This is a genomic window from Brevundimonas sp. (assembly GCF_046295775.1).
In the GTDB taxonomy this organism is placed as follows: domain Bacteria; phylum Pseudomonadota; class Alphaproteobacteria; order Caulobacterales; family Caulobacteraceae; genus Brevundimonas.
This window is the reverse complement of the sequence record NZ_JBKBML010000013.1, coordinates 1-53182: the sequence shown is the minus strand read 5'-3', so window position 1 is coordinate 53182 and position 53182 is coordinate 1. Positions and strand designations below refer to the sequence as shown.

General features: G+C 68.2%; 59 protein-coding genes. 29 read left to right on the top strand and 30 right to left on the bottom strand.

All coding sequences use genetic code 11. The features are described from left to right. Positions 1-25: 25 nt before the first annotated feature. Together hisS and ACK4I0_RS09425 are read left to right on the top strand one after the other, a co-directional pair. Entirely contained in the window at positions 26-1543 is a 1518-nt protein-coding gene (gene hisS / locus ACK4I0_RS09430) for a histidine--tRNA ligase (protein WP_409610282.1), read from the top strand. Positions 1544-1829: 286 nt separating this feature from the next. Beyond that, the gene (locus ACK4I0_RS09425; protein ID WP_409610280.1) at positions 1830-3662 is read left to right on the top strand and encodes a DUF885 domain-containing protein; all 1833 of its coding nucleotides are present in this window, start codon (positions 1830-1832) and stop codon (positions 3660-3662) included. On the opposite strand, the gene ACK4I0_RS09420 is transcribed toward ACK4I0_RS09425, so the two are convergent. Then, positions 3659-4294 (bottom strand): hypothetical protein, encoded by a 636-nt coding sequence (locus tag ACK4I0_RS09420; protein ID WP_409610278.1) that lies wholly within the window; start codon positions 4292-4294, stop codon positions 3659-3661. The genes ACK4I0_RS09425 and ACK4I0_RS09420 overlap by 4 nt on opposite strands. Positions 4295-4387: 93 nt before the next feature. Here ACK4I0_RS09420 and trmD point away from each other — a divergent pair, with 93 nt between their 5' ends. Next, a complete protein-coding gene (gene trmD / locus ACK4I0_RS09415; RefSeq protein WP_409610276.1) occupies positions 4388-5113 on the top strand; it encodes a tRNA (guanosine(37)-N1)-methyltransferase TrmD in 726 nt (241 codons plus the stop codon). Between the two features lies 1 nt (position 5114). Further along, the gene (gene rplS, locus ACK4I0_RS09410; RefSeq protein WP_135062446.1) at positions 5115-5537 is read left to right on the top strand and encodes a 50S ribosomal protein L19; all 423 of its coding nucleotides are present in this window, start codon (positions 5115-5117) and stop codon (positions 5535-5537) included. A gap of 76 nt (positions 5538-5613) precedes the next feature. Here rplS and ACK4I0_RS09405 read toward each other — a convergent pair whose 3' ends face one another. Together ACK4I0_RS09405 and ACK4I0_RS09400 are read right to left on the bottom strand one after the other, a co-directional pair. Beyond that, the gene (locus ACK4I0_RS09405) at positions 5614-6099 is read right to left on the bottom strand and encodes a PA2169 family four-helix-bundle protein (protein ID WP_135062448.1); all 486 of its coding nucleotides are present in this window, start codon (positions 6097-6099) and stop codon (positions 5614-5616) included. 60 nt (positions 6100-6159) lie between these two features. Continuing rightward, positions 6160-6993, bottom strand: a complete 834-nt coding sequence (locus ACK4I0_RS09400) for a tryptophan 2,3-dioxygenase (RefSeq protein ID WP_409610273.1) — start codon at positions 6991-6993, stop codon at positions 6160-6162. Between the two features lie 207 nt (positions 6994-7200). Between ACK4I0_RS09400 and ACK4I0_RS09395 the strand changes: the two genes are divergently transcribed. From ACK4I0_RS09395 to ACK4I0_RS09375, 5 genes are all read left to right on the top strand, one after another. Continuing rightward, the gene (locus ACK4I0_RS09395; RefSeq protein ID WP_409610271.1) at positions 7201-7848 is read left to right on the top strand and encodes a hypothetical protein; all 648 of its coding nucleotides are present in this window, start codon (positions 7201-7203) and stop codon (positions 7846-7848) included. Positions 7849-8093: 245 nt separating this feature from the next. Continuing rightward, positions 8094-8864: a hypothetical protein gene (locus ACK4I0_RS09390; RefSeq protein ID WP_409610269.1), complete on the top strand. Its 771-nt coding sequence runs from the start codon at positions 8094-8096 to the stop codon at positions 8862-8864. Between the two features lie 156 nt (positions 8865-9020). After that, positions 9021-9860 carry a fimbria/pilus periplasmic chaperone gene (locus ACK4I0_RS09385; protein WP_409610267.1) on the top strand — a complete coding sequence of 280 codons (840 nt, stop codon included), beginning with the start codon at positions 9021-9023 and terminating at the stop codon, positions 9858-9860. Continuing rightward, entirely contained in the window at positions 9857-12511 is a 2655-nt protein-coding gene (locus ACK4I0_RS09380; RefSeq protein ID WP_409610265.1) for a fimbria/pilus outer membrane usher protein, read from the top strand. The genes ACK4I0_RS09385 and ACK4I0_RS09380 overlap by 4 nt, the downstream gene beginning before the upstream one ends. 14 nt (positions 12512-12525) lie before the next feature. Then, the gene (locus ACK4I0_RS09375) at positions 12526-13467 is read left to right on the top strand and encodes a hypothetical protein (RefSeq protein WP_409610263.1); all 942 of its coding nucleotides are present in this window, start codon (positions 12526-12528) and stop codon (positions 13465-13467) included. A 62-nt stretch (positions 13468-13529) separates the two neighbouring features. Here the strand turns inward: ACK4I0_RS09375 and ACK4I0_RS09370 are convergent, their stop codons facing one another. From ACK4I0_RS09370 to ACK4I0_RS09360, 3 genes are all read right to left on the bottom strand, one after another. Continuing rightward, positions 13530-13949, bottom strand: a complete 420-nt coding sequence (locus tag ACK4I0_RS09370; RefSeq protein ID WP_409610261.1) for a hypothetical protein — start codon at positions 13947-13949, stop codon at positions 13530-13532. Positions 13950-14056: 107 nt separating this feature from the next. After that, complete coding sequence (locus ACK4I0_RS09365; protein WP_409610259.1) at positions 14057-15223, bottom strand: CaiB/BaiF CoA transferase family protein; 1167 nt, start codon at positions 15221-15223, stop codon at positions 14057-14059. A 40-nt stretch (positions 15224-15263) separates the two neighbouring features. After that, complete coding sequence (locus ACK4I0_RS09360; RefSeq protein ID WP_409610257.1) at positions 15264-15650, bottom strand: Tat pathway signal protein; 387 nt, start codon at positions 15648-15650, stop codon at positions 15264-15266. 155 nt (positions 15651-15805) lie between these two features. Here ACK4I0_RS09360 and ahcY point away from each other — a divergent pair, with 155 nt between their 5' ends. After that, a complete protein-coding gene (ahcY, locus tag ACK4I0_RS09355) occupies positions 15806-17197 on the top strand; it encodes an adenosylhomocysteinase (protein ID WP_409610255.1) in 1392 nt (463 codons plus the stop codon). A gap of 57 nt (positions 17198-17254) precedes the next feature. Here ahcY and ACK4I0_RS09350 read toward each other — a convergent pair whose 3' ends face one another. Continuing rightward, entirely contained in the window at positions 17255-18379 is a 1125-nt protein-coding gene (locus ACK4I0_RS09350; protein ID WP_409610253.1) for a hypothetical protein, read from the bottom strand. A gap of 90 nt (positions 18380-18469) precedes the next feature. Then, complete coding sequence (locus ACK4I0_RS09345) at positions 18470-20632, bottom strand: TonB-dependent receptor domain-containing protein (protein ID WP_409610251.1); 2163 nt, start codon at positions 20630-20632, stop codon at positions 18470-18472. 135 nt (positions 20633-20767) lie between these two features. Between ACK4I0_RS09345 and ACK4I0_RS09340 the strand changes: the two genes are divergently transcribed. Both ACK4I0_RS09340 and ACK4I0_RS09335 read left to right on the top strand, forming a co-directional pair. Further along, entirely contained in the window at positions 20768-20971 is a 204-nt protein-coding gene (locus tag ACK4I0_RS09340) for a twin transmembrane helix small protein (protein WP_409610249.1), read from the top strand. 4 nt (positions 20972-20975) lie between these two features. Then, the gene (locus ACK4I0_RS09335) at positions 20976-21548 is read left to right on the top strand and encodes a cob(I)yrinic acid a,c-diamide adenosyltransferase (protein ID WP_409610247.1); all 573 of its coding nucleotides are present in this window, start codon (positions 20976-20978) and stop codon (positions 21546-21548) included. A 6-nt stretch (positions 21549-21554) separates the two neighbouring features. Here ACK4I0_RS09335 and ACK4I0_RS09330 read toward each other — a convergent pair whose 3' ends face one another. Next, a complete protein-coding gene (locus tag ACK4I0_RS09330) occupies positions 21555-21896 on the bottom strand; it encodes a hypothetical protein (RefSeq protein WP_409610245.1) in 342 nt (113 codons plus the stop codon). 116 nt (positions 21897-22012) lie between these two features. Between ACK4I0_RS09330 and ACK4I0_RS09325 the strand changes: the two genes are divergently transcribed. The 4 genes from ACK4I0_RS09325 to ACK4I0_RS09310 all read left to right on the top strand — a co-directional run bounded on the left by ACK4I0_RS09325 (position 22013) and on the right by ACK4I0_RS09310 (position 26680). Continuing rightward, positions 22013-22777, top strand: coding sequence for an electron transfer flavoprotein subunit beta/FixA family protein (locus ACK4I0_RS09325; protein WP_409610243.1), 765 nt, complete (start codon positions 22013-22015; stop codon positions 22775-22777). Beyond that, the gene (locus ACK4I0_RS09320) at positions 22778-23707 is read left to right on the top strand and encodes an electron transfer flavoprotein subunit alpha/FixB family protein (RefSeq protein WP_409610241.1); all 930 of its coding nucleotides are present in this window, start codon (positions 22778-22780) and stop codon (positions 23705-23707) included. Positions 23708-23858: 151 nt separating this feature from the next. Continuing rightward, entirely contained in the window at positions 23859-25328 is a 1470-nt protein-coding gene (locus ACK4I0_RS09315) for an amidohydrolase (protein WP_409610239.1), read from the top strand. Further along, positions 25328-26680, top strand: coding sequence for an amidohydrolase family protein (locus ACK4I0_RS09310; RefSeq protein WP_409610237.1), 1353 nt, complete (start codon positions 25328-25330; stop codon positions 26678-26680). The genes ACK4I0_RS09315 and ACK4I0_RS09310 overlap by 1 nt, the downstream gene beginning before the upstream one ends. A gap of 165 nt (positions 26681-26845) precedes the next feature. Here ACK4I0_RS09310 and ACK4I0_RS09305 read toward each other — a convergent pair whose 3' ends face one another. Further along, positions 26846-27511, bottom strand: a complete 666-nt coding sequence (locus ACK4I0_RS09305; RefSeq protein ID WP_409610235.1) for an LON peptidase substrate-binding domain-containing protein — start codon at positions 27509-27511, stop codon at positions 26846-26848. A gap of 10 nt (positions 27512-27521) precedes the next feature. Beyond that, positions 27522-28424: a thioredoxin gene (trxA, locus tag ACK4I0_RS09300; RefSeq protein ID WP_409610233.1), complete on the bottom strand. Its 903-nt coding sequence runs from the start codon at positions 28422-28424 to the stop codon at positions 27522-27524. Positions 28425-28614: 190 nt separating this feature from the next. Between trxA and ACK4I0_RS09295 the strand changes: the two genes are divergently transcribed. Both ACK4I0_RS09295 and ACK4I0_RS09290 read left to right on the top strand, forming a co-directional pair. Then, positions 28615-29079 carry a hypothetical protein gene (locus ACK4I0_RS09295; protein ID WP_409610231.1) on the top strand — a complete coding sequence of 155 codons (465 nt, stop codon included), beginning with the start codon at positions 28615-28617 and terminating at the stop codon, positions 29077-29079. A gap of 43 nt (positions 29080-29122) precedes the next feature. Next, on the top strand, positions 29123-29560 hold the full coding sequence (locus tag ACK4I0_RS09290) for a hypothetical protein (RefSeq protein ID WP_409610229.1): 438 nt from the start codon (positions 29123-29125) through the stop codon (positions 29558-29560). On the opposite strand, the gene ACK4I0_RS09285 is transcribed toward ACK4I0_RS09290, so the two are convergent. Next, positions 29557-30090: a prolyl-tRNA synthetase associated domain-containing protein gene (locus tag ACK4I0_RS09285; protein ID WP_409610227.1), complete on the bottom strand. Its 534-nt coding sequence runs from the start codon at positions 30088-30090 to the stop codon at positions 29557-29559. The genes ACK4I0_RS09290 and ACK4I0_RS09285 overlap by 4 nt on opposite strands. A 29-nt stretch (positions 30091-30119) precedes the next feature. On the opposite strand from ACK4I0_RS09285, the gene ACK4I0_RS09280 reads away from it, so the two are divergent. Beyond that, on the top strand, positions 30120-30863 hold the full coding sequence (locus tag ACK4I0_RS09280) for a DUF6065 family protein (RefSeq protein ID WP_409610225.1): 744 nt from the start codon (positions 30120-30122) through the stop codon (positions 30861-30863). Between the two features lie 57 nt (positions 30864-30920). On the opposite strand, the gene ACK4I0_RS09275 is transcribed toward ACK4I0_RS09280, so the two are convergent. Both ACK4I0_RS09275 and ACK4I0_RS09270 read right to left on the bottom strand, forming a co-directional pair. Beyond that, positions 30921-31490 carry a CC0125/CC1285 family lipoprotein gene (locus ACK4I0_RS09275; protein ID WP_409610223.1) on the bottom strand — a complete coding sequence of 190 codons (570 nt, stop codon included), beginning with the start codon at positions 31488-31490 and terminating at the stop codon, positions 30921-30923. Between the two features lie 81 nt (positions 31491-31571). Beyond that, positions 31572-32201 carry a LysE family translocator gene (locus ACK4I0_RS09270; RefSeq protein WP_409610221.1) on the bottom strand — a complete coding sequence of 210 codons (630 nt, stop codon included), beginning with the start codon at positions 32199-32201 and terminating at the stop codon, positions 31572-31574. A 105-nt stretch (positions 32202-32306) separates the two neighbouring features. Here ACK4I0_RS09270 and ACK4I0_RS09265 point away from each other — a divergent pair, with 105 nt between their 5' ends. Then, the gene (locus ACK4I0_RS09265) at positions 32307-33575 is read left to right on the top strand and encodes a UbiH/UbiF/VisC/COQ6 family ubiquinone biosynthesis hydroxylase (RefSeq protein ID WP_409610219.1); all 1269 of its coding nucleotides are present in this window, start codon (positions 32307-32309) and stop codon (positions 33573-33575) included. Positions 33576-33578: 3 nt separating this feature from the next. On the opposite strand, the gene ACK4I0_RS09260 is transcribed toward ACK4I0_RS09265, so the two are convergent. Both ACK4I0_RS09260 and ACK4I0_RS09255 read right to left on the bottom strand, forming a co-directional pair. Further along, on the bottom strand, positions 33579-34361 hold the full coding sequence (locus ACK4I0_RS09260; protein WP_409610217.1) for an SDR family oxidoreductase: 783 nt from the start codon (positions 34359-34361) through the stop codon (positions 33579-33581). Then, complete coding sequence (locus tag ACK4I0_RS09255) at positions 34358-34654, bottom strand: 4a-hydroxytetrahydrobiopterin dehydratase (protein WP_409610215.1); 297 nt, start codon at positions 34652-34654, stop codon at positions 34358-34360. The genes ACK4I0_RS09260 and ACK4I0_RS09255 overlap by 4 nt, the downstream gene beginning before the upstream one ends. 102 nt (positions 34655-34756) lie before the next feature. Here ACK4I0_RS09255 and ACK4I0_RS09250 point away from each other — a divergent pair, with 102 nt between their 5' ends. The 4 genes from ACK4I0_RS09250 to ACK4I0_RS09235 are packed head-to-tail and all read left to right on the top strand — an operon-like array spanning position 34757 to position 38404. Next, positions 34757-35458 (top strand): Crp/Fnr family transcriptional regulator, encoded by a 702-nt coding sequence (locus ACK4I0_RS09250; protein ID WP_409610213.1) that lies wholly within the window; start codon positions 34757-34759, stop codon positions 35456-35458. Between the two features lie 50 nt (positions 35459-35508). Further along, positions 35509-36288 (top strand): class I SAM-dependent methyltransferase, encoded by a 780-nt coding sequence (locus tag ACK4I0_RS09245; RefSeq protein WP_409610211.1) that lies wholly within the window; start codon positions 35509-35511, stop codon positions 36286-36288. Beyond that, the gene (gene ubiB / locus ACK4I0_RS09240) at positions 36276-37883 is read left to right on the top strand and encodes a 2-polyprenylphenol 6-hydroxylase (RefSeq protein WP_409610209.1); all 1608 of its coding nucleotides are present in this window, start codon (positions 36276-36278) and stop codon (positions 37881-37883) included. The genes ACK4I0_RS09245 and ubiB overlap by 13 nt, the downstream gene beginning before the upstream one ends. 20 nt (positions 37884-37903) lie before the next feature. Then, the gene (locus ACK4I0_RS09235) at positions 37904-38404 is read left to right on the top strand and encodes a hypothetical protein (RefSeq protein WP_409610207.1); all 501 of its coding nucleotides are present in this window, start codon (positions 37904-37906) and stop codon (positions 38402-38404) included. Here the strand turns inward: ACK4I0_RS09235 and arfB are convergent. From arfB to ACK4I0_RS09220, 3 genes are read right to left on the bottom strand one after another with little or no spacing between them, the layout of a single operon-like run. Beyond that, positions 38401-38802, bottom strand: coding sequence for an alternative ribosome rescue aminoacyl-tRNA hydrolase ArfB (gene arfB, locus ACK4I0_RS09230; protein WP_409610205.1), 402 nt, complete (start codon positions 38800-38802; stop codon positions 38401-38403). The genes ACK4I0_RS09235 and arfB overlap by 4 nt on opposite strands. After that, on the bottom strand, positions 38802-39257 hold the full coding sequence (locus tag ACK4I0_RS09225; protein ID WP_409610203.1) for a YaiI/YqxD family protein: 456 nt from the start codon (positions 39255-39257) through the stop codon (positions 38802-38804). The genes arfB and ACK4I0_RS09225 overlap by 1 nt, the downstream gene beginning before the upstream one ends. Positions 39258-39299: 42 nt before the next feature. Next, entirely contained in the window at positions 39300-39968 is a 669-nt protein-coding gene (locus ACK4I0_RS09220) for a hypothetical protein (RefSeq protein WP_409610201.1), read from the bottom strand. A gap of 136 nt (positions 39969-40104) precedes the next feature. On the opposite strand from ACK4I0_RS09220, the gene ACK4I0_RS09215 reads away from it, so the two are divergent. Then, on the top strand, positions 40105-40338 hold the full coding sequence (locus ACK4I0_RS09215; protein ID WP_409610199.1) for a hypothetical protein: 234 nt from the start codon (positions 40105-40107) through the stop codon (positions 40336-40338). Here ACK4I0_RS09215 and ACK4I0_RS09210 read toward each other — a convergent pair. Beyond that, positions 40311-40838, bottom strand: coding sequence for a gamma carbonic anhydrase family protein (locus tag ACK4I0_RS09210; protein ID WP_409610197.1), 528 nt, complete (start codon positions 40836-40838; stop codon positions 40311-40313). The two genes, ACK4I0_RS09215 and ACK4I0_RS09210, sit on opposite strands and share 28 nt — an antisense overlap. Before the next feature lie 290 nt (positions 40839-41128). Here ACK4I0_RS09210 and ACK4I0_RS09205 point away from each other — a divergent pair, with 290 nt between their 5' ends. Next, the gene (locus ACK4I0_RS09205) at positions 41129-41905 is read left to right on the top strand and encodes a PhoH family protein (RefSeq protein WP_409610320.1); all 777 of its coding nucleotides are present in this window, start codon (positions 41129-41131) and stop codon (positions 41903-41905) included. A 139-nt stretch (positions 41906-42044) separates the two neighbouring features. On the opposite strand, the gene ACK4I0_RS09200 is transcribed toward ACK4I0_RS09205, so the two are convergent. The 4 genes from ACK4I0_RS09200 to ACK4I0_RS09185 form a co-directional block, all read right to left on the bottom strand. After that, a complete protein-coding gene (locus ACK4I0_RS09200) occupies positions 42045-43331 on the bottom strand; it encodes a cation:proton antiporter (RefSeq protein WP_409610195.1) in 1287 nt (428 codons plus the stop codon). A gap of 99 nt (positions 43332-43430) precedes the next feature. After that, the gene (locus ACK4I0_RS09195) at positions 43431-43808 is read right to left on the bottom strand and encodes a hypothetical protein (RefSeq protein WP_409610193.1); all 378 of its coding nucleotides are present in this window, start codon (positions 43806-43808) and stop codon (positions 43431-43433) included. Then, entirely contained in the window at positions 43805-45103 is a 1299-nt protein-coding gene (gene hmgA, locus ACK4I0_RS09190; RefSeq protein ID WP_409610191.1) for a homogentisate 1,2-dioxygenase, read from the bottom strand. The genes ACK4I0_RS09195 and hmgA overlap by 4 nt, the downstream gene beginning before the upstream one ends. A 24-nt stretch (positions 45104-45127) precedes the next feature. Then, the gene (locus ACK4I0_RS09185) at positions 45128-45952 is read right to left on the bottom strand and encodes an LD-carboxypeptidase (RefSeq protein WP_409610189.1); all 825 of its coding nucleotides are present in this window, start codon (positions 45950-45952) and stop codon (positions 45128-45130) included. Positions 45953-46105: 153 nt separating this feature from the next. On the opposite strand from ACK4I0_RS09185, the gene murC reads away from it, so the two are divergent. Next, on the top strand, positions 46106-47497 hold the full coding sequence (murC, locus tag ACK4I0_RS09180; protein WP_409610187.1) for a UDP-N-acetylmuramate--L-alanine ligase: 1392 nt from the start codon (positions 46106-46108) through the stop codon (positions 47495-47497). On the opposite strand, the gene ACK4I0_RS09175 is transcribed toward murC, so the two are convergent. The 6 genes from ACK4I0_RS09175 to ACK4I0_RS09150 all read right to left on the bottom strand — a co-directional run bounded on the left by ACK4I0_RS09175 (position 47484) and on the right by ACK4I0_RS09150 (position 51112). Continuing rightward, positions 47484-48452: a mitochondrial fission ELM1 family protein gene (locus ACK4I0_RS09175; protein ID WP_409610185.1), complete on the bottom strand. Its 969-nt coding sequence runs from the start codon at positions 48450-48452 to the stop codon at positions 47484-47486. The two genes, murC and ACK4I0_RS09175, sit on opposite strands and share 14 nt — an antisense overlap. Next, entirely contained in the window at positions 48449-48874 is a 426-nt protein-coding gene (locus ACK4I0_RS09170) for a VOC family protein (RefSeq protein ID WP_409610183.1), read from the bottom strand. Before ACK4I0_RS09170 ends, ACK4I0_RS09175 begins: the two co-directional genes overlap by 4 nt. A gap of 4 nt (positions 48875-48878) precedes the next feature. After that, entirely contained in the window at positions 48879-49352 is a 474-nt protein-coding gene (gene greA / locus ACK4I0_RS09165; RefSeq protein WP_409610181.1) for a transcription elongation factor GreA, read from the bottom strand. 129 nt (positions 49353-49481) lie between these two features. Further along, positions 49482-49682: a hypothetical protein gene (locus ACK4I0_RS09160; RefSeq protein WP_409610180.1), complete on the bottom strand. Its 201-nt coding sequence runs from the start codon at positions 49680-49682 to the stop codon at positions 49482-49484. Positions 49683-49717: 35 nt separating this feature from the next. Beyond that, positions 49718-50383 (bottom strand): glutathione S-transferase, encoded by a 666-nt coding sequence (locus tag ACK4I0_RS09155; RefSeq protein WP_409610178.1) that lies wholly within the window; start codon positions 50381-50383, stop codon positions 49718-49720. 27 nt (positions 50384-50410) lie between these two features. Further along, entirely contained in the window at positions 50411-51112 is a 702-nt protein-coding gene (locus ACK4I0_RS09150) for an HAD family hydrolase (RefSeq protein WP_409610176.1), read from the bottom strand. 59 nt (positions 51113-51171) lie between these two features. Here ACK4I0_RS09150 and ACK4I0_RS09145 point away from each other — a divergent pair, with 59 nt between their 5' ends. Both ACK4I0_RS09145 and ACK4I0_RS09140 read left to right on the top strand, forming a co-directional pair. Further along, positions 51172-51903 carry an SDR family NAD(P)-dependent oxidoreductase gene (locus ACK4I0_RS09145; RefSeq protein ID WP_409610174.1) on the top strand — a complete coding sequence of 244 codons (732 nt, stop codon included), beginning with the start codon at positions 51172-51174 and terminating at the stop codon, positions 51901-51903. 10 nt (positions 51904-51913) lie between these two features. After that, a partial coding sequence (locus tag ACK4I0_RS09140; protein ID WP_409610172.1) for an amino acid permease occupies positions 51914-53182 on the top strand: 1269 nt, incomplete at its 3' end.

Genomic DNA, 53182 nt, shown 5'->3' with positions numbered 1-53182 from the left:
GCGGCCGATGGCTTAAGCGCCCGGCATGACCGACGCCTCCTCACGCCCTGTCGCCCGCAATCCGCGTGGCTTCGCCGACCGCCGCGGCCGCGACCTGACCGCCGAGCGCCGCATCGTCGCGCGCGTGTCCGAGGTCTATGAGCGCTGGGGCTTCGAGCCGTTGGAGACGCCGGCCTTCGAGTTCGCCGACGCGCTCGGCAAGTTCCTGCCCGACGCCGACCGGCCCAACGAGGGCGTCTTCGCGCTGCAGGACGATCCCGAGGACGACGGCGCCGACAGCTGGATGGCTTTGCGCTACGACCACACCGCGCCGCTGGCCCGGTTCGCGGCGCAGTCGTGGGAGACCCTGCCCAAGCCGTTCCGCCGCTATGCCTACGGCCCGGTCTGGCGCAACGAGAAGCCCGGCCCCGGCCGCTTCCGCGAGTTCGTCCAGTGCGACGCCGACACGGTCGGCTCGGACCGTCCCGAGGCGGACGCCGAGATCATCGCCATGGCGGTCGAGGGGCTGAAGGCCGCCGGCCTCGGAGAAGGCCAGGCGGTGGTCCGCGTCTCCAGCCGCAAGTTGTTCGACGCCCTGTTCGAGGCGCAAGGGGTGGCCGACCCGCGCCAGCGTCTGACGGCGTTGCGCGCCATCGACAAGTTCGACCGCCTGGGCATCGAGGGCGTGCGCGCCCTGCTGGGCGAGGGCCGGCTGGACGAGTCGGGCGACTACACCAAGGGCGCCCAGCTGTCGGGCGCGGCGATCACGGCGGTGGAGGCGTTCCTGACCTCCGCCGCGGCGCAAGACCTCAGCCGCGCGACCGTGCTGGACGCCATCGCGTCTTCCGGCGCCTTGGGCGCGGCGGGCGAGGTCGCCCTGGCGGAGCTGTCGGCCATCGACCGGGCCTTGACGGCCATGGGCGCGGGCCAGGCCCAGGTGCAGTTCGACCCGGCCATCGTGCGGGGACTGGAATACTACACCGGCGCGGTGTTCGAGGCGGAGCTGCTGCTCAGCACCACCGACGAGAAGGGTCGGCCGGTGCGGTTCGGCTCCATTGGCGGCGGTGGGCGCTACGACGACCTGGTGGCCCGCTTCACAGGCGAGCGCACGCCGGCGACGGGTTTCTCGTTCGGCGTGTCGCGTCTGGCCTCGGCTCTGCGCGCGGCGGGGCGCGGCGCACAGGACGAGACGCGCGGCCCGGCGGTGGTCATCGTGTTCAGTCAGGACGACATGGGACACTATCTGGATGCGGTCGCCGAGCTGCGCCGAGCGGGTGTCGCGGCGGAAGTCTATCTGGGCCACGCGGGCATGAAGGCGCAGATGAAATACGCCGACCGCCGCGGCTCGCCCGTCGCGGTCATCCTGGGCGGTGACGAGATCGCGGCGGGACAGGTGACGCTCAAGGATCTGGACGCCGGACGCGCCCGCGCCGCGGCCATCACGGACAACGAGGCGTGGAAGGCCGAGCGGCCCGGTCAGCGTATCGTGCCCCGCGAACAGATGGTGGCGGCCGTGCGCGACATTATCGAAGGATCGTCGATAAACTTCGACACGGCTTCGTGAGTTATCGACGTTTAGTCGCATAAAGGACGGAAATTGCGCGAAATCCGATTGACGGCAGGGGCGCCCCTGCGTCATCTGGACCCACTCGAGACGCGCTGAAGCGCATCTTGAAGGCGTTTCGGGGAGGAAACGTCCGCTCCTTCAGAGAGCGAGAAAGCCCGCTGCGACGTATCCCCCGCAGCGGGCTTTTTCATGCCTGATTTCCGGGGTTTGGTTCGGAGCCACACTTGTCATGGAAGCGTCTGACGGCGAAGGTCGCGCCTCCTGTCCGCCCCGGAGTTCGCCCATGCGCCGTTTTCTGCTCGCCTCCTGCGCCGTCCTGATGGTCGCCGCGCCAGCCGCCGTCGCCACCGCCCAGTCGACGCCGCCCGTCGCAGCCGCCCAAAGCGAGGACGCACGGCTCGACGCCTTTTTCGAAAAGGCGTTCCAGGCCCGCATCGCGCAGTCGCCGCAGCAGATGACGGCCCTGGGTCTGAAGACGGACTACGACAAGCTGAACGACGTGTCCGAGGCCGCCGCCGACCGCGCCCTGGCGTTGCAGGAGGCGCAACTGGCCGAGATGAAGGCGCAGTTCGATCCTGAGCAGCTCAGCGCCCAGAGCCGCCTGTCCTGGCGGCTGTTCGAATACGGCGTTGAGCAGGCGCGACTGGCGAACCAGTGGCGCGACTGGGGCTTCCAGTTCGCCGCCAACGGGAATCCGACGACCTCGATCCCGGTCTTCATGATCAACAACCATCGGATCACGTCCGTCGAAGACGCCGAGGCCTACGTCGCCCGCCTGAGCGCGGTGGATCGCTACATGAGCCAGGTGTCCGACACGCTGAAGGCGCGGGCGGCCCGGGGCGTGGTGTCGCCGATGTTCGTGTTCGAACCGTCTATCGAGAACACCCTTGCGGTCATCGCCGGCGCGCCCTTCGATGGCGGGGCGGACAATCCGGTGTGGGCCGATTTCCAGCGCAAGGTCGGCGCCCTGGATGCGGACCAGGCGACCAAGGACCGCCTTCTGGCGTCCGCGCGCGAAGCCCTGACCGGCCCATATCGCCAGGGCTATGAGACGGTGCTCACCGCGCTGGACGAGGTTCGACCGATGGCCGACAGCGACGCGGGCGTGTGGCGCCTGCCGAACGGCGAGGCCTATTACAACGCCCGGCTCCAGCTCTCGACCACCACCGACCTGACGGCGGACCAGATCCACGAGATCGGCCTGGCCGAGGTCGCGCGCGTCCAGGCGGAAATGGAGGTCATCAAGGCTCAGGTCGGGTTCGACGGCCCGCTGACCGACTTTTTCACCCTGCTGAAGACCGATCCGCGCTTCCAGTACCCGAACACGCCCGAAGGCAAGGAACAGTATCTGACCGACGCGCGGGCCTTCGTGGCCCAGGTGATGGAGATCGCGCCGCAGTGGTTCAGCGACCTGCCCGAGGCGGCGCTGGAAGTCCGGGCGGTTGAGCCGTTCCGCGAGGCGACGGCCTCGATCGCCTTCTACAACTCGCCGGCGCCGGACGGCTCGCGGCCGGGCATCTACTACGTCAACCTGTCTGACATGACCCAGGTGCTGAAGCCCCAGATCGAGGGCATCAGCTATCACGAGGGCGCGCCGGGCCACCATTTCCAGATCGCCTACGCCCAGGAGATCGAGGGCCTGCCGCGCTTCCGCCGGTTCGGCGGCTATGGCGCCTACGCCGAGGGCTGGGGCCTGTACGCCGAGCGGCTGGGCAAGGAGATGGGCTTCTATCAGGACCCCTATTCCGACTTCGGCCGTCTCTCGACCGAGCTGTGGCGTGCGGTGCGTCTGGTGACCGACACCGGCCTGCACGCCAAGCAGTGGACCCGCGAACAGGCCATGGACTACTTCCGCCAGAACTCGCTGCTCAGCGAGCGTGACATCGAAAAGGAAGTCGAGCGCTACATCACTAACCCGGGCCAGGCGACCAGCTACAAGATCGGCGAGCTTAAGATCATGGAGCTGCGCGATCGCGCCCGGCAAACCTTGGGCGACCGCTTCAACATCAAGGACTTCCACGCCGTCGTCCTGGGCTCCGGCTCGGTGCCGCTGGACGTTCTGGAAGATCAGGTCGACGCCTGGATCGCGGCGGGCGGCGGGGCGTCAGCGAACTAGGCGTTGGGGCAAGTGGCCGGGCCGGCAGACAGCGGCGCCGCCTCTACGGCTATCAGCGGTGTCGGGTCAGGACGAGCCTGTCGGGTTTCGGCGGGCATGGCCTGGAACAGCGCCTCGCGCTGAGGCGGCGTAAGCGTGTCGATGACGACGGCGTTGTGCCGAACACCTGCGTCATCCTCCAGCGCCAGCGTGAACCGGCCGCCCTGTTCGATAGCCTCCAGCAATCCGGGGGTGGAGGGACCGCCATACCGGGCGGCGCCGTCGGATCCGCTAGACCAGTCCTGACGCCGAGTTGGACCCGCAGGCACAGCAACACGATAACCGCGCCATTTCTGCCCGGCGGGACCGATGACGACCGACTCCACCCAACTCGGGCGATCGCGACAGTAGTCGAGAAGCTTAACGGTCCAACTCACATCAGAAGCAGGCCCAAGCTCGGAATCCGAGTTTGAATAGCCGACGACGAAAATGAACCCTCTCTCATCGGCGTAGGCGCCGCCGGCTCTCAGCCCCAACTCGCCATGCTGTCGTTCCAGCCGGGCGGTCTCGTAGCGAGTTGGACCGTCTGTGGCCGGCGAGGTGGCGCAAGCAGACAGACATGCAGCGCCAAGCGCGTATAAGATCAGCCGCATCGTCGCCCCGCCAATGTTGATGTGCGAGTTGAAGACTGCGGCCCCCCAGCGTCAAGACCTTCTCCCCCGGGGGTAGAAGGGTTAGGAGGCCGCATGCCTTTCACCGCGACGGTCCTGACCATGTTTCCCGAGGCCTTTCCCGGGCCGCTCGGCGTCTCGCTGATCGGCACGGCGTGGCGCGAGCGGGGCTTGTGGAGCCTGGATACGGTTGACATTCGCGCCTTTTCCACAGATACGCGCGGCTTCCTGGACGACACCCCTGCGGGCGGCGGACCGGGAGCGGTTCTGAAGGCGGACGTGGTGGCCAGGGCGCTCGACAGCGTATCCGGGGCCGGACGGCCGCTTTTGTACATGAGCGCCCGGGGTCGGCCCCTGACCCAGGCGCGCGTCAAGGAATGGGCCAAGGCGGACGGCATCACCGTTCTCTGCGGCCGGTTCGAGGGGGTGGATCAGCGCGTGCTCGACGCGCGCGGGTTCGAGGAGGTCTCGGTCGGAAACGCGGTTCTCGCCGGCGGCGAGGCGGCGGCGATGGTCGCGATCGAGGCGTGCGTAAGACTGCTCCCCGGCGTGCTCGGCTCAGGCGACAGCCTGTCGTCCGAAAGCTTCGAGGACGGGCTTCTGGAGCATCCGCAGTACACGCGACCGCGGACGTTCGAGGGGTTCGACATACCCGAGGTGCTTCTGTCGGGCGATCATAAGCGGATCGCTCAGTGGCGGCAGGCGCAGCGGGAGACGACCACGCGGGAACGGCGCCCGGATCTCTGGGCGGCGCATCTCGCCAAATCACAGCTAAAGGGCGAAAAAGCCCGAGGAGAATGACATGAACATCGTCCAGCAGCTCGCTGCCGAAGAAAAAGCCCGCGTCCTGGGTGATCGCAAGATCCCCGACTTCCAGCCCGGCGACACCCTGCGCGTCAACGTGCGCATCAAGGAAGGCGAGCGCGAACGCATCCAGGCGTTCGAAGGCGTCTGCATCGCCCGTGACGGCGGCGGCGTGAATGAGACCTTCACGGTCCGCAAGATTTCCTTCGGCGAGGGCGTGGAGCGTCGCTTCCCCATCCTGTCGCCGAACGTCGAGTCCATCGAGGTCAAGCGTCGCGGCGTCGTGCGGCGCGCCAAGCTCTATTACCTGCGCGATCGTCGCGGCAAGTCGGCCCGGATCGCCGAGCGTCAGACCGTCCGCACCCCCAAGGTCGCCGTGCCGGAAACCGGCAAGGCCGAGGCGGCCGACACCGAGTCCTGATCGGCTCGGCGCACGCCAGGATCAAAAAAGGCCCCGGTCGCAGGACCGGGGCCTTTGTCGTTCAGGGCTGAAGCGGTCAGGTCGGATAGACCGGGCTGTCGGCGTCGCTGCGGCTTTCCAGGCTGTGCTTGAGGTCGCGCATCTGGTCGTGGCCGGTCTTCACCACGGCATAGGCGCGGCGCACCGTCTCGCGCGTGGTGGCCGACAGCTTGGTGTCTTCCAGCGCGCGTTCGTACTTGGCCTTGATGTGGTCTTCGCCGGCTTCGACGGAGTCCACGACCGACTGCTCGTTGCGCAGCAGGGCGTGCTTGATGTCCAGAAACGCGCGATGCGCCTTGGCCAGGATCGAGCCGTCGTCCTCGGGGTCGCCGCCCAGGCTGCGCACGCAGGCCTGCAGGTCTGAGGCGACGCCCGCGCGTTCCTCGGCGCGGCGTTCGAACAGGGCGCGATAGGCGGAGTTGTCGGTCTCCTTGGCGGCTTCTCGATAGCCGTCGACGCTGTCCAGCGTCGTTTCGATCAGGCCGTTCAGAACCTTGATGTCGGGGTCGTTGGGATTGCTCATGACCGGCTCCTTGAGTTGGGTCGGAGCCCATAACCCTTTCGCCGAGCTTTGGTTTCGGGCCTACAGCGCCGTGCGCAGCGACCACAGCTCGGGAAAGCAGCGCCGGTTCAGCGTCTCGACCAGATAGCCGACCCCGTCGGTGCCGCCGGTGCCGCGCCGTCGGCCGATGATCCGCTCGACCGTCACGACGTGCTTGTGCCGCCAGGTCAGCAGGGCGTCGTCCAGATCGACCAGCTTTTCGGCCAGCTGATACAGCGGCCACCAGCGCTCGGTGTCGCGATAGACCTCAAGCCACGCCGCCTCGACGCCGGGGTCCGCCTGATAGGGCTGCGAAACGTCCCGATTCAGCACAGTCTCCGGTACGGGCAGGCCCGCGCGCGACAGCTGATGCAGGGCGTCGTCGTACAGGCTGGGCGCCGCAATGGCGGCCTTCAGCGCCGCATGGGCCTCGGGCCGTTCGACGTGGAAGCGCAGGAAGCGCTCGTCCTTCAGCCCCAGCATGGCCTCCAGCCGGCGGAACTGATCGCTCTGAAAGCCTGAGGAGGCCCCCAGCTCGCCCCGGAAGCGCAGGTAGTCGGCCGGGGTCATGGTGGCCAGGATGTCCCAGCTCTGGGTCATGACCGCCTGGATGCGGCTGACTCGCGCCAGGGACTTGTAGGCCGGCACCAGGTCGCCCGCCCGCACCAGCGCCTGGGCCAGGGCGACCTCGTGCAGGATCTGCTTGAGCCACAGCTCCTTGGTCTGGTGGATGATGACGAACAGCATTTCGTCATGCTGATCCGAACACGGATGCTGGGCCGCCAGCAGCTGATCCAGCGCCAGATAGCCGGCGTAGGTCATGCCGCCCGGCTCATGGGCGGCGGTCTCGATGGCGGTCGTGCGGGTGTCGGTCATGGCCCCTTATGACCCGCCGGACGACGCTCGGCCACCCGCCGCCGACGCCAGCTTAACCATAATCTTCCGTGGGTTGAGATTGCGGCGCTCACAGAACGAGGTTGCGTCCTTTGCGGGGCGGGAGTATGACGCACGGCGTTAAGGGTTCTTTAACCACGCCCATCCGGCCCGCCCTGAAGGGTGTGTCACAATGAGATGGCACGGTTCTTGGAACTCACGAGGGGAGGGCTCGCCACACCGGCGGGCGGCCGCTTCGGCGGCGTGGGGACCGAGACGATGGGCGTGGGGAAAAAGCATTTTGCGCGGGTGAACCGCTTGCGCGCCGTTGCGCTGGCCGCCGTTGCGCTCGCCGCGCTCGGCGCCGCCCCGGCTCTTGCGCACGGGCCCGACAAGAGCGTCGCCCTGGGCCGCAGCCTGGACGTAGGCGTGACCGGCCGGATCGCCTCCCGCTGCATGCTGTCGGGCGGCGGCGACATCGATCTGGGCGAGCTGCGCGGGGGCGAAGGCGCCCAGGCGGCGTTCGGCCTGGACTGCAACGTGCCCTTCGACATCGATGTGCGCTCGGCGCGCGGCGGCCTGGCCCATGTGACCAAGCCGGGCGGCGAGGGGCCGTTCGCGGGCTTGCTGGAATACGACCTGCGTCTGGTGGTGCCGACGGTGCGTCCGGCGCCGGCGACGGTGGAGGGGCGCTTCACCTCGCGCGAGCTTCTGGCCCGTCGCACGCTGAGCAGCGGCGACGGCATCAGCGCGGGCGGCGGCATGATCGAATTCCAGACCCGACGACCCGAGGGCGCGGGCCTTCTGGCCGGCCGCTACACCGAGACGGTGACCCTGACGGTCACGCCGCGCATGTAGTCTGCGACTAAACTCAAACTCTACATTATTAATACTAGCCCAAAGCTCAGCGATGACAGAATCGTTGGGCTTTTTGGGCATTTGTGTTCAGTGGTTATTATTCCCCTGCCGGTAGAAAACGCAAAACCAGCGTTTTTTACTGTTGACCCGGTTCTTAATGGATCGTTAAAACCGGCGTTAGATCGGGGGGACTTCTCCATCTCGGTCGGCACGATTTTTCGTCAAACCTCGCTTGGAGACTTCCAATGAAAATCGCTTCGCTTCTCGCCGGCGTCGCCGCTCTGGCTCTGTCGGCTACCGCCGTCTCGGCTCAATCGATCAACACCTTCACCTCGGGCCAATCTTCGGCGACGGGCAGCCTGAACTTTAACGGGTCGATCTTCACCGGCGGCGCCGCTGCCGCGATCCTGAATGGTCTGAACGCAAACAACAGCAGCTCGCTGGTTTCGTCGTGGCAGGCCACGGGCGTTTCGGTCGGCAACATCGGCGGCAACGGTGATGTGTCGGACGGTGCCACCTTCTCGATGACCGGCAACGTGTCGACGGACTGCGCTTTCTACACGGGCTCGAGCAGCAACCTGTCGTTCAACTTCGGCCAGATCGGCGTCTATGTGTCGGACAACACCGGCCCGGCCGCGGCCTTCACCATGGTCGCCCCGGCGGCGCTGAACTTCGACACCAACCTGGCGGGCTGCAACACCTCCAACACCGTGTCGATCTCCAAGAACGACATCCGCGGCCTGGTGAACAACTCGGGCGCCGGCTATGACAGCAACGTCTTCCAGGCCAACCTGCCCTACATCGTGGCCGCGACCTACACCGCCGGCGCGATCAACGCCGTGGTCGGCGGCGTGCAGCAAACGCTGACCGTGGACGCTGCGTCCAATGCGGCTCAGCGCTCGCACGGCGCCTGGAAGTCCAACATGGACATCGAAGTGACCATCCCGCAGGCCACCCAGGCCCTGCTGGCCGGCACCTATTCGGGCAACTTCAGCGTGACGGTCGCCGCCATCTAAGGCGCGCTTTCTCGCGGAAGACGGGGGGGCGCTCATGGCGTCCCCCCGTTTTTTTTGAGGCTAGCCGATTCATTCGGCACAAGAATTGCTTGGTTGCATAACCAGAGTTTGTGGGTTTCTGTGGCCGCCTGCGGGGGGCCGTCGGGGAGTTTTGAAATGTTTCGCGGACTGGTTCAGCGCGTGCGCCGCCTGGGGGCCGTGACGGCCGTCTTGATCGGCGGTTTTATGGCCGTCAGCTCGGCGGAGGCCATGCGGGTCTCGCCCATGGTGTCGGAACTGACCACCACCGGCGCCGGCTCGGCCGCCCGGATCGAAGTGGGCAACATCGGCTCGTCCGCCATGCCGTTCGAAACCATCATCACCCAGATCGAGATGGACGGCGAAGGTCAGCTGACCGAGACGCCCGCCGACGAGAATTTCCTGGTGTTCCCGCCCCAGGGCCTGGTGCCCGCAAACGGCCGTCAGGTCGTGCGCGTCCAGTGGGTCGGCGAGCCCAACATCGACACTTCCAAGGCCTATTACCTGTGGGTCCGCCAGCTGCCGATCGAAACCGCGCCGTCCGAGGACGGCGGCGGCGCCGTTCAGGTGTCGGTGCTCTACACCATGAAGGCCCTGATCGTGGTCGCGCCGCCGGGCGCCCAGCCCGACGTGCAGGTCGAGTCCGCCAAACCGGCGTCGGTCGCCCCGCCCGCCGCCGAGATCGATCCGTCGCTGAGCGGCGGTCAGCAGGCCGCGCCGCCGGAAGAGCCAGGTCTTGAGGTCACGGTCGTCAATCGCGGCAAACGCTACGCCCTGATGAGCGGCGCGACCTGGATCGTCACCGGCACCGACCTGGCCGGCCAGCCCTATTCCCAGACCTTGTCGGGCCAGACCGTCGCCGAGACCGTCGGCGTCGGCTATCTGGCCCCGGCGGGCGGACGCCGCGTCTTCAAGATCCCGACCGGCGGCGTCGCCCTGGACCCCTCAAAACCCGTGACGGTGCGGTTCGCACGATGAAGGTCTCGGGGGGGACAGTCTCAGCCATCGCCCTGATCGCGGCGATTTCGGCCACGACGAATGCGGCGGCCAGCGAAGCCGCGCGCGCCACGCTGGATGCGCTGGAGGCGTCGCAGACCGCGGCGCTGAACCTGGCCAGCCTGGCCACGGCCCAGGCGGCGCCCCCGGTCGCGGCGCCGGTTCAGCCGGTTCAGCCTGCTCAGGATCAGGTCCCGCCTCCCCAGGCGGCCCCGGCCCAGCCGACGCGCCCGAACATCAACCCCTATGACCGCGACATCAATCTGACGGTGCCGCTGCAGTTCAATCGCCGCGTGCTGGGCGAACTGCCGGTGCTGCTGACGAGCGACGACCGGTTCATCGTCGATTCCGCCGGATTCAAGGCGCTGATCAATCCGCTGCTGACCGAGGCGGCCCAGGCCGAACTGGACGCCACCCTGGCCGGACGCACTTCGTTCGAGCCCGAGGCCATCGGCGGTTCGGGCATCGCGCTGGACTACGATCCGGAGCAACTGGCCGTTTTGGTGCTGCGCATCGATCCGACACGACGCGTCCCCGAATCCCTGTTTCGCGGCGGCACGCCCGATCCAGCCGAGCGCGGCCCCGAGGATTTCAGCGCCTATCTGAACACCAGCATGGCGCTGCAGCGGCGAGAGTCCACCGGCGACATCGACAAGCCGAGCATCTTCCTGAACGGCGCCGTGCGCTATCGCGGCCTGGTGTTCGAGGCCGATGTCCAGGGCCGCGACGACCGCTTCACCGACACCTACGAAGTCGATCGCCGCTACGCCCGCTTCGTCTATGACCAGCCCGAAGAGTATCGCCGCTGGGTGCTGGGCGACCTGAGCCCCGAGACGCGCGGCCGCCAGGGATTCGTCGAGCTGGGCGGCCTGGGCGTGGCGCGCCAGAAGCGCCGGTTCGAATCCTTCCGCAACAATGTCCTGACCGGCGCGCGCCAGATCGTGCTGCAGGAGAACTCGGTCGTGCGCGTGCTGCGCAACGGCGTCTTCGTGCGCGAATTCCGCCTGGACCCAGGCCAGTACGACGTCTCCAACCTGCCGCTGACCACCGGCAGCAACGACATCCAGCTGGAGATCGAGGGCCAGTCCGGCCGGCGCGAGAGCGTGGCCTACAACGCCTATCTGGACAGCATCGACCTGGAGCCGGGCGATTACGAATACGCCGCCTATGTCGGCGTGGTCAGCAACCGCGGTTTCGGCTCGCCTGACTATTCCGACGGCGACGTCGCCTTCAGCGGCTACTACCGCAAGGCCTTTCTGGACCGCCCGTCGATCGGCGTGGGTCTGCAGGCGTCGCGCGATGTGCAGACCCTGACGGGCCAGACGCAGTACATCCTGGGCGCCGGCTCGCGGCTGCGCCTGGATGGCGCCTTGTCCAACAGTCGGTTCGTGGACCAGGGCTACGCCTTCGCGGTCAGCTACGACTACATCTTGGACTACGGCGGCACCGCCGACGTCTGGACCGTGGTGGCGGACTACACCTCCGAGAACTTCGCCGAGCTGGGCAATCCGCTGGGCCAGAATCCGACCGCCTGGACCTTCTCGGGCGCCTATTCCCGACGCTTTTCGCCGGACTGGACCGTGGCGCTGAGCGGCTCCTATCGCCAGAGCCGGGACAATCTGTTCGGGGATTCCTATTCGCTGAGCGCGACCTCCACCTATCGCTTCTCGCGCGAGTGGAACGTGCAGATCGGGGCGGAGTATCTGGACCTGGGCATCCCCAACAACTCGCCCTTCGGCGGGTTCGGAGGCGAAGGCTTCGGTGTGACCGCCGCCCTGGTCTGGACGCCGCGATACGACCGCCGCGCCGAGGCCCGCTATTCCAGCGCCCGCGATTCCGGCAGCATCCGCTTCCAGCAGGCGCCAGAGAACCGCGTTGACAGCTTCGGCTATTCGCTGGCGGCCACGCATGACGACGGGGCCAAGACGGTGTCGGGCCAGGTCGACTACATCTCGAACCGTTTCGACGCCAGCCTGTCGCATCTGGCCTTTGGCGAGAGCTTCTCGAACATCACCCAGGAACAGGTCACCAGCCTGCGGGTCGGCACCTCCTTCGCCACCACGGGCGGCAAGGTCGCCATGGGCAGGACCATCTTCGACAGTTTCGCCATCGTCTATCCGCACGAGACGCTGGACGGCGGCGTGATCGCCGGCGAGACGCTGGAGGGCGGACGCTTCACCTCGCGAAGCGGCGCCTTCGGGCCCGCGCTGGACAACACCCTGACCTCCTACGTCAACCAGTCGGTGCGCTATGACGCCATCGACGCGCCGCTCGGCTACGACATCGGCGAAGGGATCGTGCGCGTGCGCCCCGCCTATCGCAGCGGCTACGCCATCGAGGTCGGTTCGGCCAACTTCGTCAGCGCCCTAGGCCGGCTTGTCGGCAATCAGGATCGGCCTGTGGCCCTGGTGTCGGGCCGGGTCATCTCGCTGGACGATCCGAACGCGGAGCCGGAACTGTTCTTCACCAACTCGGTCGGCCGCTTCGCCGTCCAGAAGCTGGCGCCCGGCGGGCGTTATCGCGTCGAACTGTTCTCCAGCCCGTCCGTAAGCTTCGAATTCACCGTGCCGGCCGACAATGACGGCCTGCTGGACCTGCAGATCCTGCGCGTGCCGCTGGATGTGCCCGAATGACCCGGAGGTCGCCCATGTTTCGCGCCAAGACGCTCGTCCCCGCGCTCGCCGCCGCCCTGGGGGTTCTGACCCTCGCCGGTCAGGCCGCCGCCCAGGGCCAAGGCCAAGGCCAGGGTCAGCCCAACGCCCAGCCCAACTGCCAGCTGGCGTTCGAGTCCGGCCCGGACCAGTGGATCATCCAGTTCGACCCCTTCGCCGACAGCGAGGCGGCGCGCCAGTTCGACCTGGCCGTCGTCAACCGCGGCTCCGGCCCGTGCACGGGCGAGGTGGTCGTGGATACGTCGGGCGATCCCTTCGGCCTGGCCCTGAGCGGCGATCCGCAGCGCCTGCCCTATGTGCTGGTCGACGAGCGCGGCTCGATCGACGTGACGCCCCGCACGGGCGAAAGCGCCCGGCGGCCCGGCGGTCGATCATTCAACCTGCGCCCCGGCGAGCGCGAAATCCTGCGCTTCAGCTTCGCCGTCGATCCTCAGTCGCTGCTGGGGGCGGGGCTGTATTCGCAGAACGTCTTCATCGGCGTGAACCATCCCAACGGCGCGCCCCAGACGCAGAAGCCGGTGACCCTCGGCGTGCAGGTGGCCTCGACCGCACTGATGGGGCTGAAGGGCGAGTTCACGCGACGCGGCGGCCTGGCGACCATCGACCTGGGCGACTTGACCCAGGGCGGACGAACCCTGAACACCAGCCTGTATGTGCTCAGCACCGGCGGCTATCGCGTGTCGGTGACCTCGGCCAACGCCGGGCGGCTGCGCCAGGGGGCCAGCGACTGGTTCGTGCCCTATGGCCTGGCGATTGGCGACCGCGCCATGAACCTGGCGCAGGGCGATCAGCTGGAAGTGGTGTCGCGCCGCCCCCGCCTGGACGACTATCCCCTGTCGATCAACATCGGCTCGACGGCCGGCCGCCGGGCCGGGGACTATTCCGATGTCCTGACCTTCACCGTGTCGGCGATCTGACGCGCAAAGGCCGGACCGACGAACGCCGGGCCGGCCTCATTTCGACACGGCGAAGGGCGTCTTCAGATGGGCTGGATCGTCAGCGCCAGCACCAGCGGCTGCTCCAGCTCGACCTCGTCGAAGCGGTAGTCGACCGTGCGGATGGTCGCCAGGTTGGAGCGACGCAGCACCTGGTCGCCGGTCTTTGCCAGGTCCAGAGCCATGTCGCCGTAGATCAGGCGGGCCTTTTCGGTCGCCAGCAGCGGTCGGTAGTTGGCTGAAACAGTGAAGCCTCCGGGGCTGTTGCACGCCTCGACCACCTGGCCCGAACGGCCGGTTTCGGCCAGCACCGGGCTGGCGGGGCGAACCCAGCAGGCGACCGGGACCGTCGCCGTCACCCGGAAGGTGTGGCTGCCGGTCGGGCCCGCCTGGGCGGCCTGGGCGAAGGTCATTGCGGCGGCCAGGGCGGCGGCCGAGGAAATCACGCGAAGGGTCTTGGTCATCGGGTCGTCCGATCCATGCCGTTGTGACACGACCTTAGACCCGGCCCTGTTAAGGTCGGGCGATCAGACACGCTTAGCGAGCGGTATGCGAATAGGCTTAGCGGGCGCTAACCATTCGTCTGGCCCAAGGCGGGGGGCGGCGCAGCAGCCACAAGCGGGGCTCCGTCCAGACGGATTGGATTGGCGACGGTGCGGACCGGCTGGGTCAGGTCCGGCCGCGTCTGCTCGACCACCAGGCCGCGCGCCACGGCCTGAGGCTCGGCGAACACCTGATCCACGGTGTTGACGGGCCCGCAGGGCACGCCCGCCGCTTCCAGCGCCGCGATCAGCTGGGCCTGGGTGAAGCCGATGATGAGGGCGGAAAGGGCGGCGGACAGGGCGGCGCGGTGCTCGACCCTGACGGCGTTGGTCACGAAGCGGGGATCCTCGCCCAGCTCCGGCGCGCCCAATGCGTTCGCCAGGGCGCGGAACTGGGCGTCGTTGCCGACGGCGACCACGACAGAGCCGTCGGAACAGGCGAAGGGCTGATAGGGGGCCAGGTTGGGGTGGGCGTTGCCCATGCGGCCGGGGGCTTGTCCCGAAACGAACCAGTTGGTCGCCTGATTAGCCAGCATGGCCGCCTGGACGTCGAACAGGGCGATGTCGACATGACCGCCGACGCCCGACGCCCGCGCCCTCAGCAGAGCCGCCAGAACGCCGTTGGCGGCGTACAGGCCGGTGAACAGGTCGGCGACGGCGACGCCGACCTTCATCGGCTCGGCACCCGGCTGGCCATCGGCCTGGCCCGTCACGCTCATCAGCCCGCCCATGGCCTGGATCATGTAGTCGTAGCCGGCCTGGTGCGCGCGCGGGCCGGTCTGGCCGAAGCCGGTGATGGAGCAATAGACCAACTCGGGCCGGCCCTTGGACAGGCTGGCGTAGTCCAGGCCGTATTTCGCCAGCCCGCCGACCTTGAAGTTCTCGACCACGACGTCGCAGGTCGTGGCCAGGCGGCGCACGGCCTCGGCGCCCTCAAGGGTGGCGATGTCCAGCTCGACCGAAGCCTTGCCCCGGTTGGCGCACAGGAAATAGGCCGCGTCGCCGCGCGATCCATCGGTGCGGGTGGTGAAGGGCGGGCCCCAGTGGCGGGTGTCGTCGCCTACGCCCGGCCGCTCGATCTTGATGACCTCGGCGCCCAGATCCGCCAGCAGTTGGGTCGCCCACGGACCAGCCAGCACGCGCGATAAATCCAGCACGCGGACGCCGTGCAGCGGGGGGAGGGGAGCCTGGGTCATGGCTCTGGTCTAGCGCGGGCGCTCGGCCCCGCCAAACCGGTCAGACCGCCATCACCGTGCCCAGCAGCAGGCGCGCGCCGGCGCGGCCCAGCACGCGGTCCGTCTCGGTCTGGAGGGCGCGCGACAGCTGCTCCACATCCGGCACGCCAGCCGGCAGCAGATTGCGGGCGGTGGTCTGGATGACGGCGGCGTAGGCGGCGGCCAGGCGCGGCTGGGACTGCTGGGCGCGGGTCCGAAGCGCCGAGTCGGCCACGTCCAGACCCAGTTCGACCGACATCACCCCGCGTCGGCCGTCGCCGCGCACCACGGTTCCGGTGGCGGTCGGCAGGCGGAAGTAGGTGGCGGCGGACGCCGGCGCATCGCCGGTCGGGCCTGCGGCCGTGCGAGTTGGGGCGGGCTTCAATCCGAGGACAGCGCGTCGTTCCATGAGCGGGATGCTAGCCTCTCGGCGTTAAGACGCGGTTGCGCGCCGCCCGCGCCGGTCAGCACATATAAGGACATCCTTATGCGTTTCTTGCTCCGGCGGCCCGCGGAGGCTATACGGCGGCGGACTTTCCAAAAGACGACATTCAGGAGCCGCCCGTGGCCGACTACATCGTTCGCGACATTTCCCTCGCCCCCTGGGGCCAGAAGGAAATCGCCATCGCCGAAACCGAAATGCCCGGCCTGATGGCCCTGCGCGACGAATACGGCAAGGCGCAGCCGCTGAAGGGCGCCCGCATCGCCGGCAGCCTGCACATGACCATCCAGACCGCCGTGCTGATCCAGACGCTGGAAGCGCTGGGCGCTGAGGTCCGCTGGGCCTCGTGCAACATCTATTCGACCCAGGATCACGCCGCCGCCGCCATCGCCGCCAACGGCACGCCGGTGTTCGCCACCAAGGGCGAGACGCTGGAAGAGTACTGGGACTACGCCCACAAGATCTTCGAATGGGCCGACGGCGGCTATCCGAACCTGATCCTGGACGACGGCGGCGACGCGACCCTGCTGTGCGTGCTGGGCCCCAAGGCCGAGCAGGACGCCAGCGTTCTGGACAACCCGCAGAACGAGGAAGAAGAAGCCCTCTATGCGGTGATGAAGCGGTATCTGAAGGAGAAGCCCGGCTTCTATTCGGCCATCCGCGACGCCATCGGCGGCGTGTCGGAAGAGACGACCACGGGCGTGCACCGCCTGTATCAGATGGCCGAGCGCGGCGAGCTGCCCTTCCCCGCCATCAACGTCAACGACAGCGTCACCAAGTCAAAGTTCGACAATCTGTACGGCTGCCGTGAATCGCTGGTCGACGCGATCCGTCGCGGCACCGACGTCATGCTGTCGGGCAAGGTCGCCGTGGTCTGCGGCTACGGCGACGTGGGCAAGGGCTCGGCCGCTTCGCTGCGCCAGGGCGGCGCGCGCGTGATCGTCACCGAGATCGACCCGATCTGCGCCCTGCAGGCGGCGATGGAAGGCTATGACGTCCAGACGCTGGAAGACGTAGCCGGCAAGGCCGACATCTTCGTCACCGCCACGGGCAACAAGGACGTCATCACCGTCGAGCACATGCGGGCGATGAAGCACAACGCCATCGTCTGCAACATCGGCCACTTCGACTCCGAAATTCAGGTCGCCGGCCTGAAGAACATGAAGTGGGACGAGATCAAGCCGCAGGTGGACCACGTCGAATTCCCGGACGGCAAGAAGATCATCCTGCTGTCCAAGGGCCGTCTGGTGAACCTGGGCAACGCCACGGGCCACCCCTCGTTCGTGATGAGCGCGTCCTTCACCAACCAGACGCTGGCCCAGATCGAACTGTGGACCAACAAGTCCGCCTATCAGAACCAGGTCTATGTCCTGCCCAAGCACTTGGACGAGAAGGTCGCCTTCCTGCACCTGGCCAAGCTGGGCGCCAATCTGACCAAGCTATCCAAGGACCAGGCTGACTACATCTCGGTCCCGACCGAAGGCCCGTTCAAGCCGGACCACTACCGCTACTGATCGACAGCGATCGAAAAGACGAGGGCCCGGCGAGCGATCGCCGGGCCCTTTTCGTTGTCAGGCGGCGATGTCGCGCGGGTCCACGGCGCTGGACTCGCGGCCCATCAGGCCCGTCTCGAAATCCATGAAGATGTCGATCAGCTCGTCCACCCCCACCGGCGGCGACTTGGGTCCAAAACGGAAGTTCCAGAAGCTGACGATGTGCTGCACCGCGCCCAGCTGATCGCCCAGGCGGCTGAACATGGCCGGCGCCTCCAGCAGGAAGTCGCGGAAGGCCAGCGGATTGCCCTCTCGCGTCAGACCCTCATAGGCCTCGTCATAGACCTTGAGGGTGCGGCTGACCTCGACGCAGGTCTTGAGGATGTGGCTGCGCAGCACATGGCGGCCGCGCTCGATGTATTCGCGTGCGGCCGGATCGCTGGGGCCGGTCGGCTTCACCTGGGCGACCGCGTCTGCGACGGTGGCCACATCGGCCGTCATCGCGGTCAGTGACCACTTGTAATAGAGGAATCCCTTCCAGCAGAACACGCCCTCCTGGTACTGCTCGGGCTGGAGGCGCAGGGTCTGGCCCAGAACCTCCATGCCGTCGCCTGGCGCGTTGGAGAGGATCTTGGCCGCCATCCGCTCGATCGAGCTGGAAGCGGTTACATCGCCGCCCAGGCTGAGGGTGACCAGGGGCTCGATCTCCTGCTTCACGAAGCTGAGCATCCGATCCAGGTCCGCCTCTGACAGGGCGAAATAGCAGGCGCCCGCATCTACGCCGCCGCGACGCAGCTGCTCGCGCAGCAGGAAGGGGTCCAGCGACGGTAGGCGGTCCATCAGGCGCAGGGTGCGCAGGTCGGGGTGATCGTGGCTGAGGCCGAAGGATTCGTGCAGCGCGCGCTCGAAGCCGAACTGGTCCACGAAGACATAGCGCCCGCCGCTCTTCAGGTCGGTGCTGTCGATCGGGATGACCACCTTGGTCGCGATCTGGCGACGGCCGGGAAATAGGTCCAGCTCGTTGCGGCGAAGGCGGTGTTTGATGATCAGCGACCGGTTCAGGCCGGCCGTCTGGAACATGGGCTTTTCGGCCCACTCCTCGGTGTGACCGTGTTCCTCGGCGACGTTCAGCAGGTTGAGAACGCGCGCGGTCGAAGCCGTGCGGCGAAGATGCTCGAGATTTCGAACGTTGCGGTCAGACATGGATCCCCCGATCTGCGGAAGACCCCTACAGGGTAAAGGTTGATCAACCGTGGCCGTGGAAGAACTTGGGTCGATCAACCTCGCCCTGCGTCAGAATCGCGCCGTCACCGACACCCACAGGCGCCGGGGCTCCTGGTTGTTGGCGTATTTCGGCGTATAGGCGACAGGCGTTCCGTACGGCAGCAGCTGCACGAAGTCGGTGTTGAAGACGTTGTAGATCGCGGCGTTGAAAGTGACGTTGTCGGTCGCGTCATAGGCGCCGCCGATGTGCATCAGCCCATAGGCCTCGTAGTCGCCCCAGGCGTCCTGGGCAGCGCCCGCGCCGCGATAGCGCTCCGACCGATATTCGCCGCGCACCCACAGACCCAGGCGGTCGGAGGCCTGCCAGCGCAGATTGGCGTTGACCATGTGCTCAGGCGTATCGGTCAGGGGCAGGCCGGCCGAGGCGCCGGACTTCTGCTCGCTTTCGGTGAAGGTGTAGTTAGCCTGCAGCGTCCAGTCCGAGGCGAAACGCCAGCGCACCGAGGCCTCGGCGCCGCGCGTCTCGGCCTCGTCGATGTTCACCGACTGGCCAAAGGTGGCGAAGGTGGGCCAGAAGCCGACGTCGGCGCAGCCGGTGGTCGGATAGCCGCCGGCCGCATACTGCGCCGCCGTCAGGCCGAAGCTGCAGTTGGCGATGGGCACGTCCGAGGCGATCTTGTCTTCGAAGGTGTTGTGGAACAGCGTCAGGCTGGCCCGAATCGGGCCGCCGGCGTCGTAGAAGGCGGCGATTTCGCTGGAGGTCGAGGTCTCGGGCTTCAGCGTCGGCGTGCCCAGCAGCGGCAGGCGACCCTGCTGGCCGAAGCCGTTGATGCCCTCTGCCAGTTGCTCCAGACGCGGGGTCTTGAATCCCTGGCTGACACCGCCCTTGAAAGTCCAGGCGTCGGTCGCGTTCCACACCAGATAGGCGCGCGGGCTGAAGTGCGAGCCGAACTTGGAGTGGTCGTCGTGACGCGCGCCCAGGGTCAGGGCCAGGGTGTCGGTGAAACGCCACTCGTCCTCTGCGAACAGGGCCCACTGGGTGTGCTCGAACCGCTCGGGCGCCACGCCGTCGATCATTTCGGCTTCCCAATACTGGCCGCCGACGGTGAAGGTGTGGTTGCGCCACTGCGAGAACAGCTTGGTGTCGAAGATGCGGTTCTCGCTCTCCAGGGTGCGCGGCCCGCCGGCGCCGGCGACGCCATTGGGGATGATCCGGCCAACGGTCTCGGTGCGGCCCAGCGACACATTGGACTCCAGCATGCCGAACGGCAGGCGCCAGTCGTGCGCCAGCGAGACTTGGTCGCGGTTGAACTCCAGGAATTTGTCATAGCCGCCGGCGGTGGTGGCGGTGCCCATCTCGCTGTTGCGGTTGTCGTACCACTGGCGCGCGACATCGACGTCCAGCCAGACGTCGTGATCGGGGTGCGGGGTCGCCGACAGGCGGCCGCCGACGCTCCAGATGCGGTTGGCGGTAGAGCTGCGCCCGAAGCCGGTCACGGGCGCATCGGTCCCGGCGGCGTTCTCGAAGGTCAGGCGCGAGGCTTCGCGTTCCGACCGCGAGGCGCGCAGCATCAGGCCCAGGCGATCGCGGATTAGCGGACCGCTCAGATAGACGTCGCCGCCGCGTATGTCGCCGAACTCGTCGTCGCCCTGCAGGGTGTAATGAGCCGTGCCGGAGCCGGTCCAGACATCGCCGACCTTGCGGGTGATGATGTTGACCACGCCGCCCATGGCGTCGGAGCCGTACAGGGTCGAGACCGGGCCGCGCACGACCTCGATCCGCTCGATGGCCGAGACGGGCGGCAGGAAGCTGTTCGCGGTCTCGCCAAAGCCGTTGGGCGTAACGCTGCCGGCCGTGTTCTGGCGGCGACCGTCGATCAGGATCAGGGTGTAGTCCGAGCCCATGCCGCGGATGTTGATGGTCTGGCCGCCAGTCTTGCCGACGGGCGCCCCGACATCGACGCCTTCGACGGCGGTCAGGATTTCGGCGATGGAGACCGCGCGCATTTCCTCGATCTCGGCGCGCGGAACGACGCTGATTGAGGCCGGCGCCTGCTGGATGCGCTGCTCGAAACCGGCCGCGGTGACGACTACGTCGGCCACTTGGTGGGCTTGCTGCTGGCGGCTCTGATCCGTCTCGTCGGGCGAGGCAAGGGCCGAAGACGCCAGGGCGCTGAGGGCGACCGCGCCCAGCCAGCCGGATTTGCGCGAGAGAACGGAGGAAATGACCATAAATGCGCCCCAGAGAGATACTTGCGAGCGCCTCTCAATAGCGACTCCCCCGCCCTGTCAAGGATAAATGCGAATTAGTCGCACTTGCTGACCGGCCGGCTGGCGCGAGGGCGAACACAGGCCTAGAAGACAGCCATGAGCGTCTTCGACATCCTGATCCTGCTGGCCGTGGCGGCGGTGGCCGTCACTCTCTTTTACGGGCTCTACACCCTGTATCGCGGGGGCGACCTGGCCCGCTCGCGGTCCAACAAGATCATGCGGCTGCGGGTGCTGCTGCAGGCGGTGGCGGTCGTGCTGCTGCTGATCGGCTTCTGGTGGAAGTCCACGCACGGAGCCTGATGCGATGGTGGTGCTGAACAAGATCTACACCAAGACGGGCGACGGCGGGCGTACGCGCCTGGCCTCGGGCGCCGAGACGTCCAAGACCGACCCCCGCGTCGCCGCCTATGGCACGGTCGACGAGCTGAACGCCGTGCTGGGGGTCGCCCGCCTGCACTCGGGCCAGAACGACCGCATCGACGCCATGCTGGCGCGCATCCAGAACGAGCTGTTCGACCTGGGCGCCGATCTGGCGACGCCGCTGGACCCGCCGCCCGCCTGGGAGGCGCTGCGCATCGTGGCCTCGCAGGTCGAGCGGCTCGAGCAGGAGATCGACTGGATGAACGAGAGCCTCAAGGCGCTCGACAGCTTCATCCTGCCGGGCGGCGCGCCGCTTTCGGCGCACCTGCATCTGGCGCGTACGGTCTGTCGCCGCGCCGAGCGCGAGGCCGTGGCCTTGATGGAGACGGGCGCCGAACTGAATGTTGAGGCGGTCCGCTATCTCAACCGCCTGTCCGACCACCTGTTCGTCGCCGCCCGCCGCGCCAATGCGAACGGCGCCGGCGATGTCAAATGGCGGCCCGGCGCGACGCGCTAGACGACCTCAGCGCCCCTGAGACGCGGCCAGAACAGCACGCTGGCGGTCGGCGTCGGCCGCGACGGCGGCCTTTTCCGCGGCCAGTTGGCGTTCGATGGCGGTCAGTTCGCGGTTCTTCTGAGCCGAGGCCTCCTCGCGGCTGACGCCGATGGGCCGGCCGGTTATCTCGGCGATCGAGATCGGCTGGGCGCAGGTGCGGCTTTCCATGTCCCACCAGCGGCCGGACTTCTCGCAGCGCTCCCCGGGGGCGGCCCAGTAGCTCTGATAGACGAACAGGCCCAGCATCATCACGCCGAACACGCCCGCGAAAAGGATGCTGAGGCGTTTCATGGTCATCAGACGGTGCATTCGCGGCGTGCTCCAGACGGTTTGCGGCGGAGCCATTGACCCCGCGTCACGTTGACAGGCCTTCTCGCCCGTTCCATTCCGTGGCGCAACATTTCGGCGATCGTGTGGATAGACTCATGAAGGTACTCGTCCCCGTCAAACGGGTGATCGACTATAATGTGAAGGCTCGCGTGAAGGCGGACCAGAGCGGGGTTGATCTGGCCAACGTCAAGATGAGCATGAACCCCTTCGACGAAATCGCCGTCGAAGAGGCGGTTCGTCTCAAGGAAGGCAAGGAACACCACGCCGCCGGCACCGCGACCGAGATCGTGGTCGTCTCCATCGGCGTGACCCAGGCCCAGGAGACGATCCGCACGGCCCTGGCGATGGGCGCGGACCGCGGCGTCCTGATCCAGTCGGACACCGACCTGGAGCCCCTGGCGGTGGCCAAGCTGCTGAAGGCCGTGGTGGACGAGGAGAAGCCGGACCTGGTGCTGATGGGCAAGCAGTCCATCGACGGCGACAACAATGCGGTCGGCCAGATGCTGGCGGCCCTGCTGGACTGGCCCCAGGCGACCTTCGCCGGCAAGCTGGAGATCGCCGACAACAAGGCGACCGTGACGCGCGAGGTCGACGGCGGCCTGCAGACCGTGGCGGCCCAGCTGCCGGCGGTGGTGACCGTGGACCTGCGTCTGAACACGCCGCGCTATGCGTCGCTGCCCAACATCATGAAGGCCAAGAAGAAGGAGATCGCCACCAAGGCGGTCGCCGACTACGACGTCGACACGGCCCCGCGCCTGAAGGTGCTGAAGGTCACCGAACCGCCCAAGCGCTCGGCCGGCGTCAAGGTGGCCAGCGCCGCCGAACTGGTCGAAACCCTGAAGTCCGCGGGAGTGCTGTAAATGGCCGTCCTCGTCATCGCCGACCACGACGGCTCGGCCGTTCGCGACACCACCAACAAGACCGTAACCGCCGCCCTGGCCCTGTCGTCCGACGTCGACGTCCTGATCGTGGGCGAAAACGCCCAGGGCGTGGCCGACGCCGCCGCCAAGATTTCGGGCGTGCGCAAGGTTCTGCTGGCCCAGAGCGCGGGCCTGGGCAAGGCCCTGGCCGAGGCGGTGGAGGCGACCGTGGTCCCGCTCGCCGACGGCTACGACGCCATCTTGGCGCCGGCCACCACCGACGGGAAGAACTACGCCCCACGCATCGCCGCCAAGCTGGACACGGCGCCGATCTCGGACGTGGTCGAGGTCGTCTCGGCCGACACCTTCGTGCGGCCGATCTACGCCGGCAACGCGCTGGAGACGATCCAGTCGTCGGACGCCAAGAAGGTCATCACCGTGCGCCCGACGGCGTTCGACGCTGCGGCCAACGACGGCTCGGCCTCGGTCGAGACGGTCGCCGGCGCCGATGCGCCCAAGACGGCCTTCGTCTCCGAAGAAATGGTCAAGTCCGACCGGCCCGAACTGGGCGCCGCCAAGATCATCGTCTCGGGCGGACGAGCCCTGGGCTCGGCGGAAGAGTTCCACGCCGTCATGGACCCGCTGGCCGACAAGCTCGGCGCCGCCGTCGGCGCCAGCCGGGCCGCCGTCGACGCGGGCTATGCGCCCAACGACTATCAGGTCGGACAGACCGGCAAGGTCGTCGCGCCCCAGCTCTACATCGCCATCGGCATCTCCGGCGCCATCCAGCATCTGGCGGGGATGAAGGACTCCAAAACCATCGTCGCCATCAACAAGGACGCCGACGCCCCGATTTTCCAGGTCGCGGACTACGGCCTGGTGGGCGACTACAAGACCGTGGTGCCGGAACTGATGAAGGCCTTGGGGTGAGTCAAACACTGACCTGAGGCTTCAGGGCGCGGCGCCGAGAGGCCCGCGCCCTTCTTCTTTTGGGCCGCTCCACATTTCCGCTTTACGGGCGGGAAACGAGCCGTTTCTATGCCCCGCCGTCGTCCGGTCGGACGTTCAGGGGGGAGTTTCAATGCGTCAACTGCTCACGCGCGGGGCCTGCGCCGCCGCGCTTGTCATGGCCCTGTCGGCCTGCGCCTCGACGGGCGACAGCGCCTCGACATCCGAAGCCCCCAAGCGTGAGCGGGCCCCGATGGCCGCGGGGCTGGACGCCGCCGCCAACCCCGACCCCTATCCCTCGACCTATCGCGGCCTGCCGCGCGAGAATCTGGCGATCGTCGGCGGCGTGGTGCTCACCGGCGCGGGTCAGAAGATCGACAACGGCGTGGTGATCGTCACCGACGGCCGGGTCGCCGCGGTCGGCGACGCCTCCACCCCCGTGCCGGGCGGCCACCGCGTGGTCGATGCGCGCGGCCGCTTCGTCACCCCCGGCATCATCGACGTCCACAGCCACCTCGGCGTCTATCCCTCGCCCGGCGTCATGGGCATGAGCGACGGCAACGAGGCGACCAATCCGAACACCGCCCAGGTCTGGGCCGAACATTCCCTTTGGCCCCAAGATCCCGGCTTCAACACCGCACGCGCCGGCGGCGTCACCACGATGCACATACTGCCCGGTTCTGCGAACCTGTTCGGCGGGCGCGGCGTGACGGTGCGCAACGTGCCGTCGGTGACCATGCAGGGCATGAAGTTCCCGAACGCCCCCTATACGGTCAAGATGGCCTGCGGCGAGAACCCCAGCCGCGTCTATGGCGGGCGCAACCAGAGCCCGGCCACCGGCATGGGCAATATGGCCGGCTATCGCGCGGCCTTCATCGCCGCTCAGGACTATCGCGAGAAGTGGGACAAGTGGCGGCGCACCGGCGAGGGGACGCCGCCGACCCGCAACCTGCAGAACGAGACCATCGCCGGCGTTCTGGACGGCTCCATCCTGGTGCAGAACCACTGCTACCGCGCCGACGAGATGGCGCTGATGCTGGATCTGGGCCGCGAGTTCGACTTCAAGATCACCGCCTTCCATCACGCCATCGAGGCCTACAAGCTGGCCCCGCGCCTGGCGCGCGAAGGCGTCTGCGCGGCCATGTGGACGGGCTGGTGGGGCTTCAAGATGGAGGCCCTGGACGGCATCGAGGAGAATGCGGCCCTGGTCGACGTTCCGCAGAACTCTTGCGCCGTCATCCACTCCGATGACGCCGAACTGATCCAGCGCCTGAACCAGGAGGCCGCCGCCGCCCTGTCGGCCGGCCGCCGGGCGGGCATGAACATCAGCGAGGAGCACGCCATCCGCTGGATCACGCTGAACGCCGCCCGCGCCCTGGGCATCGCCGACGAGACCGGATCTCTGGAGACCGGCAAGCGCGCCGACGTGGTGATCTGGAGCGCCGATCCCTTCTCGATCTACGCCCGCGCCGATCAGGTCTTCATCGACGGCGCCCTGTCGTTCGACCGCTTCAACCCGGCCTATCAGCCCGTCTCGGACTTCGAGCTGGGCCAGCCCGGATACGGCCTGTCGGCCGCCAACGTTCGCGAAGGAGCCCGCTGATGCGCCTCAACGCCCTCATCGCCTCCGCCGCGCTGGCTCTGACCTTGGCCACACCCGCCGTCGCCCAGGAGACGGTCGCCATCACGGGCGGCCGGGTCCTGACCGGCACGTCCGTGATCGAGAACGGCACGGTGGTCATCGCCAATGGCCGCATCGCCTCGGTCGGGACCGGCGCGGCCCCGGCCGGCGCGCGGATCATCGACGCGCGCGGCAAGGTCGTGGCCCCCGGCTTCGTGGCCGTGGATTCCGGCCTGGGCGGATCGGAGGTGTCCTCGGTTCAGGGCTCAAACGATCTGTCCAACAGCGCCAATACTCTGAGCGCCGCCTTCGACCTGTCCTACGGCCTCGATCCCTGGTCCTTCACCCTGCCGGTGGCGCGCCTGGGAGGGGTCACCCGCGCGGTGGTGACGCCGCGTCACGGCGGCTCGTCGGGCGGTCACAGCCACGACGATTCCGACTTCGCCGGCGCCGGGCATGGCGGCTATCAGTCGCCGGGTCTGTTCGCGGGTCAGGCCGCCGTCATCCATCTGGGTCAGGGCCAGGACATCCTGGTGCGCCCGCGCGTAGCCATGGTCGCCCCGTTCGGCGAGGCCGGGGCCCGGGTCGCCGGCGGGGGGCGCGGCGCCGAGTTCGTGCTGTTCAAGGAAACGATGGCCGAGGTCCGCCTCTACGCCCGCAACAAGGCCGCCTATGACCGCGCCGCGCTTCGCGACCTCAGCCTGTCGCGCGCGGACCTGGAGGCTTTGATCCCGGTGGCCGAAGGCCGCATGCCGCTGATCGTCAGCGTCAGCCGCGCCTCCGACATCCGTCAGGTCCTGCGTCTGGCGCGCGAAGAGGGCGTCAAGGTGATCCTGGACGGCGCCGAGGAAGGCTGGCTGGTCGCCGATGAGATCGCCGCGGCCGGCGTGCCGGTGCTGCTGCACCCCAACTCCAACCTGCCCGGCAACTTCCAAACCCGCGCCTCGCGCATGGAGAACGCCGCGGCCCTGAACGCAGCCGGGGTGGTGATCGCCATCAAGGCCAACGAGGGCGCGGTGCACCGGGCGCGCGAGACCCGCTACAACGCCGGCAACGCGGTGTCGCACGGCCTGCCGTTCGAGGCGGCGATCGCGGCGATCACGGTCAACCCGGCCCGCATCTTCGGCTTCGCGGGGCAGTTCGGCGAACTGCGCGCGGGCGCGGCGGGCGATGTGGTGGTCTGGTCGGGCGATCCGCTGGAGCCGCTGAGCCAGCCGTCGGCGGTCTTCGTCAACGGCGTGGAACAGCCGATGCAGGCCCGCAACCTGATGCTGCGCGACCGCTACAAGGACGGCGGCGAAGGCGCCATGCCCCCGGCCTACTCGGCGCGCTGACGGATCGTCCTTCTCCCATTGGGAGAAGGTGGCCCCGAAGGGGTCGGATGAGGGTCGGCGGTTTGCGGCGGCGAAGCCGCTGGCGGCCGGCCCTCACCCTTTCGCGCCAGAACGCCGGCTGCGCCCCCGTGCGCTCAAGCCCTCTCCCGGCGAGAGAGGGAAGGGCTACTGCAACGAAGAGGGCTCGTCCTCACCGTCTCCGGCCCCTGCGGCGTCGATGCGCATCAGGGCGGTCAGGGCGGCCCCGCGCTCGGGCAGTTCCGGCGCCTCGAGCAGCGCCTGTTTTTCGGGCGGATCGAACGGCAGGGCCATGGCCAGGCTGTTGATCAGGGCCTCGGGCGGGGCCGCCTCGGCGGTCTCCCAGTCGATGTCCAGCCCGCGCCGCTCCAGATAGGCCTTGAGCGCACCGAGAAAGCCCTCGCGGTCGAAGTCGTAGTCGTCGATCACCGGCGGCTTCAGGTCCGCCTCATAGGGCGCGAAGGCCACCCGCGCGGTGCGATAGGGCGCCTGGCTGGGCAATTCGCCGGCCATGCGGAACCGGCTGACCCCGGTCAGGGTGATCAGATAGCGGCCGTCCGACGTCTCGGCGAAACTGGTGATCCGCCCGACGCAGCCGACATTGCACAGACGCGGCAGGGTCTCGGGTCCGCCGGCCGGCTGGATCATGCCGATCAGCCGATCGCCCGCCATGGCGTCGTCGATCATGTTCAGATAGCGCGGCTCGAAGATGTTGAGCGGCAGCTGACCCCGCGCGAACAGGATGGCGCCCGGCAGGGGAAACACGGGAACGACCTGGGGCAGGTCGGCGGCCCTGACGTAGCTCTGGGCCATCCGCGCGCCCTTACGAGAACAGGATGGAGGACAGGCGGCGGCGCCCGTCCTTGGCCACGTCGGAGGTTGAGCCCGCGGCGTCGAACACGGTCAGCAGCTGCTTGCGCGCCGCCTGATCGTTCCACTCGCGGTCGGCCTTGACGATGGTCAGCAGATGGTCGACCGCGCCCTTCAGATCGCCCGAGGCGGCCTGGGCCTGAGCGAGGTCGAAGCGGGCCTGGTGATCGTTCGGATCGGCCTGGACCCGCGCCTCCAGATCCGACGAGACGCCGGCCGGGGCCGAGGCCAGGGCCAGTTGGGCGCGCACGCTCTGCACCGCCGGCTCGCGGCTGTCGGCTGGGGCCATGGCGATGGTCTGGCGCGCCTGTTCGGGGTCGCCGTCGGCCAGATAGACCCGCGCCATGCCGGCGATGGCCTTCTGATTGTCGCTCTCCAGCGTCAGCACCTGGGCGAAGGCCTGGGCCGCGCCGCCCAGGTCGTTCAGCGACAGGGATTCCTCGCCCAGCGACAGCAGCTGATCGACATCGCTGTTGCCCGACTTGCCGCCGGTCAGCTTGTCGATGAAGGCCTTGATCTGGCTCTCGGGCACCGCGCCCTGGAAGCCGTCGACGGGCTGGCCGTCCTTGAAGGCGTAGACGGTGGGGATCGACTGGACCCGCAGCTGGCCGGCATAGGCCGGGTTGGCGTCCACATCGATCTTGACCATCTTCACCGCCCCGCCGGCGGCGCGCACGGCCTTCTCCAGCATCGGCCCCAGCGTCCGGCACGGCCCGCACCAGGTCGCCCAGAAGTCAACGATCACCGGCTGGACCTTGGACGCCTCGATGACGTCGGCCATGAAGCCGGCGTCGGAGCCTTCCTTGATCAGGTCGTCGGCGTTGGCGTTGGGGGCGTGCGGGTCGGCGAGGGTCATGGGCGCTCCGGGTCTGGCGGGTCTAACGCAGCAGTCAGCAGATGGTCGCGATGGCTGTATCAGACAACACCCCGACGCTCATCCTCTGTCGGCGAGCGCCGGGCGCGTCTCGCGCGCTTGACGGATCAGACAGGCGCAAAGCAAGGATGGGCCTCGTCGGACGGCCGGCGCCGTCGCCCAGGACCTCGCCATGGCCCAGCCCGTTCCGGTCTCCGCCCAAGCCGATCAATCGCACCCGGAGCACGCTGCGCCGCAAAAGGCCCCGGCAAGGAAGACGAGCCTTCCCGACGAGCGGATCGCCCAGGTCTCGCCAGACCTGGCCTATGAGCTTCAGGCGCGGATCTTTGATCAGACGGCGACCGGCGCCCTGGCCGGGGCCGGCCTGTCCGTGACCCTGATCGGCAGCGTTCTGAACGACGCCCCGCCCACGATCTGGGGCTCGGTGGTCTGTTTCGCCGCCGCCGCCTATGTCGCGGGCGCAGGCAACACCGCCCTGGTCGAGGGCCTGTTCAGCGGCAAGCCGGTCCTGAAGCGCCTGAAGCTCTATCAAGTCATGGCCGGCCTGTTCATGGGCATGGCCATCGGCGTGCTGAGCTACAGCGTCTTCGTCACCGGCCAGCAACGCACCGCCGACGCCGAGGTTGGGCAACGGTAGGCGGACTGTGAGCAACTGCAAACAAAGGACGGGGCGGAGCAACGTGAAAAGAGTTATTCCATTTATTATAGCAGTTTATGGAAGTGTCCGTGCCCAGTTCTATCACGACAACGGACAGTTTCAAAAGTCACTTTCTGTTAGTTTGGTCGCAAAAAGCAGAATGACAAAAATCGGCATTCCAATTAAATTCATGCCTTACAGAGTGACGTTATTTAGAGTTATAAGTGCGTATAGATTGGATAATATAATTCACTTTAAGGAGGCAGTTGCTGATATTTATCAGCAGAAAAATCAAATTAAAAAATACAACAATAATTCAGATTTTCTATTTATATGCTCATTTATTAGATCAGCATCTGAGCAAATGAATTTCCGACATCCTGACGAAATTGATGAGGGGTTTTTGAGATTATTCGAAACAAGCGATCAGGCTGTCCTATCTGAAGTAAGAAATTATATCCGCTCTACAATGGCGCACTAAGTACCGAAATCCACCACCTTCGCCTCGCGCCCCATCAGCGTCAGCACACGCCGGAACGCCGCCTGATCCAGCGCCGTGGTGGCCGTGTTCTCCAGCGGGTGGAAGTTGACGATGGCGGCGTCCCACAGGCGGCGGTCCAAGATGAAGCCGACGCGGCGGTTCGTGTCGTTGATCAGGCCCAGAGCCGTGACCGAGCCGGGACGCACGCCCAGCGTCTGCCACATCAACTGTTCATTGCCGAAGGACAGCCGGTCAGAGTCGATCAGCTTCGGCGCGGCCTTCAGGTCGATGACTGTGTCCTGGCGCGCCGAGATCAGCCACAGGGCGCCCTTCTTGTCCTTGAGGAACAGGTTCTTGGTGTGGGCGCCGGGCAGGGCGGCCTTGAGGTCCAGCCCCTCCTCGACGCGGAAAACGGCGGGGTGGTCGTGGGTCGTGTGGGCCACGCCGTGCTCGGCCAGCCAGGCCGTCAGGCGCGCCCGGTCGAAAGCGGGTTGTTGAGGCGAGGCCTCGGGCTGGGCTAGGGAGGTCACCTGCCCTGATTAGCCGCCGGAGCCGCGCCTTGGAACTGGAATGCTACCCGATGTCGTCGAGGCCGCCGGACCTGGTGCCCGGCCGCCAGTCGCGCAACTGGATGGACGCCTTCGCCAGCCGGCACCCCTATCGCTGCCTGCCGCTGAACATGGCCAACACCACCGGCTGGGAAATCCTGTGCCCCTTCGGCTTCCAGGCCGAATGGAACGGCGGGCCGCGTCAGGAAGACATCGTCATCACCCCGGACCGGCCCAATCACGAACTTGACCATTTCGTCACCTCGCACTTCTCGCGCGGGGTGCTGACGATGCACCCGCAGTATCTGTTCCGCACGCCGCCGGGCTGGGGGATGATGTGCTCGGGCTCGCCCAACCATGTGAAGGACGGGATCCAGCCGCTGGTCGGCCTGATCGAGACGGACTGGCTGCCGTTCCCCTTCACTATGAACTGGATCTTCACGCGGCCGGGGCGGGTGCGCTTCGACAAGGGCGAGCCCTTCTGCTTCATCAATCTGATCGAGCACAAGAAGGTCGAGCAGTTCGAGCCGGTGATCCGCAGCCTGGCGTCCAACCCCACCATGAAGGGCCAGTTCGAGGCCTGGAACCGCGCGCGCACCGACTTCAACGAGCGCCTGGCCAGCCGCGACCCCGACGCGGTCAAGGAGGCGTGGCAGCGGTACTATTTCAAGGGCGAGATCCCCGAGGACCTGGGCGCCGCGCCCCAGACCCACGCCAACAAGCGACGGCTGAAGACCCCGCGGGTAGGCCGGTAAGAAAAAGGGCGGCGTCCGCGTGGACGCCGCCCTTGATCGTTCTAGCGCCGCGCGCCCTTACATCGGGCGGGCGAGGCGCGGTCCCAGATTGTCGATCACGTCACGCGCGTCGAAGGCGTTGGGATCATTGGCCGGCTTGGGTCCGCGGCCCATGATGATTTCGGCGTTGGCCTCGAAGCGATCGATCTGACGGATGTCGATGTCGCGGCCGAAGCCGGGGCGGCCCCACGGGCCCCAGGGGTCCCAGCGGCTCCACGAACCGGCGCGCGAATAGCGCCAGCTCGGCCCCCAGAAGGGCGAATAACGGTCATAGTAGAATGGGTCGGGCGTGGCGTAGAATCGGGTGTCTCGGTCGGTCGCGCGTCCGGCGGTGGCGAACCAGTCGAAACCGTTCTGGACTGTCAGCTCTGCCGAGCGCAGCAGCAGGCCCATCTCCACCTGGTCGCGCGAGGTGACGGAGTTGCCCGAGAAGGCGACGCGGAAACGGTTGGCTTCAAGCCGTTGCTCGGCATAGCCGCCATAGCCGCTGGGGCCGGCGGGTTGGTAAGGGGTCGCGGTGGCGCAGGCTCCGAGCGTCAGCGCCGCCGCCGCCGCGATCATCACGGACTTTGCGGGAAATCGGGTCATGAGAGGGCTCCTTCGGCGCCATATGACGCTGTTCCTGCTGAACGGGGCATGAACGGCTGCGGTTCCGTCTGACTCAAGTGTCTATAATCGCGCGACAATCAGAATCGCCGCCGTTATCAGCAGGCCGCCGACGATCAGGCCGAAGACGCGGCGGAAACCCGGCCGCGCCATGCGCCTCGACAGGGCCGCGCCGGCCAGGCCGTAGGCGCTCATCGAAAGCGCGTCCAGAGCGATCACCGCCACGGCGAACAGGGCCAGCTGCGCCACGACCGGCCGGTTCACGTCCAGGAACGGCGGCAGCACGGCGGTGAAGAAGAGGATGGCCTTGGGGTTGGCGATCTGGACCATGAAGCCGTCGACGATGGCGCTGCGGCCGCGCCGGATGGCGGGCGTCTCGGGCTCCTGCGCCGTGCGGAACGCGCCGCGCCAGGCCTTGAGGCCCAGCCAGGCGACATAGAGGGCGCCGCCGATGGCGATGAGGCGGAAGGCCTCGGGGAAGGCCTTGACCAGGGCGCCCAGACCCAGCGCCGCCGCGCCGAACCACACCAGGGTCGCCGTATTCATGCCGACCATGCCCGCCAGCGCCGCAGCCCGCCCCTTGGCCACCCCGGTCGCCACAGCGAACAGATTGGCCGGCCCGGGCGTGATCGCCATCACCGCCATCACGCCCAGGAAGGTGAAATACAGGTGCGGATCGACGGGCCAGTGCATGGGGCGCCGTATCGCGAGCCGCGCGCGGACGCCAGCGGGATTTCGCCGCGCCCGGACCCTGATCGGCGCCCTTGCCGCGCGCCGCCATCGGCGCGACAAGCGGCCATGGCCCAGATCGAACGATATGACGTGGTGGTCGCCGGCGCCGGCATGGCGGGCGCGACCTTTGCCCTGGCCGCGGCGCAGGGCGGACTGAAGGTCGCCCTGATCGATCCCCAGCCCTTTCAGGCGCAGCTTGCGCCGACGTTTGACGGCCGATCGACCGCCGTCGCCTTTTCCACATTCCGCATGCTCGACGCCCTTGGACTGGGCGAGGGTTTGCGGCCGCACGCCTGCCGCATGGACCGCATCCTGGTGACCGACGGGCGTCGACCCGGCGCCGCCAGCCGGGCCGCCTCGCCCGCTTTCTTGCGCTTTGACGCCGACGAGATCGGGGATCGGACCGGCGGTGAACCCCTGGGCTACATGGTCGAGAACCGCCGGATCCGCGCGGCCCTCGCGAAGGCCGTCCAGGCGTCGGACATCACCGTCCTGGCGCCGGCTGCGGTGGCCGGGGTCGAAGCCGGCGTGGGTGGAGCGGTGGTGACGCTGCAGGACGGTCGGAGCCTGTACGCCGCGCTGGTCGTCGGGGCCGAGGGGCGCGGCTCGACCGTGCGCCAGGCCGCCGGCATCGACACCCTGGGGTGGGGCTACAAACAGTCGGGCGTGGTCGCCACGGTTCGCCTGGGCCGCGACCACGGCAATGTCGCGCACGAGTATTTCCTGCCGGCCGGCCCCTTCGCGATCCTGCCGCTGACCGACCAGCGCGCCAGCTTGGTCTGGACCGAAACGACGCGCCGGGCTGAGGCGCTCAAGACCTGCTCGGACGCGGCCTTCCACGCGCATCTGATGCGGCGGTTCGGCGATTTCCTGGCCACTCCTGAGCAGCCTTGGGCTAAGGTCGAGGGGCCGCGCTTCGTCTATCCGCTGTCGCTGAGCCTGGCCGAGCGGCTGACCGCGCCGCGCACGGCCCTGATCGGCGACGCCGCCCATGCGGTGCACCCGGTCGCGGGCCAGGGGCTGAACATGGGGCTGAAGGACGCCGCCGCCCTGGCCGAGGTGGTGATAGAGGCCGCGCGCATCGGCGAGGACATCGGGTCGGAGATCGTGCTGGACCGCTACGCCCGCTGGCGGCGGTTCGACAATGCGGCGCTGGCCGCCGGCTTCGACGGTTTCGTGCGCCTGTTCTCCAACGATCTGGCGCCGGTTCGGCTGGCGCGGGATCTCGGCATGGCGGCGGTCAACAGGATAGCCCCCTTGCGTCGCGCCTTCATGCACGAGGCGGGCGGCGCGACCGGCGACCTGCCGCGTCTGCTGCGCGGTGAGGCGGTCTAGGCCCTATTGGGCGGTCATGCCGCCGTCGATCTTGAACTCCGACCCCGTCACGAACTTGGACTCGTCGGACGCCAGATAGAGGACGCAATAGGCCACGTCGTCCGGCTCGCCGATCCGCTTCAGCGGAATGCCGCGCGACAGGCGCTCGTGCGCCTTGCCTTCGTCGCCGCCGGCCATGGCGACGAACGGGTCCAGGATGGCGGTCTTGATGAAGACCGGATGCACCGAGTTGCAGCGCACGTTCCAGCCCGCCTTGGCCGCCTCGAGCGCCAGGGTCTTGGTGTACATCCACACGGCCGCCTTTGTGGCGTTGTAGGCGCCCATGCCCGGCGCCGCCGCCAGGCCCGCGATCGACGAGATGTTGATGATCGAGGCCGGGGCCGCCGCGCGCAGATGGGGCATGGCGTGCTTGGCGCCCAGCATGACCGAGCGAAGGTTGATCTCGTACTGACGCTGCCAGTTCTCGACGGTGTCGTCCTCGACGAACGCAAGGGGACCGCCCACGCCGGCGTTGTTGACCAGGACCGACAGACCGCCCAGGTCGGCGACGGCCGAGGCCACCACTTCGCGCCATTGATCCTCGCTGGCGACGTCGTGGGCATAGGCGAAGGCGGCGTCGGGATGTTGGCCGTTGATCGCCTTGGCCAGGCCGCGGGCGCGCTCGCCGTCGATGTCGCTGAGAGCCAGCCGGGCGCCCTCGCGCGCCATCATCCAGGCCATGGATTCGCCCAGGCCGCCGGCCGCGCCGGTGATCAGGACGGTCTTGCCGGAGACGCGGCCGCTCATTTCGCGCCCGCCTGTTCAGCGGCCTGGTCGATGAAGCGGGCCAGGGTCGCGTCCTTGTCGGTCACGCCGCCGGCGTCGTGGGTGGTCAGCACGATCTCGACGCGGTCGTATACGTTGAACCACTCGGGATGGTGATCCATGGCGTCGGCCTTGATCGCCACGCGCGTCATGAAGCCGAAGGCGGTGTTGAAATCGGCGAAGCGCACCGTCCGGGCGATGGCCGGGCGATCCCCCGGATGGTCGGACCAGCGGGGCAAATCCTTCAGCACGGCCTGGACATCGAGGGCGGTCATGGGCGTCTCCTTTGCCTACGGACTAACCCGCGCTCCGAGCGGCGCCAAGCGGAACGCGGCTCAAGCTTCAGCGTTGAGGATCGGCAAGCGGAGCTGTAAGCCATGGACAACCTCTGGATCGCCTCGCTGGACGCCGCCGACCGCCGGCGCATCGAGCCTCACCTGAACGAGCGCCCCTTCGAACAGGGCCAGATGCTCTACGACGCCGGTGAAGCGGTGGGGGAGGTCTGGTTTCCCCTGTCCGGGGTCGTATCCCTGATGACGGTTCTGGATCAGGACCGGCTGATCGAGACCGCCGCCATCGGCCGCGAGGGTCTGGTGGGCGTGACCTGCGGGCCGTTGAACGCCCGCGCCGCCAGCCGCGCCATCGCCCAGATCGAGGGCGTCGCGGCCTGCTGTCCCGCCGACGTTTTCGCCGAGGCCCTGGCCAAGAGCGAGCCCATGCGCACCGCCTTGGCCAAGTTCACCGAGGGTCTGTTCGCCCAGGTGCAGCAGGTCGCGGCCTGCAACGCCCAGCATCCGCTGGACCAGCGTCTGGCGCGCTGGCTGCTGACCCTGCACGACCGGGCCGAGGGCGACCGGTTCGATCTGACCCAGGCCGACATCGCCCGCATGCTGGGCGTGCGCCGCGCCACCGTCAGCGAGGTCGGGTCCGAGCTGGAGGGCCGCGCGCTGATCCAGCGGGGACGAGGCTGGGTCGAGGTGACGGACCGCAAGGCGCTGGAGGGCGCGGCCTGCGGCTGTTACGGCCTGATGCGCGGCGTGATGAAGGACCTGGGCCTGCCGCGCCCCAATCCGGCGTGAGCGTCGCCGCGACAGGTGACGACCGGACCGGGACGGGCTAGAGCACGGCCATGAGCCAAGCCGCCGATCCCCTTTCGGGCAAGACCTCCACCTTCGGCTTCCGCGACGTCGATGCGCGCGAGAAGGTGCGCATGGTGCGCGGCGTCTTCGACAGCGTCGCCGGCAAGTACGACCTGATGAACGATCTGATGAGCGCGGGCGTGCACCGGCTCTGGAAGGATGCAGCGGCGGCCAAGCTGAATCCGCGGCCGGGCGAGGTCATCCTGGACGTGGCCGGCGGCACCGGAGACATGGCGCGCCGCTATTCCAAGATGGCGCGCGCCGCCCAGCAGCGGCGCGGCGGCGAGGACGCCTCGGTCATCGTGCTGGACTACAACGCCGAGATGATCATGGCCGGGGTCGAAAAGGGCGGCGAGCCCGAGATGCAGTGGACCGTCGGCGACGCCATGGCCCTGCCCCTGCCCGACGCCTCGGTCGACGCCTATTCGATCAGCTTCGGCATCCGCAACGTGGCTGAAGTGGCCGTCGCGCTCAGCGAGGCGCGGCGCGTGCTCAAGCCCGGCGGGCGCTTCCTGTGTCTGGAGTTCTCGCGCCCAACCACGGGGCCTGTCAGGGCCGCCTATGACGTCTGGTCGTTCAACGCCATTCCCCGCATTGGCGGCTGGGTCGCGGGCGACCGCGACAGCTATCAATACCTGGTCGAGAGCATCCGCCGCTTCCCTGACCAGACCACCTTCAAGGCCATGATCGAGGCCGCAGGCTTCAGTCGCGTCTCGGTGACCAATCTGTCGGGCGGCGTGGCCGCTATCCATCACGGGTGGGCGATCTGACCAGCCGGATGGTCATCGGCACGCCGCCGCCCGCGCCCCTGGCCGAACCGGTGCGCGATCCCTGGGGCGCGTCCTGGCGGCTGATCGGCTGGGGCTGGGTTCTGGCGCGGCATGACGCGCTGATCCCGCGCGAGGTGACGCCTCTGCTGCCCACCTGGGCGCGGCCCATCGCCGGCTTCGTGCAGATGTTCTCGGGTCGCGAAGGCCGATCCGGCCGTCCGGGCCAGCGGGTAGGGCAGGCGTTCGAACATCTGGGCCCGGTGGCGATCAAGCTGGGTCAGGTGCTGGCCACCCGCGCCGACATATTCGGCACGCAGTTCGCCTCGGACCTGGGCCGGCTCAAGGACAGGCTGCCGCCCTTCCCGATCGAGGAAGCGCGCCGCGAGGTCGAGCGCTCGCTGGGCCGCTCCGTCGAAAGCTTGTTCATCGACTTTGGCGAGCCCGTCGCGGCCGCCTCCCTGGCCCAGGCGCATCCGGCCTGGCTGGCCGACGGCCGCAAGGTGGCGGTCAAGATTCTGCGACCCGGCGTCGAGCGCAAGGTCGCGCGCGGCCTGGACGCCATGCGGCTGGCGGCGCGGGTCGTCTATCGGCTGGTTCCGGCGGCGCGACGCCTCGAGCCCTCGGCCTTTGTCGAGACCATCGCCCGCGCGCTTCAGCTTGAACTGGACATGAGGCTGGAGGCGGCGGCGGCCTCCGAAATGGGCGACGTCATGCGCAAGGCGGCGTCCGAGGAGGGCGGGGGCCACATGACGGCTCCGGCGGTCGTGTGGGACGGCGTGGGCCGTCGCGTCCTGACCCTGGAATGGGCGACGGGCCTGCCCATGACGGATCCCGCCGCGGCCCAGCAGCCCGGCCTGGACAAGAACGCCCTGGCTGACAACGTCGTGCGCGCCTTTCTGGTGCAGGCGCTGGACCACGGCGCCTTCCACGCCGATCTGCACGAGGGCAATCTGTTCGCCTCTGCGCCGGCCGAAGTCATGGCGGTGGATTTCGGCATCGTGGGTCGGCTGGGCCCGGCCGAGCGGCGCTATCTGGCCGAAATCCTGTGGGGCTTCCTCAGCCGCGACTACGACCGGATCGCCCGCGTCCACTTCGAAGCCGGCTACGTGCCGCCGCAGCATTCGGTCCAGGCCTTTGCTCAGGCTCTGCGCGCCGTCGGCGAGCCCGTGATCGGCAAACAGGCGTCACAGGTGTCGATGGGCCGGCTGCTGGGCCAGCTGTTCGAGATCACCGCCCTGTTCGACATGCACCTGCGGCCCGAACTGATCCTGCTGCAGAAGACCATGGTGTCGGTCGAGGGCGTGGCCCGGCGGCTGAACCCCGACCACGACCTGTGGGCGGCCGCCCGGCCCGTGGTCGAGCGCTGGATCCGGCGCGAGCTGGGCCCGCAGGCGCAGATCAAGGAGACGCTGGACGAGCTGATCGGCGCCCTGCGCGCGGTCGCCCGCAAGGTTCAGGAAGAACCCGCCGCGCCGACCACCGTGATCGTGGAGCGCGGCCGCGCCCCCGCCTGGATGGTGGCGGCGGTGACCACCGCGGTTCTGGCCTCGGGCGCCGCCTTGCTTCTGTCGCTTTGGCCCGCGATCCTCGGCTGATCGTTTTCGGAGACTGCTGAATGAAGTCGCTCGCCCTGGCCCTGATGCTGGCCGCCGCGCCCGTCGCCGTCCTGGCCCAGACCGCCCCATCGGCGCAGAGCCGTCCGGCCGCGGCGGCCGGCGCGGCGCCCAACACCTTCGACGATCCGGCCGCCCGCGCCGCGGCACCCCAGGCCGCCGCCCAGGCCGCTCAGGCGCAGCCTGGAGAACAGGCGCAAGCCCCTGATGTGGCCCGAGCCGAGCGCACCCTGAGAGAGATCATCGCCGCGGCCCAGACCGGAGAGTTCGACTATTCGGTGTTCAGCGACAACCTGGCGACCCAGATCCGCGGCCAGGCGGCCCAAGTCACTCCTCTGGTTCAGGGCTTCGGTGAACTGCGCAGCGTCAGTCACGCCGGCGAGCAGCAGGGTGCGGCCCTGTTCGAGGTGGTGTTCGCCAATGCCGAAACGCAGTGGGTCATCGGCTTCGATGAGGACGATAAGGTCGGCGTGCTGCTGTTCCGGCCCAAGCCCGCAGCCTAATCCAGCGCGGGCTTGCCGCGCCCGCTCTTGATGCTGGCGCGGCCTGACTTGGCCTTCAGCCGCCGCTCCTTGGACGCCCGGGTCGGGCGAGTGGGAACGCGATAGGCCGGCGCGCGCCAGGTTTCTTCGACCAAGGCTTCCAGCCGTTCGATGGCGTCGGCGCGGTTGCGCTCCTGGGTGCGGAAGCGGGTGGCGGTGAAGACGATCACGCCGTCCTGGGTCAGCTTTGACCCAGCCGCCTTCATCAGCCGCGCGCGCGCTCCCTCGGTCAGCGACGGCGAGTTCAGCGCGTCAAAGCGCATCTGCACCGCGGTCGAGACCTTGTTGACGTTCTGGCCGCCCGGGCCGCCGGCGCGGAAGAAGCGGAACTCCAGCTCATCTTCAGGAATGCGGCCCATCAGGCGGCCTTTCGCGCCCGCACCACGGCGGCGTCGAGCGCCTGCAGGAAGCGTGAGCGGTCGGCGGCGGAGAAGGGCGGCGGACCGGAGGTCGCCATGCCCATCGAGCGCAGGTGTTCGCCCACCATGCGGCCAGCCAGAGCCGAGCCGATGCTGTCGGGCGTGAACGGCTGGCCGTTGGCTTTCAACGCCTGGGCGCCGGCCTTTAGGCAGCGGTCGGCCAGTGGAATGTCGGCGGTGATGACCACGTCGCCCGGCCCGGCGCGCTCCGCGATCCAGTCGTCGGCCACGTCGGGGCCGGCATCGACCACCACCTGCTCGATCAGCGGCTCGCGCGGCGTGTTGATCCAGGCGTTGGACACGACGAAGGTTTTGAGGCCGTAGCGCCGGCCGACGCGATAGACCTCTTCCTTCACCGGGCAGGCGTCGGCGTCGATGTAGAGGGTGGTGGGCATCGGGCCATCATGACCCGATGCGCGTGTCTCGAACAGATCGGATCAGAACACCCGGCCGCCGACGCCGCCGTCCAGAACCATGCTGGCGCCGGCCACGGCCACGCCCTGGGTCTCGACCATCTCTTCGCGGTACTCGGTGTAGGTCTCTTCGCGATACAGGGTCAGCACCTTCAGACCCGCGCCATAGCGGCGCAGCAGCGAGCGCTCGTTGCAGTCGCGCTCCGGCTTTTCGGGGCGGCATTCGATGCGGCCGCCGCCGCCATGCCACAGGGCTTCGCGCTTGCGGCACATCAGGGTTTCGCCGCCGTCGAAGTCGGCCTGGCCGTTCCAGTCGGCGATCGACATCTGCAGCCGCGAACCGGCGATGCAGCGATAGAGCTCGCCCTCGTAGTCCTCGCGCACGTCGCGGCCGGGACGAACCTGGGAGGCGGGGTGCGGCACGTTGCGGTCGTCGATGCAGACGGCGCGGATCACGACTTGCTTGCGGATCGAGCGGGTGGCTGTGAAGGGCACGCGGATCAGCTGGGCGACGCGGGCGCCCTCGACGTTCAGGCCCTGGATGGCGGTGGGATACGGCTGGTCGACGTGGACATAGGCCGAGCCGCCGCCGCCGACATAGACGGTCGAACCGGCGCGGGCGTTGATGGCCGAGCGCGCCGAGGCGCTGGCGTTCGCATTGGCGCCGGCGTTGATGTTGACGTTCACATTCACGTTGCCGCCGCCGCAGCAGGGCGTGGGCGGGGGCGGCGGCGTGCAGCAGGGCACGTGCGGAGGCGGAGGCGGAGGGGGAGGAGGAGGCGGCGGCGGCGGAGGGGGCGGCGGCGCGCAGCATGGCGGCGGCGGCGGCGTGCAGCCCGAGCTGCATTGCGCGGCGGCCGTGTCGGCCACGGCCATAACGGCGAAGAAACCGAACATCGCCGGCAGCCAGGTCTTGATCCGCACCCGCATGGGCTCGAACTCCCGAATTGAAACGTCGCAGCCGCGTTGCAAGTCACGGGCCGCCATCCGGGCATTGAAGGGCAAAAGCCTTGCGTTTTCGTTGAGCGCCGCGATTCAGGCGGGTTTCAGGCCCGCGGCGTAGCGTTTCCAGTTTTGCACATAGTGCTGGGCCGAGACCTTCAGCGCCTCGATCTGACCCGGCTCCAGCATTTTCACCACCTTGCCGGGCTGGCCCATGACCAGGGAGCCGTCGGGGATGACCTTGCCCTCGGTGATCAGGGCGTTGGCCCCGATGATGCAGTCCCGGCCGATCACCGCCCGGCTCAGGATCACCGCGCCTATCCCGATCAGGCTGTTGTCGCCGATGGTGCAGCTGTGGAGCATGGCCTTGTGGCCCACCGTCACCCCGTCGCCGATGATCAGCGGCTGGCCGGGGTCGGAGTGAAGGACGCTGCCGTCCTGAATGTTGGTGTCGCGCCCGATGACGATCGGATCGTTGTCGCCGCGCACCACGGCGCCGAACCAGACGCTGGCGCCGGACTTCATCGTCACGTCGCCCAGAACCGTCGCGCCGGGCGCGATCCAGTATTCGCCGTCGGCCGGCAAAGCGGGTTTCTTGTCGTCCAGAGCGAAGACTGTCATGAATTCATCACCTTATCTTTTTGACGACAGGGCCTTTAAGCCTTTGGAAACCACGATAGCATCAGTGTGTTGAAGCGATTCGAGGCCTCTCGTTTCTGGCCTCCAATCCGAAGCCGGATCAAGCCCGGTCCGGTCAGGCCCAGGAGAATGCGCGTGGCGTGTTCGGATCGGCGGTTGCGGCCGCTGGAGGCTGGCTCTCCATCCGACCCAGGCGGCGCGTCCTGCTCTGTCGTCATCCTCCCCACCCCCTGTCTCAGGCGGAACCCGATCGGGTCCGCCTTTTTTATTGCCTGGAGGCGTCCATGACCAAACGTGCGGCCCTGAAGCGTCAAATGCGCGAAGGCGTGCTGGATTCACGGCAGTTCACGGAGGAGTCCAAGGTTCGGCGATTGCCGACACACTCCGGCTGGTCGCCTCACCCCTCCAACGACGACCGCGACCAGGCCTATCTCAAGACGCTGAAGCCCAAGTCCGACGGCCAGGCCGAACTGATGGAGGCGATCGACCACCACAACCTGGTCATGGCCCTGGGCCCGGCCGGGACCGGCAAGACCTATCTGGCGGTGGCCAAGGCGGTCGAAGCGCTGGAGGCCGGCAAGGTCGGCCGCATCGTCCTTAGCCGCCCGGCGGTCGAGGCGGGCGAATCCATCGGCTTCCTGCCCGGCGACATGGAGGATAAGCTGGCCCCCTATCTGCGCCCGCTCTACGATGCCCTGTCGGACCGGCTGTCGATGAAGCGGGTCAAGGCGCTGATGGCCGAAGGCCTGATCGAGATCGCGCCGGTCGGCTACATGCGGGGTCGCACGCTGAACAACGCCTTCATCGTCGTCGACGAGGCGCAGAACTGCACCTACGTCCAGCTCAAGATGCTGCTGACGCGCCTGGGCTGGCATTCCACCATGGTGGTGACGGGCGATCCTCAGCAGTCCGATCTGCTGCCCGGCATCTCAGGGCTCTCGGACATTTCGGCGCGGCTTGAGGCGGTGCCTGAGATCGCCGTGGTGCGACTGGCGGAACGCGACATCGTGCGCCACCCGCTGGTGGCCAGCATGATCGGGGTGCTTTGATCTGGCCTATCCCGCTTAGCGCTGCTTGAGGCCTTTGATCTGGCCTACCGCGCTTCGCGCTACTTGAGGCCCTTGATCTGGCCTGCCGCGCTTCGCGCTGCTTGAGGCCGGTCCAGATTCGCCGCGTCTAGCGGTAGGCCTAGGCCGGCTTTGGTTCGGGGCTGGGGCTGGTCGGATCGGGGATGGCCTTGATCTGATCGGCCGCCAGCTTCTCGGGCGGATCGCCGGGCATGCGCGGCGGCGCGGGCGGCGCGCCTAGGCGGTCGATCAGCCTGAACACGAACGGATTAACCGAAATCGAGATCAGGGCCGCGGCCAGGATCAGGTCGTGGGTCTCGCGGCTCATGGCCCCCAGGCTCATGGAAAGCGCGGCCAGGATGAACGAGAACTCGCCGATCTGGGCCAGGCTGGCGGCGACGGTCAGGCCGGTCTTGCGGTCCAGGCCGAACTGCTTGGCGATGGCGAGCGCCGCCAGCGACTTGCCGACGATGACGATGGCCACCACGCCGAACACGGCCCAGGGCTGGCGAAGGATGATGTGCCAGTCGAACAGCATGCCCACCGACACGAAGAACAGCACGGCGAAGGCGTCGCGCAGCGGCAGCGACCGCTCCGCCGCATTGTGGCCGAGCGGTGACCCGTTCAGCACCAGGCCGGCCACGAAGGCGCCCAGGGCGAACGAAGCGCCAAAGACCTCATAGGCCAGCCAGGCGATGCCCAGGGCGATCGACAGCACCCCCAGGGTGAACAGCTCGCGCGACTTGGTGTGGGCGATGCGCACCAGAAGCCAGGGCAGCACCCGGCCGCCGACCACGAACATCAGGCCCACGAAGGCGGCGACCTTGACCAGGGTCCAGGCGACGTCGCCCGCCAGAGCCGCGGCCTGGATCGGCTGACCCGCCGGGGTCACCAGCAGCGGCAGCATGACCAGGGCGATGACGATCACGAGATCCTCGACGATCAGCCAGCCGACCGCGATGCGGCCGATCTCGCCCTTTTGCTGCTTTCGCTCCTCCAGCGCCCGGATCAGCACGACCGTCGAGGCGACCGACAGTGAGAAGCCCAGCAGGATGGCCTCGACATCCGAAAGGCCCAGCACGAAGCGGCCCAGCAGCCAGCCCAGGCCGGTCGCGGCCGCGATCTGGACAACCGCGCCCGGCACGGCGACCTTGCGCACCCGCATCAGGTCCTGCGGCGAGAAATGCAGGCCGACACCGAACATCAGCAGAATGACGCCGATCTCGGCCAGCTGGGGCGCCAGCTCCATGTCGGCGACATAGCCGGGCGTATAGGGGCCGACGATCACGCCCGCGACCAGATAGCCGACGAGGGGCGAAAGCTTCAGCCGATTGGCCGCCATCCCGAACACAAAGGCCAGCACGAAGCCGCCGACCAGAGTGAGAATCAGGCTGTCGGCGTGCGGCATCGGCGCTCCTGGCGGCGGATCGGATTTTCGGGCTTCAGCTCCGCAACTTGGGGCGGTGACGCCCTAACGGCAAGGCTTGGCCGATACCGTTTTTGGCCGTCAGTCGACGCAGATAGTCGGCTCGGCCTTGCCGTCCTTGATGGTGGTGTAGCAGCCGAACCGGTCGCTGTCGGCCTGACAGACGCCCGCGACGGCCTGGCCCTCGACCGGTCGGGCGTGGTCACCCTGAACGCGGCAATCGCCCTGGCACTGCGCGCCGTCGGTGCAGCGCTTTCCGGCGTCGGCGTATTTGACGATGCACTGCCAGCTCTGCATGCGGCCGACCTGGCGCATCTCTCCGCCGCGACGGGCGCAGGCCTGGGCGTCGGCGCTCTGGACTGGAGCCGCGGCCTCGGGGCCGGTCGTCTCGGCGCCGGGCGTGGGCGCGCAGGCGGCGAGCAGCAGCCCGAAGGCGGCGGCGATGGCGGAGAGTTTCATTGGACCTGTCCCTTGTCGAAGCCCGACCAGCAGTCATCGTAGTCAAGCTGCATCTGCGGCGACTGCTCCGCCCATTTCGTGACCCGGATCGGCATGCGAGTCTCGAACATGAAGGCCAGGGTGTTCTCGATCTTGTGCGGCTTCAGCTCGGCCCTGGTGGCGCCGGTCCAGCTGGCCTGATCCGGGCCGTGGCCGCTCATGCGGTTGTGCAGCGAGGCGCCGCCGGGCGCGAAGCCGCCCTCCTTGGCGTCATACGCGCCGTGAATCAGGCCCATGAACTCGCTCATGACGTTTCTGTGGAACCACGGCGGACGGAAGGTGTCCTCGGCCACCATCCAGCGCGGCGGGAAGATGACGAAGTCGCAGTTGGCCGTGCCCGGCGTGTCCGACGGGCTGGTCAGGACTGTGAAGATCGACGGGTCCGGGTGGTCGAAGCTGACCGTGCCGATGGTGTTGAACCGGGCGGTGTCATAGCGGCAGGGCGCGTAGTTGCCGTGCCAGGCCACCACGTCCAGCGGCGAATGATCGAAGGTCGTGGCCCACAACCGGCCGCCGTATTTCTGGACGCACTGGGTCGCACGATCCACGTCCTCAAACCAGGCTTGCGGCGTTTCGAAATCGCGCGGATTAGCCAGGCCGTTCGAGCCGATGGGCCCCAGGTCCGGCAGCTGGAACGGCGCGCCGTAGTTCTCGCAGACATAGCCGCGCGACGGGCCGTCCAGCTCGACTCGGAAGCGCACGCCGCGCGGGATCAGGACGATGTGGCCAGGCTGCGCCTCGATCACGCCCAGCTCAGTGACAAAGCGGTGCGCGCCGTCCTGCGGCACGATCAGCAGCTCGCCGTCGGCGTCGTAGAAGACGCGGTCGATCATCGATCGGTTGGCGGCGTACAGGTGGATGCCGACGCCCAGGGCCGCGTCCGCGTCGCCATTGCCGCCATAGGTGACCAGTCCCTCGATCCAGTCGGTCGGCTGATCCGGCATCGGCAGCGGGTCCCAGCGCATGCGGTTGGGGTTCGGCGGCGTCTCGTCGAAGGGCGTGGAGCGCACCCGCCCCTGATCGAAGGGGACATAGGGGCCGTGCTGGGCCGACGGCCGCAGACGATAAAGCCAGCTGCGCAGATTATGGTCGCGCGGCGCGGTGAAGGCCGTGCCAGACAACTGTTCGGCATACAGGCCCATTGCAGGACGCTGGGGCGAGTTGCGGCCTTGCGGCAGGGCGCCGGGCGCGGCCTCGGTCGCGAAATGATTGGCGAAGCCGGTCATATAGGCGGGCGCGTTGGATCGCGTCGTCATCAGCGTGTCTCCCTTGGCTCCGGTTTAGCCGCGCGGGCCGAACGGGACCACCTTGTTCATGCGGTCGTGGCCGATGTCGGCGGTTCCCAGGTAGGCGATGCCCGAGCGGTCGCACCAGTAGCGGACGATCTCCTCGGCCGTCAGACCGAACTCCGGGTCGTTGGGCGTGACATCCGACACGCGGCCCAGGCGCAGGCCGGCGATGCGCCGGATCGAAGCCTGGCCGGTCAGGTGAAACATCATCCGGTCGACCCGGTACAGCGCCTCGGACACCTCCTCGATCATGACGACATGGCCCGACAGGTCGGGCTCCAGCGCCGTGCCGACCAGCTGGTCCAGGATGGTCAGGTTGAAGGCCACGGCCGGCCGAGGGTCGGCCGCCAGAGAGGGCTCCCACTCCAGAGCCTCGCCGCGCGTCAGCCACGCCAGGGCCCGCTCGGCCGCGGCCGGATCGCGCACGGCGTCCGACGCCATCGGCCCGTGCGCCAGGCCGGTGAAGCCGGCCTTGTACATCAGCGCCATCATACTGCCGGCGTCGGAATAGCCGAGGTAGCGCTTCTTGCGCGCCACGTCGTTCAGCCGCGGCACGACAGCTTCGGCGATGCGGCACGAGCCGTAGCCGCCGCGCGCGAACCAGATCGCGTCCAGGCGCGGGTCGTTGGCGAACTCGATGAAGGCACGGGCGCGCGAGGCGTCGTCGCCGCCGAAATGGCCGTGCTTGGAATAGAGCGAAGGGTGCAGCACAACCGACACCGAGCGGTCGGGAAACCGCTGGGCCATGAAGGCCTCGATCGCCTCGCCCCGGGCGGGGTCGAAGCGCGAGCTGGCGTTGACGATGCCGATCTTCATGCGGCCCCATTATTCTTGCGCTATCGCCATTCGCGCGGCGAATGGCTGCTTGAGCGCGGTTGCGCCACCCTCATAGCGTGGCTTGAGCGATGCGGCCTCCATGCTATCGAGGCCGCCGGACATTCCCCGGTTTCGCGGACTGAAATCAAGCCGATGAGCGACGACTACTTCTTCTGCGGGATCGGCGGGTCCGGCATGCTGCCCCTGGCCATGATCGTCCAGGCGCACGGCGGGCGCATCGCGGGCTCGGACCGGGCGCTGGATCAGGGCCGCACGCCGGACAAGTTCGCCTGGCTGCGTGACCGCGGCGTTGCCCTGCACCCCCAGGACGGCTCGGGCGTGCGCGCCGGTCAGATGCTGGTCGCGACCGGGGCGGTCGAGGACACGGTGCCCGACATCGCCGCGGCCCGGCGCGTCGGCGCGACGATCAAGACGCGGCCCGAACTGCTCAGCGAACTGTTCAACGCGGCCCAGACCTCGATCGGCGTGGCGGGCACCAGCGGCAAGTCCACCATCACCGGCATGATCGCCTGGATCCTGGACCAGGCTGGACGAAGGCCCACCGTGATGAACGGCGCGGTGATGAAGAACTTCGTCTCGGCCGAGAACCCCTTCGCATCGGCGGTCGTGGGCGACGCCGGCCTGTTCGCCGCAGAGGTGGACGAGAGCGACGGCTCCATCGCCCGCTATCGGCCGACGGTGGCGGTGGTGTCGAACATCTCGCTGGACCACAAGTCGATGGAGGAGCTGCGCGACCTGTTCGGCGGCTTCGTGGAGCGGTCAGAAACGGCGGTGCTGAACCTCGACAACCTGGAGACGGCGGCGTTAGCCCAGGATCGGGCGGCGCGCGGGCCCGTCGTGACCTTTGCGCTGGGCGTCGCCGAAGCGGACCTGTCGGCGCATGACCTCGAGCCGCTGGCCGGCGGGATGCGCTTCGTGCTGGACGATCGCGCGGGCGCCCGCCGCATCCCAGTCGAGCTGGCCGCGCCGGGCGCACACAACGTTGCCAACGCCCTGGCCGCCCTGGGCGCCGTGCGGGCGCTGGGCGTCGATCTGGACGCAGGGATCGCGGCGCTGAAGACGTTCCAGGGCATTCGCCGTCGGCTCGAGGTGGTGGGGGCCGCGAACGGCGTGACCGTCATCGACGACTTCGCCCACAACCCCGACAAGATCGCCGCCACGCTGAAGACCCTGCACGCCTTCGACGGACGGCTGCTGATCCTGTTCCAGCCGCACGGCTTCGGCCCGCTGAAGCTGATGAAGTCGGAGTTCATCGAGGGTTTCGCGGGCCTGATGCGTCCGGACGACGTGCTGCTGATGCCCGAGCCGGTCTATTACGGCGGCACGACCGACCGCAGCGTCAGCAGCGAGGACATCGCCGAGGGCGTGCGCGCGGCGGGACGTCAGGCGCAGGCGCTGGGCGACCGCGCGGCCTGCGGCGACCGCCTGATCGAACTGGCCCAGCCGGGCGACCGGATCGTCGTCATGGGCGCGCGCGACGATACCCTGTCGGACTTCGCGCGCGACCTGCTCAGCCGCCTCTAGCCGCCAACGCTTCCAGCACGGCCCGGGCCGCCCGCTCGGTTTCGGCCAGGGGTTCATAGGCCCAGCCGTCCAGCGCGCCGTCGAACGGCCGGGTGGCGCCACGCTCGGCCAGGTCCGCGTGCAGGCGCGCGAACTTGCCGGCGGGCCGGCGCGCCACCATCGGCAGGACGTGCACCGGACGCCCGGTCGAGGCGGCCTCGGCGGCCATGTTGGCGCTGTCCTCGGTCACCAGGATGTGGTCGGCGAAGTGCAGGAAGGCGAACAAGGGATTTTCGCCGGTCCCGTCCCAGATCCAGCCGGGCAGGGCCTGCAGTCGCTGGGTCATGATCGCCTGCGCCGAGGCGGGCGTGCGCCGCGAGAACGTCAGCATCAGCGCCCCGCCGGCGGCTTGGACCGCCTGGGCGATCCGATCGGCCAATTCGGCGGCATGGCTGTCGGTCAGGTCGAAGGCCTTGGACCGACCGCCGATCAGCACCGCCACGCGAGGGCGGCGCAAGGCCTCCAGCCTGTCCGCGAAGGCCTGTGACGCCGCGGCGATGCGGTCTGGAGTTATGCGGTGGGGCGAGGCGATGATCTCGAATACCGTGTCGCCCTCCACCTCGTCATGGGCGGGAGCCACGACCATGTCGAACAGGGCGGGGCTGAGTCGAGGATTCTGGACCTGGACGACAAGGGGCCCGCACCCCTTCATGCGGATTGATAGCGGCAGAGTGGCTCGGCCTGCCGCGATCCAGATGTCGGGCAGGTCGCCAGTCACCGGATCGGAGGCCGGGTCGAGCATGGCCGGCGCCTTGACCTCGACGGGCAGCCAGTCGAACGCCTTGCGCCAGCGGAGGTGTTTGCGGGTGATCTCTGAAGGTGTCAGGCGGGCGACCGCCTCAGCCAGTCCCAGCGCCTGATTTTCGATCCCGGCGCGGCCGTCTGACACCGCCCAGATCCGCAGCGGCGGGGTCACGGCTGGGCGGGTTCGTCGCGGCGGATCCAGCACATGGCCTCGATCTTGTTGCCGTCGGGATCGCGCAGGAAGGCGGCGTAATAGCCGGGCGCATAGGTCGGTCGCGGTCCGGGCGCGCCATCATCCAGACCACCGGCGGCCAAACCGGCGGCGTGGAACCGGGTCACGGCCTGAGGCGTCTCGGCGTTGAAGCAGACATGGCCGCCGTTGCCGGGTCGGGCGTCGCGCCCGTCATGGGGCGAGGTCGCCCAGAACTCGGGAAAGGCGCGGCCATAGCCGAGGCCCACGCCGTGCTCGATCAGCCGACGCGCGCCGAGCACGGCCATCACCGCGTCGTAGAAGACGCCGGCGCGGCTGAGGTCGGTGACGCCGACCGAGACATGCGACACCAGAGGCGGACGCGTCCCGGTCGGATCGGTCATCGGACTATTTCCACTCGACCTTGAGAATCTCGTAAGCCTTCACGCCGCCGGGCGTGTTGACCTCGACCACGTCGCCGACCTCCTTTGAGATCAGGGCGCGGGCGATCGGGCTGGCGACCGAGATGCGGCCGTCCTTCACGTCGGCTTCGTGCTCGCCCACGATCTGGTAGGCGCCCTCTTCCTCGGTGTCCTCGTCAACGATGGTGACGGTGGCGCCGAACTTGACTTGGCTGCCCGACAGTTTGGACACGTCGATGATCTGAGCGCGGCTGATCTTGTCCTCGATCTCGGCGATCTGACCCTCGATCCAGCCCTGACGCTCCTTGGCGGCGTGATACTCGGCGTTCTCGGACAGGTCGCCGTGCGCGCGCGCCTCGGAGATGGCCGCGATCACCGCCGGCCTTTCGACCGACTTCAATTGCTTCAACTGATCGTCGAGGGCCCGATAGCCCCCGGCCGTCATCGGCACTTTTTCCATTGAGCGTGAGTTTTCTATTTTCGCCCGAAAGCTGAGAAAGAAGACGTTTAAGCGACACAAAGCCCGCTGCGGGGCGCTCGCAGCGGGGCAGATAGGCTAAGGCCGGACGGCCGAAACTTCAAGGTATGATCAGGCGGTGGGCGCGGGCGGCCCGGACCGACCGCGCGAAAACATGCTTTTGATAAGGCTCCAGGCGACGAACGCCAGCGCGGCCATGCCCAGAAGCATGAACAGACCCGACGCCAAGGCGGCCCCGGCGGCCATGAAGGCCAGAACGAAGGCGACGAGGGCGAAAAGCCCGGCGATGACTTGGACAGTTTTCAGACGCATGGCGGCTAAACGGGCGACATGGCCCGAGGGTTGCATCATCCGTAGGCGTAGGGCCCACCGCGCTCCAAGGCGCGCTGATAGGCGGGCCGCGCGTGGATGCGGTCCAGGAAAGCCGCCAGGCGCGGCTTGTCCTCGCGTCGGAAGGCCCGTGTCGCACCGGCCTCGACGGGGAAGCTCATCATGATGTCGGCCGCCGTGAAGGCGTCGCCGGCGAACCATTCGGACTTGCCCAGCTCGGCGTCCCAATAGTCGACGTGCGACTTCAGCTGCGGGTCGACGAAGCCGGACTGGGCCTTGGCGGCGATGGCGTTGACGACCGGCTTCATCAGGCCCGGCGCGCGTTTGGGCAGCTGGCTGAAGACCAGCTTGAGCAGCAGCGGCGTCATGGCCGAACCCTCCGCGTAGTGCAGCCAATAGGTGAACCGCCGCGCCTCGGCCGTGCCCGGCGCGGGCTTCAACCGCCCCTGGCCGTGGATGTCCAGCAGATAGTCGACGATCGCCCCTGTTTCGGCCGCGCGTATGTCGCCGTCGTCCACCACCGGCGACTTGCCCAAGGGGTGGATGGCCCTCAGCTCCGGCGGCGCGAGCATGGTCTTGGGATCGCGCTCATAACGCTTCACCTCATAGGGCAGGCCCAGCTCCTCGAGCAGCCACAGCACGCGCTGCGAGCGGGAATCGGCGAGGTGATGGACGGTGATCATGGCGGTCCCCAGATGGCGCCCGCGACCCTAGCCCCGCTCTGCCGCCGCGATCCAGCCCGGAAGGCGGTCGATCGCCTCCAGGGCGCCATATCGGGGGTGGTTTTCCGGGGCGTCGGCCAGTTCGTGCGCCCAGGTGACCACGTAGGGGATGTGCACCGCAAAGGCGCCGGCCTCCAGAGCGGGCAGCACGTCGGACTTCATCGAATTACCGACCATCACGGCCTCTTCGGGTCCGGTGCCGTGGCGGGCGAAGACGCGGTCGTAGGTGGCGCGGGTCTTTTCGGACACGATCTCCACGGCGGCGAACAGATCGCCCAGGCCCGAGGCGGCCAGCTTGCGCTCCTGGTCCAGCAGGTCGCCCTTGGTCACCAAGACAAGGCGATATTTCTCGGACAGTTCGGCCAGGGCCTCGTCCACGCCGGGCAGGGTTTCGACTGGATGGGCCAGCATCTCGCGCCCGGCGGCCAGGATCTCGCGTACGACATGGGGCGGCAGGTCGCCGTTCGTCAGCTCCATCGCCGTCTCGATCATCGACAGGGTGAAGCCCTTCACCCCATAGCCGTAGAGGCGCAGATTGCGGCTCTCCACCTCGGCCAGCCGGCCTTGCAGCATCGCCTCGTCGCCATGGTCGGCCAGAAGGTCGACGAACCGGGCGTGGGTCAGCCGGAAGATCGTCTCGTTGTGCCAGAGGGTGTCGTCGGCATCGAGGCCGACCGTGGTGATGGTCATGGCGAGGCTTTGCCGTCAGTGTCCCGCTTGGGCAAGACCGACAGGGCAGGTTCGGACGAATGGACACGGAAAAGCAGGCGCCGCGCGGGCCGGCCGTCATCGTCGGCGCCTCGGGCGGGGTGGGCGCGGCGCTGGTGCGGGGTCTGGTCGCTCGCTCGCCGTCTCGTTCGATCCACGCCCTGTCGAGACGAGCGGCGGCCATCGACGGCGCCCAGGCCGGTGTCGTGGACCTGGAGGACGAAGACTCGATCCAGACCGCCGCCGCAAGCGTGGTCCGGGACGGCGCGCCGGACCTGGTGATCGTGGCGACCGGCGTGCTTCACGGCGTCTTCAAGCCGGAGCGGTCGATGCGCGAGCTTTCGGCGGATCACTTGCTGCGCGACTATCGCATCAACGCCGTCGGGCCGGCCCTGGTCGCCAAGCACCTGATGCCCCTGATGCCGCGCGACCGGCGGGCCGTGTTCGCGGTACTGTCGGCGCGGGTGGGGTCCATCGGCGACAATCGGCTGGGCGGCTGGCATGCCTATCGGGCCTCCAAGGCCGGGCTGAACATGATCCTGAAGACCCTGGCGGTGGAGGCGGCGCGCACGCACCCCCAGGCGATCATCTGCGGGCTGCATCCGGGCACGGTGGACACAGAGCTGAGCCAGCCGTTCCAGCGCGGGGTGGTGCCCGGCAAGCTGTTCACGCCCGAGGTTTCTGCGGCGCATCTGCTGAAGGTCATCGATGGCCTGACGCCCGCAGACAGCGGAGGCGTCTTCGCCTGGGACGGATCGCGAATTCCGGCGTAAAGCGGAAATCATGAGCCAGACCGAGATCCTGCCCGTTCCCGCACGCCGCATCGGCTGGGGCCTGGCCGCCCTGGTGGTGGCGGGCAACATGATCGGGTCGGGGGTCTATCTGGCGCCGGTGGCCCTGGCTTCGACCGGCAGCTCAAGCCTGATCGGCTGGCTGATCTGCGGGGCTGGCGCCATGGTGCTGGCGGCAGTGTTCGCCGGCCTGGGCCGGTTTCAGCCGGATGCCGACGGCCTGTCGGACTTCACCCGGCGCGGGCTGGGCCGGTTTCTGGGCTATCAGACCGCCATCGCCTATTGGGGCGTGTGCCTGACGGGCAATGTCGCGGTGGCCATCGCGGGCACGGGCTATCTGGCCTTCTTCTTTCCCGCCCTGGCCCAGCCGGGACCGGCGGCGGTCAGCAATCTGATCCTGATCGGCGTCACCACCACGGCCTATGCGATGGGGGCGAAGGTGGCGGCGCGTCTGGGCGCGGCGACCCTGGTGATCGGCCTGCTGCCCCTGGTCCTGGCCATCGCGGCCGGGGCCGTGGCCTTCAGCGGCGACACCTTTTCCGCCTCGTGGAACACATCGGGCGTATCGTTGAGCCAGAGCATTCCGGCCGCGCTGGTGGTGATCTTCTGGTCCTTCCTGGGTCTGGAGAGCGCCGCGGCCCTGTCGCAGCTGGTCCGCAACCCCGGCCGAGACGTCGGGCGCGCCAGCGTCGCGGGCGTGGGCCTGGCGCTCGTGGTCTATGTGGCGGCGACGACGGCGGTGTTCGGCGTGATCCCGGCCGGCCAGCTGGCCGCCTCGACCAGCCCCTTCGCCGACCTGGCCGCGCGCGTGTTCGGCGCCTCGATCGCGGGTCTGGTCGCGGTCTGCGCCGTGATCAAGGCGATGGGCACCATCTCGGGCTGGACCATGCTGGGCGGAGAGACGGCGCGCAGCGCAGCCGAGGCTGGCTATCTGCCGCGCGTCTTCGGCTCGTCGGCGCGGCCGGGGCGGCTGCCGCTGACCAATCCGCTGATCAACGGCGCGCTGATGGCCGTCATGGTGCTGGCCAGCAGCCAGCCGACGCTGGCGGATCAGTTCGGCCTGCTGATCGGCGCCTGCACGGTGTTGACCATCTGCCTCTACGCCCTGTGCTGCATCAGCCTGTTCCGGTTCACCCGCGAGCCGGGCTGGCGCGCGCTGGCCGTGGTCGGCCTGGTGTTCTCGGTCGGTGCGGTTGTGGCGGCGGCGCCCGGAAACGTCGTTCCGGCGATCGTTCTGTTCGCCGTGGCGTCGGTCGGGTGG

Excerpts from the sequence above, each read along its gene's own strand:
- ACK4I0_RS09295 (WP_409610231.1), top strand. The coding sequence starts at position 28,615 with ATGGCCCAGCCCGTTCCGGTCTCCGCCCAAGCCGATCAATCGCACCCG.
- hisS (WP_409610282.1), top strand. The coding sequence starts at position 26 with ATGACCGACGCCTCCTCACGCCCTGTCGCCCGCAATCCGCGTGGCTTC.
- ACK4I0_RS09320 (WP_409610241.1), top strand. The coding sequence starts at position 22,778 with ATGGCCGTCCTCGTCATCGCCGACCACGACGGCTCGGCCGTTCGCGAC.
- ACK4I0_RS09310 (WP_409610237.1), top strand. The coding sequence starts at position 25,328 with ATGCGCCTCAACGCCCTCATCGCCTCCGCCGCGCTGGCTCTGACCTTG.
- ACK4I0_RS09420 (WP_409610278.1), bottom strand. The coding sequence starts at position 4,294 with ATGCGGCTGATCTTATACGCGCTTGGCGCTGCATGTCTGTCTGCTTGC.
- ACK4I0_RS09375 (WP_409610263.1), top strand. The coding sequence starts at position 12,526 with ATGTTTCGCGCCAAGACGCTCGTCCCCGCGCTCGCCGCCGCCCTGGGG.
- ACK4I0_RS09350 (WP_409610253.1), bottom strand. The coding sequence starts at position 18,379 with ATGTCTGACCGCAACGTTCGAAATCTCGAGCATCTTCGCCGCACGGCT.
- ACK4I0_RS09400 (WP_409610273.1), bottom strand. The coding sequence starts at position 6,993 with ATGACCGACACCCGCACGACCGCCATCGAGACCGCCGCCCATGAGCCG.
- ACK4I0_RS09405 (WP_135062448.1), bottom strand. The coding sequence starts at position 6,099 with ATGAGCAATCCCAACGACCCCGACATCAAGGTTCTGAACGGCCTGATC.
- ACK4I0_RS09150 (WP_409610176.1), bottom strand. The coding sequence starts at position 51,112 with ATGACCATCACCACGGTCGGCCTCGATGCCGACGACACCCTCTGGCAC.
- ACK4I0_RS09225 (WP_409610203.1), bottom strand. The coding sequence starts at position 39,257 with ATGCCCACCACCCTCTACATCGACGCCGACGCCTGCCCGGTGAAGGAA.
- ACK4I0_RS09305 (WP_409610235.1), bottom strand. The coding sequence starts at position 27,511 with ATGGCCCAGAGCTACGTCAGGGCCGCCGACCTGCCCCAGGTCGTTCCC.
- ACK4I0_RS09260 (WP_409610217.1), bottom strand. The coding sequence starts at position 34,361 with ATGAGCGGCCGCGTCTCCGGCAAGACCGTCCTGATCACCGGCGCGGCC.
- ACK4I0_RS09275 (WP_409610223.1), bottom strand. The coding sequence starts at position 31,490 with ATGACCCGATTTCCCGCAAAGTCCGTGATGATCGCGGCGGCGGCGGCG.
- ACK4I0_RS09345 (WP_409610251.1), bottom strand. The coding sequence starts at position 20,632 with ATGGTCATTTCCTCCGTTCTCTCGCGCAAATCCGGCTGGCTGGGCGCG.
- ACK4I0_RS09390 (WP_409610269.1), top strand. The coding sequence starts at position 8,094 with ATGAAAATCGCTTCGCTTCTCGCCGGCGTCGCCGCTCTGGCTCTGTCG.
- ACK4I0_RS09255 (WP_409610215.1), bottom strand. The coding sequence starts at position 34,654 with ATGACCGCCCTCGATGTCCAGGCCGTGCTGAAGGATTTGCCCCGCTGG.
- ACK4I0_RS09380 (WP_409610265.1), top strand. The coding sequence starts at position 9,857 with ATGAAGGTCTCGGGGGGGACAGTCTCAGCCATCGCCCTGATCGCGGCG.
- ACK4I0_RS09250 (WP_409610213.1), top strand. The coding sequence starts at position 34,757 with ATGGACAACCTCTGGATCGCCTCGCTGGACGCCGCCGACCGCCGGCGC.
- ACK4I0_RS09185 (WP_409610189.1), bottom strand. The coding sequence starts at position 45,952 with ATGAAGATCGGCATCGTCAACGCCAGCTCGCGCTTCGACCCCGCCCGG.
- ACK4I0_RS09330 (WP_409610245.1), bottom strand. The coding sequence starts at position 21,896 with ATGCACCGTCTGATGACCATGAAACGCCTCAGCATCCTTTTCGCGGGC.
- ACK4I0_RS09315 (WP_409610239.1), top strand. The coding sequence starts at position 23,859 with ATGCGTCAACTGCTCACGCGCGGGGCCTGCGCCGCCGCGCTTGTCATG.
- hmgA (WP_409610191.1), bottom strand. The coding sequence starts at position 45,103 with ATGACGACGCGATCCAACGCGCCCGCCTATATGACCGGCTTCGCCAAT.
- greA (WP_409610181.1), bottom strand. The coding sequence starts at position 49,352 with ATGGAAAAAGTGCCGATGACGGCCGGGGGCTATCGGGCCCTCGACGAT.
- ACK4I0_RS09160 (WP_409610180.1), bottom strand. The coding sequence starts at position 49,682 with ATGCGTCTGAAAACTGTCCAAGTCATCGCCGGGCTTTTCGCCCTCGTC.
- rplS (WP_135062446.1), top strand. The coding sequence starts at position 5,115 with ATGAACATCGTCCAGCAGCTCGCTGCCGAAGAAAAAGCCCGCGTCCTG.
- ACK4I0_RS09370 (WP_409610261.1), bottom strand. The coding sequence starts at position 13,949 with ATGACCAAGACCCTTCGCGTGATTTCCTCGGCCGCCGCCCTGGCCGCC.
- trxA (WP_409610233.1), bottom strand. The coding sequence starts at position 28,424 with ATGACCCTCGCCGACCCGCACGCCCCCAACGCCAACGCCGACGACCTG.
- ACK4I0_RS09365 (WP_409610259.1), bottom strand. The coding sequence starts at position 15,223 with ATGACCCAGGCTCCCCTCCCCCCGCTGCACGGCGTCCGCGTGCTGGAT.
- ACK4I0_RS09360 (WP_409610257.1), bottom strand. The coding sequence starts at position 15,650 with ATGGAACGACGCGCTGTCCTCGGATTGAAGCCCGCCCCAACTCGCACG.
- ACK4I0_RS09195 (WP_409610193.1), bottom strand. The coding sequence starts at position 43,808 with ATGAAACTCTCCGCCATCGCCGCCGCCTTCGGGCTGCTGCTCGCCGCC.
- ACK4I0_RS09200 (WP_409610195.1), bottom strand. The coding sequence starts at position 43,331 with ATGCCGCACGCCGACAGCCTGATTCTCACTCTGGTCGGCGGCTTCGTG.
- ACK4I0_RS09265 (WP_409610219.1), top strand. The coding sequence starts at position 32,307 with ATGGCCCAGATCGAACGATATGACGTGGTGGTCGCCGGCGCCGGCATG.
- ACK4I0_RS09155 (WP_409610178.1), bottom strand. The coding sequence starts at position 50,383 with ATGATCACCGTCCATCACCTCGCCGATTCCCGCTCGCAGCGCGTGCTG.
- arfB (WP_409610205.1), bottom strand. The coding sequence starts at position 38,802 with ATGGGCCGCATTCCTGAAGATGAGCTGGAGTTCCGCTTCTTCCGCGCC.
- ACK4I0_RS09385 (WP_409610267.1), top strand. The coding sequence starts at position 9,021 with ATGTTTCGCGGACTGGTTCAGCGCGTGCGCCGCCTGGGGGCCGTGACG.
- trmD (WP_409610276.1), top strand. The coding sequence starts at position 4,388 with ATGCCTTTCACCGCGACGGTCCTGACCATGTTTCCCGAGGCCTTTCCC.
- ACK4I0_RS09245 (WP_409610211.1), top strand. The coding sequence starts at position 35,509 with ATGAGCCAAGCCGCCGATCCCCTTTCGGGCAAGACCTCCACCTTCGGC.
- ACK4I0_RS09235 (WP_409610207.1), top strand. The coding sequence starts at position 37,904 with ATGAAGTCGCTCGCCCTGGCCCTGATGCTGGCCGCCGCGCCCGTCGCC.
- ACK4I0_RS09425 (WP_409610280.1), top strand. The coding sequence starts at position 1,830 with ATGCGCCGTTTTCTGCTCGCCTCCTGCGCCGTCCTGATGGTCGCCGCG.
- ACK4I0_RS09340 (WP_409610249.1), top strand. The coding sequence starts at position 20,768 with ATGAGCGTCTTCGACATCCTGATCCTGCTGGCCGTGGCGGCGGTGGCC.
- ACK4I0_RS09270 (WP_409610221.1), bottom strand. The coding sequence starts at position 32,201 with ATGCACTGGCCCGTCGATCCGCACCTGTATTTCACCTTCCTGGGCGTG.
- ACK4I0_RS09170 (WP_409610183.1), bottom strand. The coding sequence starts at position 48,874 with ATGACCGATCCGACCGGGACGCGTCCGCCTCTGGTGTCGCATGTCTCG.
- ACK4I0_RS09210 (WP_409610197.1), bottom strand. The coding sequence starts at position 40,838 with ATGACAGTCTTCGCTCTGGACGACAAGAAACCCGCTTTGCCGGCCGAC.
- ACK4I0_RS09335 (WP_409610247.1), top strand. The coding sequence starts at position 20,976 with ATGGTGGTGCTGAACAAGATCTACACCAAGACGGGCGACGGCGGGCGT.
- murC (WP_409610187.1), top strand. The coding sequence starts at position 46,106 with ATGAGCGACGACTACTTCTTCTGCGGGATCGGCGGGTCCGGCATGCTG.
- ACK4I0_RS09145 (WP_409610174.1), top strand. The coding sequence starts at position 51,172 with ATGGACACGGAAAAGCAGGCGCCGCGCGGGCCGGCCGTCATCGTCGGC.
- ACK4I0_RS09325 (WP_409610243.1), top strand. The coding sequence starts at position 22,013 with ATGAAGGTACTCGTCCCCGTCAAACGGGTGATCGACTATAATGTGAAG.